The organism is Streptomyces sp. CRN 30 (genome assembly GCF_034105845.1).
Genome location: NZ_JAVRHI010000193.1, coordinates 1 through 55,032, shown reverse-complemented (window position 1 = coordinate 55,032; position 55,032 = coordinate 1). Strand labels below are relative to the sequence as shown.

The following is a 55,032-nucleotide window of genomic DNA, read 5'->3' as shown; positions in this document are numbered from 1 at the left end:
TGAGCGGCTGGCCGCCCGGGTGCGGGCGGCGGCCCGGCGCGCGGCCCGCACCCCCGTGCTCGCGCCGGTGGTCTGGACGGCGCAGCTGGCCGGTGCCGTGCGGGGCGAACTCGACGACCCGCTCACCCCGGTCCTCGCGGTCGGCTCGGCCGCCGAGGCGATCCTCGGCTCCGTACTGGACGCCGCGCTCGTCGTCGGTGCGCTCGACCTCAATGCCCTGGTCGGCGGGTTGCAGCGGCTGCGCGCCGAGCGAGCGCTGGCCGGTCTGCTGGCACAGCAGACACAGAAGGCGCGGCTGACGGAGCACGGGTGGTCCGACGACGGCACCCCCTCCTCGGACGCCGCCCCCTCCGACTCCGCCCCGTCCCCCCGGCTCGTCGACGCCGCAAAGCTTCGGGTCGGTGACGTCATCGCTCTGACCACCGACGACGTCGTCCCCGCCGACGCCCGGCTGCTGTGGGAGGACGGGCTGGAGGTCGACGAGTCGGCGCTGACCGGGGAGTCGCTGCCCGTGGACAAGGGCGTCGACGCGACCCCGGACGCGCCGGTCGCCGAGCGCCACTGCATGGTCTTCGAGGGCACCACGGTCGTCGCCGGTCGCGCCCGCGCGGTCGTCGTCGACACGGGGGACCGTACGGAGGCCGCCCGCGCCGTCTCGCTCGCCTCCCGCACCCCCTCCGCCGCGGGCGTGCAGGCCCGGCTCCAGGAGCTGACCGCCAAGGCGCTGCCGCTCACCCTGGCCGGCGGGGCCGCCGTCACCGGCCTGTCGCTGCTGCGCGGCACGCCGATCCGGCAGGCGGTCAGCGGCGGGGTGTCCGTGGCGGTGGCCGCCGTACCGGAGGGGCTGCCGCTGGTGGCGACGGTCGCGCAGCTCGCGGCGGCCCGGCGACTCGGCCGGCGCGGCGTCCTGGTCCGTACCCCGCGCACGCTGGAGGCGCTGGGCCGGATGGACACCGTCTGCTTCGACAAGACCGGCACGCTCACCGAGAACCGGCTGCGGCTGGTCGAGGTCGCGGGCGTGGACGGCACCGTGCACCGCGCGTCCGCGCCGGAGTCGGAGGAGGCGGTACGGGTCGCGGCCCGCGCCTGTCCCCGGTTCGACGGCGACGCCGACGGCACCCGGCCCACGCACGCCACCGACGAGGCGGTCCTCGCCGCCGCCGGTGACGACCCGCGGTGGCGGCAGACGGAGGGCCTGCCGTTCGAGACGTCCCGGGGATACGCCGCCGCCGTGGGCCGGGACGGGGACGGCGGCCCGGCCGTCCTGGTCGTCAAGGGCGCCCCGGAGACGGTGCTCCCGGCCTGCCACGCGCTGCCGGACCACGCCTCCGACACGGCCCACGACCTGGCGGGCGCCGGGCTGCGTGTCCTGGCGGTGGCCCGGCGTCCGCTGGCCGGCGGCGAGGACCCGGCCACCGTCCTCGAACAGCCCCTGGAGGCGCTGAACCTGGAGTTCACCGGTCTGCTGGCGCTGTCCGACGTGGCCCGCGAGACCTCCCCGGCGCTGGTGCGGGGGTTGCGCGAGGCGGGCGTACGGCCGGTGGTGCTGACCGGCGACCATCCGGCGACCGCCCGCGCCATCGCCGCCGACCTGGGCTGGCCCGAGGACGCGACCGTGGTCACCGGCGACGAACTGGCCGCCGCGGACCGCAGGGCGCGGTCGCGGATGCTGCGCGACGCCGACATCGTCGCCCGCGTCGCGCCCGAGCAGAAACTGCAGGTCGTGGAGTCGCTGCGGGACGCCGGGCGGGTCGTCGGCATGGTGGGCGACGGCGCCAACGACGCCGCCGCGATCCGTGCCGCCGACATCGGCGTGGGCATCAACGCCCGCGGTTCGGCCGCCGCCCGCAACGCCGCCGACCTGGTCGTCACCGGTGACGACCTGCTGGTCCTGGTGGAAGCGGTACGGGAGGGCCGCGCCCTGTGGCACAGCGTCGCCGACGCGATCGCGATCCTCATCGGCGGCAACGCGGGCGAGGTCGGTTTCGGCATCCTCGGTACGGTGCTGGGCGGTTCGGCGCCGCTCTCGACCCGTCAGATGCTGCTGGTGAACCTCTTCACCGACCTGTTCCCGGCGATGGCCGTGGCGGTGACCCCGGCGGGGGAGGAGGCGGAGGAACGCGACGCGAGCGCGCCCCTCGGTACGGCGCTGCTGGGCGAGCCGCTGATCCGGCAGATCCGGCACCGGGCGCTGACCACGGCGCTGGGGGCGACGGCGGCGTGGCTGCTGGGCCGGTTCACGCCGGGCACAACCCGGCGGGCGACGACGATGGCGCTGTGCGCGGTGGTCGGCACGCAGCTCGCCCAGACCCTGGCCGACCGGCGCGGCAGCCGGCTCGTGCGGCTGACGTCGCTGGGGTCCGCCGCCGCGCTGGTCGCCCTGGTGCAGACGCCGGTCGCGAGCACGCTCTTCGGCTGCACACCGCTCGGGCCGTTCGCCTGGGCCGGGGTGGCCGCGGCGATCGCTCTGGCCCTGCTGGGCCAGCGGGCCCTGCCGCGGGTGGAGGAGGCGGTCCTCGGCGCCTGCGGTCAGTCCTTTCGGTCGCCGATCAGGAAGAGCTGACCGTCCGCGCCCGTACCGCGGCACCCTTCCATCACCGCGACCGCGCCGATCTCGTCCGCGTCCCCGTCCCCCCGCATACCGACGCAGCGGTCGTCGCTCCCGGCCGCGCGCAGCCGCCAGGGGCGGTCGTTGCCGTCCGTGGTGCCTCCGCCCGTGGTGCCTCCGGCGCGTTCGATGCGGAACAGCTGGGCCGTGCCCGCGAGGGCACAGTCGTTCCAGGGTTCGAGCCGGTCGCGGAAGTCGCCCTCGCCGAGGACCGTGAGACAGCCCTTGCCCTCGGAGGGGTGGTCCCACTGGATGCGGTACAGCCCGCTGTCCGCCTTCAGCAGCCGCGTCGTCGGCGGTACGGCCTCGCCGCACGGCCGCTGGACCGCCACGATCTTCGACTGCCCGTCCTCCGTGCGCGCCTCCCCGTCGGTCAGACAGAGCTCCGGTGCCTGTGCGGGCCGGATCCGCGTCACCCCGGCCGCGGGCCCCGGCCCGCCGCCGGCCGGTTCCTCGTCGTCCTCGGGCAGGAGCAAGTACCCGCCCGCGGCGAGCAGCGCGACGGCGCCGAGCGCGGCCACGGCGGCGAGCACGACCCCCCGCGCACGGCCGCGCCCGGCGCCCCGACCACCACCGGCGTCCCGACCACCACCGGAGCCCTGACCATCACCGGAGCCCCGGGAACCCGGCTCACCGGCGGGACGTGTGGAATCAGTGGCCCCCGCGACCACGGGCGTCGTCACCGGCTCGGGTCCACCGCGCGGCACGGCCGCCCCCGTAGCCCCGCGTGGCCCCGCCGACCCCTCCGAGTGCGGCCCCGACGGCCCGGCCGACGACGCCGACTCCCGTCCCGCCGCTTCCGTCGCTGTGGCTTCCTCGACGCCGCCCGCGCTCACGCCGTCCGGACGGTCCCCGGCCGTGCCGCCCTCGGCGATCCGCTCACGCTCCGTCAGCCACACCGCCGTGTCCCGTCCCGCGCCGCAGGCCCGGACCAGAGCGGCGACGAGTTCGGCGCGCGGCAGGCCGTCCCGGCGCAGGACGTCGGCGACGGTACTGCGCGCCAGGACGTCCCCCCGTTCGGCCGCCCGCCGCTCCAACTGGCGATAGGTCAGCCCGCTGCCGTCCTTCAGCCGCCGCAGGAGGGCGACGTACTCGGCGGGAGTACGCGCGACCCGCGGATCCGGCCCGCCGCCCGCGATGCCCTCACCCGCGATGCCCTCACCCGCGAAGCCCCCACGCGTGACGCCCTCGTCCACGACGCTTGCGTCGACGACGCCCTCGTCCACGACGCCCTCGTCCACGACGTCACCGGCGCCCCCACCCGTCGTGCCGGTCATGCCGTCCCCGGTGTGCCCCGGACCCCCCGTGCTCCCCATGCGGTCATTGTTCAACGCTTGTGACACGCCCGACAACCCCCGCCCCGGCCAGAGACATCCGCCCCGTCATCCCCGTCCGTACCGTCCGGACAAGCCGCTGACCTGCCCGGACAGCCGGACGTCTGTCCCGGACAGGGAAACCGTTGCCGGACAGCCCGGCGTGGCGCAATCTCGGTGAGGGAGCGGCGGCCGGCCGGGGGGACCGGCCGCCGCACCAGGTTCACCGCCGCCGGTACCGGCAGATCACACACCCTCGGGGTCCCGCACACCCACCCCGTCCCGCACCTCCGAAGCCCCCAGCCGCTCAGCCGCCCGTTCCGCGCTGCGACGCCCCCGTGCCCCGGTCGTCACCGCGCCCAGCACCAGTACCGCCAGTCCGCACCCCGCGAGAATCCACCAGCCGGGCCGCGCGGCGGAGACGAAACGCGCCGTGTACGAGGACGCGCCGACGCCGACGCCCGAGGCGAGGACCGCGCCGACCACCGCCACGCCGAGGGTCTGGCCGAGCTGCCGGCTGGTGGAGGCGACGGCGGCGGCCACGCCTGCCTGGGCGCGCGGCATGCCGGAGACGGCCGTGTTGGTGATGGGCGCGTTGACGAAGCCGAAGCCGATGCCGAACAGGACGTAGCCGAGGAAGAGGGTGACGTCCGAGGTCTCCGCCTCGAAGGCGGCGAACAGTACGCCGCTGACGGTCATCGCGGCGCCCGCGATCAGCAGGGACGGCCGCGGCCCCCGGCTGCCGACGAGCCGTCCGGACAGCGGCGCGCACAGGAAGGTCGGGATCGCCATCGGCAGCATCCACAGACCGGCGTGCAGAGCGTCGAGCCCGCGCACGTTCTGCAGGTACAGCGTGGACAGGAACAGGAACCCGCCGAGCGAGGCGAACGCGGCGATGGCTATGAGCGTCGCCCCGCTGAACGGCGCCGAGCGGAAGAAGCGCAGGTCGATGAGGGGTTCGCGGCGGCGCGGCTCATAGGCGAGCAGCCCGGCCAGCGCCGCCACGGCGACGACGACGTACGGCAGCACGGTGGCGAACCCCGCGTTCGGCGCCTCGATGATCGCGTACGTCAGGCTGCCGAACAGGGCGATGACCATGACCTGGCCCAGCGGGTCCGGGCGGCGGGCCCTGGGCGCGCGGGACTCGGGGACGTACCGCAGGGTGAGGAGGAGGGCCGCGAGGCCCACCGGCAGGTTGATCCAGAAGATCGCGCGCCAGCCGACCGACTCCACGAGCACGCCGCCGACCAGCGGACCTGCGGCCATGGAGATGCCGACGACGGCACCCCACACCCCGATGGCGCGGGCACGTTCACGCGGGTCGGTGAAGGTGTTGGTGATGATGGACATGGCGACCGGGTTGAGCATCGAACCGCCCACCGCCTGCACCATCCGGAACGCCACCAGCGACGGCAGGCCGGGGGCGAGGGAGCACAGCACCGAGCCGGCGGTGAAGACCACCAGGCCCGTCATGAAGATCTTCTTGCGGCCGATCCGGTCGGCCGTCGACCCGGCCAGCATCAGCAGCGCCGCCAGGACGAGGGTGTAGGCGTCCACGGCCCACTGGAGGCCGGAGGTACTGGCGTCCAGGTCCCGCTGCATGGCGGGGAGGGCGACGTTGAGGACGGTGTTGTCGATGCTCACGATCAGCAGGCTCATGCAGCAGATCGCGAGCACGAGCAACCGGCGGCGGTGGCTGAGCTCGGGCATGGACTCATCGTAGCCGCATATAAATAGTGTTGCTAACTAACTAACTTTGCCATTCCATTGCCCGCCGACGGCACAATGGGGGAATGTCCACGCTTTCGACCACGCCCCTGCGGATCGGTCCGCACACGGTCCAGCCGCCCGTCGTCCTCGCCCCCATGGCCGGGATCACCAACGCCCCCTTCCGCACCCTGTGCAGGGAGTTCAGCGGCGGCAAGGGCCTGTTCGTGAGCGAGATGATCACGACGCGGGCGCTGGTCGAGCGCAACGAGAAGACCATGCAGCTGATCCACTTCGACGCCACCGAGCGGCCCCGCTCGATCCAGCTGTACGGCGTCGACCCGGCCACCGTCGGCAAGGCCGTCCGCATGATCGTCGACGAGGACCTCGCCGATCACATCGACCTGAACTTCGGCTGCCCCGTCCCGAAGGTGACCCGCAAGGGCGGCGGCTCGGCTCTGCCCTTCAAGCGCCCGCTGCTCCGCGCCATCCTGCGCGAGGCGGTCAGCGGCGCCGGTGACCTGCCCGTCACCATCAAGATGCGCAAGGGCATCGACGACGACCACCTCACCTACCTCGACGCCGGCCGGATCGCCGTCGAGGAGGGGGTGACGGCGGTCGCGCTGCACGGCCGTACCACCGCCCAGCACTACGGCGGCACCGCCGACTGGGAGGCCATCGCCCGCCTCAAGGAGCACGTCCCGGAGATCCCGGTGCTCGGCAACGGCGACATCTGGTCGGCCGAGGACGCCCTGCGGATGGTCCGCGAGACCGGCTGCGACGGCGTGGTCGTCGGCCGCGGCTGCCTGGGCCGGCCCTGGCTCTTCGCCGACCTGGTGGCCGCGTTCGAGGGCCGCGAGGACCGCGCCCGGCCCACCCTCGGCCTGGTCGCCGACGCCATGGTCCGGCACGCCACGCTGCTCGGCGAGTGGATCGGCGACGAGGCCCGCGGTGTGATCGACTTCCGCAAGCACGTCGCCTGGTACCTCAAGGGCTTCGCGGTCGGCTCAGAGATGCGCAAGCGCCTCGCGATCACTTCCTCGCTGGCGGAGCTGCGCGCCGGACTCGACGAACTCGACCTCACCCAGCCCTGGCCGGCCGGCGCCGACGGCCCCCGCGGCCGTACCTCCGGCAACAACCGGGTGGCGCTCCCCGACGGCTGGCTGAAGGACCCCTACGACTGCGCGGGCATCGGCGAGGACGCCGAACTCGACACCTCCGGAGGCTGAGGCCCCGGGCTCACTTCCCCGACGCGTGCGGCGTGGAGCCGTACGCCGTCAGGAACCGGTCCCGGAAGGCGCTCATCTTCCACACCGGCGTGGTGTCGCCCGGCCTGAGCCCCTCCGCCCACCCCCAGTCGTCGATCGCGTCCAGCACCTTCGGGTCCTTGGCGACGATCGACACGGGCACGTCCCGGCTGGCGTGGTCCCCGCTGACGCGGGCGATGGGCTGGTGGTCGCCGAGGAAGACCAGGACGGTGTCGCCGGTGCCGTAGCGCTCCAGCCACTGGGTGAGGCTGGTGACGGAGTACTCGACGGACTCGCCGTAGGCCCGCTTGGACTTCGCGGAGTCGGCGACGACGTCGGCCGCCTTCTCGCCCGCCGCCTCGATCGGCCCGAAGATCCGCCCGTCGCCCAGCTCGTCCCAGCCGACGCTCCTGGGCAGCGGCGCCCACGGCTGGTGGCTGGAGGTCAGCACGATCTCCGCCATCAGCGGCTTCGTCCGCTCCTTGCTGTGTTCGAGCCGCTGGAACGCCTCCAGCGCGTACTGGTCCGGCATGGTCGACCAGCTGAACTTCGGCCCCTCGTACCCCATGTCGAAGGCGTTGTATACCTTGTCGAGGCCGAAGAAGTCCGCCTCCGGCCAGCTCTTCTGCACGCCCGGCATGATGCCGACCGTGTCGTAGGCGCCGGTGCGCCGGAACGCCTCGGTGAGGGTGAGCCGGTCGCCGGAGGTGACGGTCCGGTAGCGCTGCTGGTTGTCGACCCACAGCCCGGACAGGAACGTGGAGTGCCCGAGCCAGCTGCTGCCGCCGTACGTCGCCGACGTCAGCCAGCCGCTCCTCGCCCGGAACCCGGCCTTCTGAAGCGCCTCGGTGCTCGCGTCCAGCGTGCGGTCCACGCCCGGCCCGCTCACCGGGTCCTCGATCGCGGTACGGCCGTAGCTCTCGACGAAGGTGAACAGGACGTCCTTGCCGCGCAGGTCGGGCACGAGCTGCGCGCCCGGCGTCGCGCCGAACGCGTCGGCCTCCGTCTCCTTCTCGAACTCCGCCTCGTCCTGCACGGTGACCACCGCCCGCCGCGCCTGCAGCTCCAGTGCGCGGGCGGCCCGGTCCGAGGCGAGCGGCATCCCGAAGAGCTGGAGTCCGAGGGCGGAGCAGGTGATCCACACCGTGGCGGCGATCAGCGCGCCCCGGTTCGCCCGCTCCCGGTGCGCGGCCAGCACCTCGCCGAGCCGGACCACCGCCAGCGCCGTCACGACCGGCAGCAGGACGGCGACGACGAGCGCGCCCACCGTCGCCCAGGCCGCGGTGGCACCGCCGAGCGAGTCCGCCACGTACGACCGCGCGTCCTGGAGCAGACTCCAGTCGAGGACCGGGTTGAACGGCCGGCCGAGGTACTCGGTGTACCCGATGTCCAGCAGGTTCAGCAGGGTCAGCCCCCCGAGGACGGCCCCGGCGAACGCGGCCACCACCCGCCGCGGCCGGCGTGGCAGGGCGAGCAGCACCACCGCCCCGACGATCGCCTCCGCCGGAATCCGCGCGAACCGGTTCGGCCGCAGCGCCCCGGCGGCGTTGGGCAGCAGCAGCAGCCCGAACACGAGCAGCGCCGCCCCGACGGTGACCCCCCGCCGCACGACGAGGGCGGCCTTCGGATGCCGGTCCCGCATCACACCGAGGGGCACCGCCTGAGCGACACGCGTGAACACAGACAACGGGACGTCCCTCCGTACGGCGCTCTATCCGGAAGGAGATACGGGGTGCTGCTCACCGACGTTCAGCGAACGAGCCCCGAAAGGGGCGCGGGGAACGGTGCGACAAGCCACGATCCACCCGCACCCGCCGACGAGGCAACCTCACGCACCCCCGACCGCGGTCAGGAACGCGAGCGGCGCGGCGGCGGCCCGAGCCTCCCGCACGCACGCGTGCGGATAAGGCACCGGCACCCCCTGCCGGTCCCGCCCGTACCCGGCGAGCACCTCCGGCAGCCGGTGCCCGCCCGCCGTCGCCGCGTCGACCATCCCGTGCGCCACCGTCCGCGCCTCGTCGTGCAGCCCGTAGCGGGCCAGCCCCAGCGCGATCAGCGCGTTGTCGTGCGGCCAGACCGAACCCCGGTGGTACGACAGCGGGTGGTACGCCGGCTGCCCGGCCGCCAGCGTCCGTACGCCCCACCCGGAGAAGAAGTCGGGTTCGAGGAGCCGCCGCCCGACCAGTTCCCCGTACTCCTTGTCCAGCAGCCCCGACCACAGCAGGTGCCCGGCGTCGGAGGCCAGCGCGTCCACCTGGCGGCCCTCGCCGTCCAGGGCGAGCGCCGGGAAGGCGTGGTCCGCCATCCAGAAGTCCCGCTGGAAGCGGTCGCGCAGATCACCGGCGGCCTGTTCGAGGAGTTGCGCGTAGGTCTCGTCCTCCCACACCGTGCGGGCCAGCCACGCGGTGCGGCGCAGCGCGTCGTACGCGTAGCCCTGGGCGCCCGCCGCCGCGACCGCGCCGCCCGGCCGGGAGCCGTCGGCGCAGCAGACGGCGCCGGGGGAGTCCTTCCAGTTCTGGTTGGCGAGGCCGCCGCGGTCGGCGCGGTAGAACAGGTAGCCGCGCGCGGTCAGCCCGCCGTGGTCGAGCATCCAGCCCACCGCGGCGCGCGCGTGCGGCTCCAGGCGGCGGGCGGTGGCCGTGTCGCCGGTCTGTTCCGCGTACGCGCCGAGCAGCACGAGGAAGAGCGGCGTCGCGTCGACGGAACCGTAGTACCGGCCGTAGGGCACCTGGCCGAAGTGGGCGAGTTCGCCGTGGCGCACCTCGTGCACGATCTTGCCGGGGCGGGCCAGCGGATCGGTGGCGGCGGTCCGGGCCGTGGCCTGGGTGGCCGCGAGCGCGGCGAGCGTCGCGGCGGCCGGCTCCGCGCGGTAGGGAAGCGTGAAGAGGGAAGTCAGCAGGGCGTCGCGGCCCATCAGCGTGAGGAACCAGGGCGCTCCGCCGGCCGGGACGCGCAGCTCCTCGCCGTCCGGTCCCCTCGCCGGGACCTGGAGCGTGGCCAGGTCCGCGAGGCCCCGTGCGCAGGCCGCCGCCAGCTCCGGCCAGCCGGTGGGGAAGGCGACGCCCCGGGCGAACGCGTCCTCCTCGGCGAGCAGCCGGCCGACGGCGGCGGCGGGGGAGCGGGGCACGCGCACGGCCCGCCGGTGGCCGTGCGGCCGGGCGAGGACGCGTAAGACCAGTTCGGCGGTGTCGTGGGGCTCCAGGTCGAGGGTCCACACCAGGCGGCGGGCGCCGGTCCCGGTCTCCTCGACCGCGTCCGGCTCGGGCTCGGAGGTCACGGTGGTGACGGAGCGCCACTCGCCGCGCCGGTAGCCGAACTCCACGCCGTGCGGCAGGACCTGGCGGGAGCGGGTGGCGCCGGTCTTGGCGTAGGTGCGGTGGTCGGCGCGGAGTTCGAACTGGTCGGCGAAGTCGGCGTCGGCGGTGACCGCGAGGTGGAGCACCGACGCCACCGGACGGTTGCTGGTGATGCGGAGCGTCTCGACGAACGAGCCGTCGCCGACGGCCTGTTCCCGGAAGACGGTGTACGCGGGCGGCTCGGCGCGTCCGCCGCGCGGCACCAGCACGCACCGCGCGGTGTCCCCGCCGGTCACCGGGGTGAGCGTCTCCGGCACGGCGCCGTCGACGGTGAGCTGCCACCGGCTGAGGTGCCGCGCGTCCCGGACGAAGAGGCCGTCCGGCGCGCCGCCGCCGCGCACTCCGCTGATGTCGCCCTGATCGCCGACCGCGGCGAACGTGCCGCCGTACACGAGCAGATGCTGCCGTTCGGCCATGCCCAGGCCCCCTCCTGACCGCCGCCATACTGGTGTCCGGGGTGCAACGGCCACCGGATCGGCGATGGCTACCCTAGAGTTACGTCTATTTAACACGCATAACTCACTATGTAATGCGGAGTTGGGAAACACAAGGGGGTGTACGTGAGCGAACGACCCGTCAGAAACGGCCAGGCGAGCGCCGGGGACCTGCTCGAACTGGTGCGCAGCGGCCGTGCCACCACCCGCGGCGCGCTCCAGCAGGCCACCGGGCTCTCCCGGGCCACGGTCGGCCAGCGCCTGGACCGTCTCTTCCGCGCGGGCTGGCTGCGCGAGGGAGCCGGCGGCCCCGTCGACTCCCCGCTGGGCGGGCGCCCCTCCATCACCCTGGAGTTCGACGACGAGCACGCCGTCGTCCTCGCCGCCGACCTGGACACCCGGCACGCCCGCGCCGCCCTGCTGACCCTGACCGGCGAGATCGTCGTCGAGCGCGCCGGCACCCTGGTCGTCGAGGACGGCCCCGAGGCGGTCCTCGGGGAACTGGGCCGCTGGTTCGCCGAGCTGCTGGAGAAGGCCGGACAGCCGGCGGGGTCGGTGTGCGGCATCGGCCTCGCGGTGCCCGGCCCCGTCGACCGCGACACCGGCCGGGTGGTGCAGCCGCCGATCATGCCGGGCTGGGACGGCTACGACATCAGGGGCCGGCTGGGCCGGGCCGTCGCCGAGCACGCCGGGGCGGCGGCCGGGTCCGTACCCGTGCTCGTGGACAACGACGCCAACCTCATGGCCTTCGCCGAGCAGCGCGCCGCGTACCCCGACACCTCGGCGTTCGTGCTGGTCAAGGTGTCGACAGGGATCGGCGCCGGGGTCGTGATGGACGGCTCCGTCTTCCGCGGCACGGACGGCGGGGCCGGGGACATCGGCCACATCCGGGTCCCCGAGGGCGCCCAGGCGCTCTGCCGCTGCGGCTCCTACGGCTGTCTGGCCGCCGTCGCCAGCGGGGGCGCCGTGGCCCGGCGGCTGACCGCGGCCGGAGTACCGGCGGAATCCGGCTCCGACGTGCGCGAACTGCTGTCGGCCGGGCACCCGGAGGCGGTCGCGCTGGCCCGCGAGGCCGGGCGGCTGGTCGGGGACGTCCTGGCGACCGTCGTGACCCTGCTCAACCCCGGCGTGCTGATGATCGCCGGAGATCTGGCCGGAACTCCCTTCCTCACGGGCGTGCGCGAGCTGCTGTACCAGCGGGCGCTGCCGCGCTCCACGGCCCGCCTCGAGGTCGTCACCTCGCGGCTCGGGGAGCGGGCCGGGCTGGTGGGCGCCGGAGCGCTGGTGGTGGAGCACCTGTACGCCCCCGACCGCGTCGAGGAACGGCTGCGCGCGCTGGGCGTGTGACGGCGGTGTTTCCGTCCCGAGGCGGCGTCCGCATGGTGGAACCCGGGCGGCTGTGGCAGCGTGATTCTCGCCACCTCTGATTAGGGTTCCGCTCAGATGAGCGGATCTTGAGCGACTGCACTTCTCCAAGGGGTGGCACTGAGTGCCACCCCTTGATCGTTCATCGATCGAACTCAGACGTGACAAATGGCGCTCATGTGAGCGAAAAATGGTGCCCGGAGTGATGATCGCCTTAAAGAAGTGAACACATGATCGGCCACATGCTTGCCAACCCTTGACTTTCGATCCGCTGGCGGACGAACGGTTACGGGCGCATGACGCGCAAGTGGACGTACCCAGGCGCCTTTGATCTGGGTACATTCCTCGCCGTCAGGGCAGCCACCGCGTCCTCGAGGAGTCGAGACCCGTGTCGGAAAACAAAGATCCCCAGGATCCCCAGGTAGCGAAGTTCGTTTACGACTTCACCGAGGGCAACAAGGACCTCAAGGACCTGCTCGGCGGCAAGGGCGCCAACCTCGCGGAGATGACCAACCTCGGCCTCCCGGTCCCGCCCGGCTTCACCATCACCACCGAGGCGTGCAGGACCTACCTCGACAGCGGCGAGGAGCCGGCGGCACTGCGTGACGAGGTGAGTGCGCACCTCGACGCCCTGGAAGCGCGGATGGGCAAGGAGCTCGGCCGGCCCGACGACCCGCTGCTGGTCTCGGTCCGCTCCGGCGCCAAGTTCTCCATGCCCGGCATGATGGACACGGTCCTGAACATCGGTCTCTCCGACAGGTCCGTGCAGGGCCTCGCCAAGCAGGCCGGCGACGAGCGGTTCGCCTGGGACTCCTACCGCCGTCTCATCCAGATGTTCGGCAAGACCGTCCTCGGCGTCGACGGCGACCTCTTCGAGGACGCGCTGGAGAAGGCCAAGGACGCGAAGAAGGTCACGGTCGACACCGAGCTGGCCGCCGCCGACCTGAAGAAGCTGGTCGCCACCTTCAAGAAGATCGTCAAGAAGGAGGCGGGGCGGGACTTCCCGCAGGACCCGCGCGAGCAGATGGACCTCGCCGTCAAGGCGGTCTTCGACTCGTGGAACGGCGACCGCGCCAAGCTCTACCGCCGTCAGGAGCGCATCCCCCACGACCTCGGCACGGCCGTCAACATCTGCTCGATGGTCTTCGGCAACCTCGGCCCCGACTCCGGCACGGGCGTCGCGTTCACCCGCGACCCCGCCTCCGGCCACCAGGGCGTGTACGGCGACTACCTCCAGAACGCCCAGGGCGAGGACGTCGTCGCCGGCATCCGCAACACGGTCCCCCTCGCCGAGCTGGAGTCCATCGACAAGAAGTCGTACGACCAGCTGATGCAGATCATGGAGACCCTGGAGAACCACTACAAGGATCTCTGCGACATCGAGTTCACCATCGAGCGCGGCCGGCTGTGGATGCTCCAGACCCGCGTCGGCAAGCGCACGGCGGGCGCGGCCTTCCGCATCGCCACCCAACTCGTCGACCAGGGCCTGATCGACGAGGCCGAGGCGCTCACCCGCGTCAACGGCGCCCAGCTCGCCCAGCTGATGTTCCCCCGCTTCGACGAGACGGCCAAGGTGGAGCAGGCCGGCCGGGGCATCGCCGCCTCGCCCGGCGCGGCGGTCGGCAAGGCCGTCTTCGACTCGTACACCGCCGTCAAGTGGTCCCGGTCCGGCGAGAAGGTCATCCTGATCCGCCGCGAGACCAACCCCGACGACCTCGACGGCATGATCGCCGCGGAGGGCATCCTCACCTCACGCGGCGGCAAGACCTCCCACGCGGCCGTCGTGGCGCGCGGCATGGGCAAGACCTGTGTCTGCGGCGCGGAGGAGCTGGAGGTCGACACCAAGCGCCGCCGCATGATCGTGCCCGGCGGGCAGGTCGTCGAGGAGGGCGACGTCGTCTCCATCGACGGCTCCTCCGGCAAGGTCTACCTGGGCGAGGTCCCGGTCGTGCCGTCCCCGGTCGTGGAGTACTTCGAGGGCCGGATGCACCCGGGCGCCGACGACGCCGACGAACTGGTCGAGGCCGTCCACCGGATGATGGCGTTCGCCGACCGCAAGCGCCGGCTGCGGGTGCGCGCCAACGCCGACAACGCCGAGGACGCGCTGCGCGCCCGCCGCTTCGGCGCCCAGGGCATCGGCCTGTGCCGCACCGAGCACATGTTCCTCGGCGACCGCCGCGAGCTGGTCGAGCGGCTGATCCTCGCCGACACGCAGGCCGAACGCGAGGAGTCCCTGAAGGAACTCCTCCCCCTCCAGAAGCAGGACTTCGTCCAGCTCTTCGAGTCGATGGACGGCCTCCCGGTCACCGTCCGCCTGCTCGACCCGCCGCTGCACGAGTTTCTCCCCGACATCACCGAACTCTCGGTCCGCGTCGCCCTCGCCGAGTCCCGCCAGGAGCCGCACGAGAACGAACTGCGGCTCCTCCAGGCCGTCCACCGGCTCCACGAGCAGAACCCGATGCTGGGCCTGCGCGGCGTGCGTCTCGGCCTGGTCATCCCCGGCCTGTTCACCATGCAGGTCCGGGCGATCGCCGAGGCCGCGGCGTCCCGCAAGGCCGCCAAGGGCGACCCGCGCGCCGAGATCATGATCCCGCTGGTCGGCACCGTGCAGGAGCTGGAACTCGTCCGCGACGAGGCCGACCAGGTCATCGCCGAGGTCGAGGCGGCCACCGGCACCAAGCTCAAACTGTCCATCGGCACGATGATCGAGCTGCCCCGGGCCGCGCTGACCGCAGGCCAGATCGCCGAGGCCGCCGAGTTCTTCTCCTTCGGCACCAACGACCTCACCCAGACGGTCTGGGGCTTCAGCCGCGACGACGTCGAGGCGTCGTTCTTCACGGCCTACCTGGAGAAGGGCATCTTCGGCGTCAGCCCCTTCGAGACCATCGACAAGGACGGCGTCGGCTCCCTCGTGGCCGCCGCGGCGCAGGCCGGCCGCGCCACCCGCCCCGACCTCAAGCTCGGCGTCTGCGGCGAGCACGGCGGCGACCCCGAGTCGGTCCACTTCTTCCACGAGGTGGGACTCGACTACGTCTCCTGCTCGCCGTTCCGCATCCCCGTGGCCCGCCTGGAGGCCGGCCGCGCCGCGGTCCGGTCGGCGGGCAGCGACCACCGCTGAGGCGGTTCACGGGGAGGGGGCGGCACCCGTGCGGGGGTGCCGCCCCCTCAGACACCGCGGACAGGAGCACGGCGGGAAGTCGGAGGGCGGCGGCGGACACTCCCGCACGGACAGGACACTGACCGTGCCGCGGTCCTCCACGAGGGCCCCCGTCCGGGTCACCGTGTAGACCCGCAGGGTCATCCGGGTCCCGGGTTCCGGCGGCGCTGTACCGTTCGTCATTTCGGCGCTCCTTCGCGACGGCGACGATGTACAGGAATGATGACCCGCAGTGAGGCTCTGAACACTCACAGTTCTGTGAGTGTTCAACCGCCCGTGGTGTTGACGCCCCCGGGGCGGCCCCTACAGCCCCACCCAGGTCGCCATGTGGTGCAGCGAGTCGGGCGTACGGCGGGACAGCTGGAGCAGTCCCGTGATCGTCTCCCGGGCCGCCGGGTGGTACCGGGTCTGCACCGGGGCCAGCCGCCGCGCCTCCGCCAGCGACCGCAGCGCCCCCTCGGTGTGCCCGGTCTCCGTCTCGGTGCGGGCCCGGTCGACGAGGAAGTGCGCCCGCCGCGACACGGCCAGCCCGGCCGGCAGCCGCAGCGCCCGCGCCTGGGTGAGCGCCTCGTCGTACCGGCGCATCTCCACGGCGGCGGACATCTCGTGCAGCGCCACGTTGGCCGGGCCGAAGCTCAGCCAGTGCACGTCCGAGGCGTCCCCGACGCGCCCGGCGAGGGCACGGGCCTCCGCCAGATGCAGGTGCGCGGCCGTCTTGTCGTCCGCGCGCGCCGCGATCACCGACGCCCCCAGGTGCAGCTGCCCGGTGACGGCCAGGGTCTCCCGCGACTCACCGGCCTGCCCGACGAGACGGTGCCCCGACGCGATGAGCAGCCGCCCGGTGCGGTACTCGCCCTCACGGAAGCAGGTCAGCGCCCGCATGTACTGGCGGACGGCGGCCAGGCACGGGTCGGAGGCCCGCTGCGCCGCCCAGTCCATCCGGTCCAGCGCCACCGTGGCCAGGTCGTAGTAGCCGAGCTTCACGGTGATGTCGTACGCGGTGCGGTACGTCGACGCCAGTGCCCGCCACAGCGCGGTGGACGGCGCCGACCAGGCCGTGTGGGTCAGCTCGGCGATCAGACCCGGCAGGGCGCGGGCCACGTTGCGCAGCCGGGTCGCCCGCACCTCGGCGCAGAGCCGGTCCGCCTCGGCGACGAGCAGCTCGGGCGGCCGTACCGTCAGCTCCGCGTCGGGCCCGAGGTCGTACAGGTCCAGCGACTCGCGGATCGGCCGGACGAGCCCGGCGAGCCGGTCCCGCCGCAGCTCCGCGAGGTAGGGCTGGCCCGTCAGGACCGTCACGTCGATCCGCAGCGCGCGGGCCGCGGCGGCCACGAAGTCGGCGGTGGCCGGCCGGGCACCGCACTCGACCTGGTTGAGCAGGCTGTACGAGTACGGCATCTGATCCGCGAGCTGACGCTGCGTCAGCCGGGCCAGCCTGCGCTGTTCCTTGATACGGGTACCGGTGTGGTCGCCGTCCAGCGGGGGCATGGGCTCTCCCTTCCGAGCGGGCCACTCGGGACAGTACCCACTCCCGTGGTACCCCGAGCTCGGGCCGCGACCGAAGCCGTCGGCCCCGGGTGCGCCCGCCGGGCAACCGGCGCGGGGCCTCCGTGCGAAGGCCGGGGGAAACGGACGTACGGCCGAAGGCTGAGGCGAACCGCAGGGGGGCGACCGACGTGCGCCTCCTTGTTCCGGGCCGGTGTGCGGTGTCGGTCCGACGGTGATCACTTCAAGCCAAGATCGAAGAAATCGCCGAGGTGTTCGATCAAGTGCGGCTACGATCCCGGCAGTTCATCTTGCGGTCACCGATCAGGCGACTGCTCTTTAATCCCGGGGGGGATCATGAACAGGCTTCGTAGTGCCGTGGTACTCGGTGTCACCGCTGCCGTCACACTGGCGGGGACACCTGCGTTCGCGAACTGGCAGAGTTCTATCTCCAGTTGGACGGACGGTAACGAGTCCCGTAACTGGGACGATGAAAGCTACTCGGAAGTACGCTTCAAGGGCTGCACCGCGCAGTACGGCAGCGAAAAGGTGACGGTGAAGCTTTGGCGAGCCATCGACTTCTACCCTGACGACTCCCAGGGAACTCACACGTTCACCAACTGCTACAGCGGCTCTTCCGCGGTGAGCGCTGGCGAGTGGACCGGTCTGGCCAGCGGGTCCTACTACTTCGAGACCTCGACGGTCGGAGACGGCGGCGGACTGCTCGACGTGTCGGTCGTCTATGTCGACACCACGAAGGCCGACTAGTCGCTTAAGCCGTCACCGCCTACGGCGCCGGGCTCACCGAGTGTGCCCGGCGCCTTCTTCCTGTCCGTTTCCGAGGAGACAGTGGTTTGCGACTCCTGACCGTTCTGCGCACCAGCAGCGCCATGTGGGCGGCGCCGGTCGCCCTGATGCTGCCGGTGTTCTATTTCATCGTCGGGCATGGCGATCTGGAGGCGTACCACGGCTATGCGCCCTCGGTCGTTTCCCACACGCTCCTGCCCGACTACTCGTTCGCGTACGCGGTCGTGTCCGGTCTCTCTGCCTGGGAGAGCGGGCGGCTGGTCCTGGCCCGTGTGTGGGAGTCCGCCGCCGCGCGGTCCCGCTACCGCATAGCCCTGGATGTCCTGGCGCCGGTCGTGGTCTTGGGCTGGCTCATGCTGCTTCTGCCCGTGGCCATGGCTCTGATCGTCGCGCACAGCGCGCCCACTCCCGCCGCCTTGCGCCCGCTCGCCCTCGCGCTGCTTATGTGTGTCGCACACGCCGTGATCGGATTCGGCATAGGGCTACGTGTGGCGCGTTTCGTGGCCGTACCGCTGCTGCTCGTCATCGTCTGGGTGCTCACGGCGTTCTCCGTGACCTATGACGAGATGTGGCCGCGCCATCTCTCCGGCAGGTACCCGATGGGCCTTGAGTTCGGTGAGGTCACCAGCATGATCTCCCTGGTCCCGCACATCCTGCTCACCGGCGGCTTAGCTCTGGGAGTGGCATTGTTGTGGAGCCGCCGCGCCACGGCCGTCCTCCGCTCCACACTCGCGGCCGTCATCGCCGTGGGTGGCATCTGGGGCGCGTACGCGATGGTCCACGACTGGGGCCACAACGCTCCCGTGCTCACCAGGCAGGCCCCCATGACCTGCGTCGGAACGGCCCCTCGGCTCTGCATGCCCTCCGCCACCGCGCAGAACATCATGGAGACTCGTGAGCAGGCCGCCTCCGTTCTCGAACGGCTACGGGGCGCGGGCGTCGAACCGATTCCCACGCTTGTCACCGACACATTGCAGGACGGTGGAACAACAGGGGCACTCACCTCCACAACCCTGCGCATTCCGCTGACCGAGGCGGTGGAGACCGGAACGGTCCGCTCTCGCGTGCTGAACGGCACCGTGCGTTTCTCCTGCGCACGGCCCGATGCGAGTGATGCTTATGCCGTGTACATGTGGGCGTCCGAAGTCACCGGCCAGGGCGACATCTATCGGTCCCGTCTGACCTCGGCGGCAACATCCGACGCGAAGGCCGAGGCCGCCGTCGACCTGGCCGCCGGTACGGTGAGTGACATCCGGAAGAAGTCGACAGCCGACCAGTCCCGCTGGTACGCGCGTACCCTCGCCCATGCCTGCGAGCAGTCCGGATGAGATTCTGGGTGCGCGCCCGCCGCGCCGTGCTGATCCTCTCCGTCTCGTTGCTCGCGCTGTTCGTCCTGACGCTGCTCACCCAGAACACGTCGGTCAGCCTGCCCAGCATCGTCTCCGGCACCACAGCCAGTGTGGTTCTGTCGATGTTCGTTCCTCTGGTGGCCGTCTCCGGGCTGCTGGGTTGCCTCGACTCCCGCCTTCCAGCCGCTGAGGCGTCCGGCGTGAGACCGGTCGCTCTCCTGGACGCGGCATTGTCGGCCGGCACCGTGGTGGCGGCTTCCGCGGCCGGCCTCGGTGCCGCGCTGCTGATCGGAGATCGGGACGTGGCGACGGTCGGCCGTAACACGGCGTTCCTGGTGGGCGTCGCGTTGCTGGCCCGTGCCTTCTTCGGCCAGAAGGCCGCCCTCGTCCCGGTCGCGTGGCTGATGACTGTTGTCTTCCTGGGTTTTCGCAGCAGGCTGGATCCGTACCCATGGACCATCCTCCCGGAGCCGATCGGCGCACCGCACGCGGCCGCGGGATCCGCTCTCGCGTTCCTCGTGGGGATCGCCGCCCAGTTGATCATTTCGACGAGGAAACTGCCATGACTCTGGAACTGGACTCCTGCACCTATGCCTACGGTCGGCGCAAGCGGCCGATCCTGAGCGACTTCTCCTACCGTCTGCCCGATGGGCTCACCATCCTGCTCGGGCCCAACGGTGCCGGTAAGTCGACCTTGTTGAGGCTCGCCGCCGGAGTCGCCTCCCCGCGCGTCGGCACTATCTCCTCCGACGGACTGCCCGCCCGGAGCAAGGCCTACCGTCGGAGTGTCGCCTGGATGCCGCAGGACATCACCGCCATGCCGTCCCTGACAGCTCGCGAGTACGTCGCGTACCTGGGCTGGCTCAAGGGCATGAGTCGTGGGGCCGCGTGGTCACAGGCGCGGCGGGCCTTGCAGCGAGTGGAACTGACCGACAAGGCCAACACGAAGACCTCGCAGCTCTCCGGCGGTCAGCTACGACGTGTCGGGGTGGCGGGTGCCCTCGTCCATGAGGCGAAGACACTGCTCCTCGACGAGCCCACCGCGGGGATGGACCCGCACCAGCGCCGTGTTTTCCGGGACATCCTGAACAGCGTCACGGACGGCGTACGGGTGCTGATGTCGACGCATGACGTCGGCGACCTGGCCGAAGAGGCGGACAACGTCACAGTGCTCCACGGAGGCCGCGTCCTGCATACCGGCCCGACCGAGACATTCCTGGCCTACACCCCGGTCGGCACAGCGGCGGGCCGAGCGGCCGAGGGCGCCTACAGTTCCTTGCTTGCCCTCTACGGAGCGGACTGACCGTCGGCCGGATGGCGGGCGTACCGTGGAACGCGTCCACGACCCTGCCAGAGGGAGCACGGGCATGGCCGGCTGGAGTGTGCGGGACATTCCCGACCAGAACGGCCGGGTCGCCGTCGTCACCGGGGCCGACGGCGGGCTCGGCTACCTCGCCGCCCGCGAACTCGCCCGCCGCGGCGCCCGGCTGGTGCTCGCCTGCCGCAGCGAGAGGCGGGGGAACGCCGCCGTGACCCGGCTGGCCGCCGAGGTGCCGGGCGCCCGGGCGGAGCTGCGCCGCCTCGACCTCGCCGACCTGGCGTCCGTACGGCAGTTCGCGGAGGGACTGCCGTACGCCCGGGTCGGACTGCTGGTCAACAGCGCCGGGGTGACGGCGGCTCCCCGGGGCACCACCACCGCCGACGGCTACGAGACCCACTTCGGCGTCAACCACCTCGGGCACTTCGCCCTCACCGGCCTGCTGCTGCCCGCCCTCGTCGCCGGGCCCGGCGCCCGCGTCGTCACCGTCTCCAGCCAGCTGCACCTGCTGGCCGACGTCGACCTCAGCGGCAGGGTCCGCGCCCGCCGCTCCGGCCGCTGGACCGCCTGTGCCCGCTCCAGGTCCGCCAACCTGCTCTTCACCCACGAACTGGCCCGCCGGCTGGCCCTCAACGGCACGCCCGTCGTGGCCGTCGCCGCGCACCCCGGCTGCCGGGTCCCGGCCCGCCCGCCCGAGGCGCGGGTCCTGCCGGTGCTGTACGCCGCGACCACCCCCGGCATCCGCCCGGACTCCTACACCGGTCCGTCCCGCGCCCCGCGCGGCGGCGCGCCCGTCCCCTCCTGGCGGGCGCCCCGCACCCGTGACGACGCGACGGCGGAGCGGCTGTGGGCCGCCTCCGAGCGGATGACGGGGGTGGCGTACGAGGTGCTCAAACGGTGAGCGCGGCGCCGCAGCCCCCGCGCCGGACACCGCTCGGAGCGGTGCTCAGAGCGGTACCGCCACCGCGTCGAACGTCGTTTCCGGGGTCTGCGGGCTGGTGAAGCGGGCGTTGACGAGGTACAGCCGGTCCCGGTACCGCGCGACGGTGGCCGGCACGTCGAACCGCGGGTCGGTGATGGTGCGGCGCAGCGTGGCGGTGGTGACCCGGCGGTCCAGCTCCCAGACGCTTACCAGGTTCAGCCGGTTCTGCACGACGTACAGGGTGCGGCCGACGCGGAGCAGGCCGTCGCCGTTGAGCACGTCGGCCGCGCCGGCGAGGGCGATGCGGCGGGCCGCCCCGGTGCGCAGATCGACGTGGTACAGCTCGCCCGGCGTGCTCTTGACGACGATCAGTCCGTCGCCGTCGGGGGTGCCGACGACGCCGTTGGCGTTGTTGACGTCCGGGGTCTGCTCCCAGTCGCCGGTCAGCTCCAGCGCGCGGACGGTGCCGCGCCGGCCGCGCGGGACGCCGTACAGGACGGGGCCGCGCGAGTCGGTGAACCAGGCGCGGTCGCCGAGGAGCACCACGTCGTTGACGAAGTGGCCGGTCGCCTCGGTGAGCGTGTGCGTGGCGCGCGGCGCGCCGGAGCGCGCGTCGATGATCCGGGCCGTTCCGCCGCCGCCCCCGGCGACGTAGAGAAGGCCGTCGCGGTCGTCCACCTTCAGCCCGACGGCGACCAGGCCGGTGGCGCCCCGGTGCAGGACCGTGCCGCGGCCGGTGCGCAGGTCGGTGCGGTAGACCGAGCCGTCGGCGCGGGAGCCCAGGTAGGCGTACGGCTCGCGGCCGATGGCGATGCCCTCGGGGAGCCAGCCGTCGGGCAGCGGGAACTCGGTGGGCCAGCCGCCCGTGGTCGCGGCCCGCGCGGTCCCGGCGGCCGCGACGAGGGCCGCGGCGGCGGCCGAGCCGAGCACCGCGCGCCGGGACGGCCGGGAAGGGTTCGACGTCATGGTTCGCCTCCGTAGGGGGACGGGCGTGTGTGACGTGAGCGTGCTCAGTCAAGCGCGCGTCCCGGGCGAACTCGACGGGCCGGACCGACCCGACAGGAAACCGACAGGGGCCGCCAGGCTAGGGCAGCACGGCCTCCGCCCGTACCTCGTACGCCCGCACCCGCACCGACTCGTCGTCCAGACACTGCCCGGAGGCCAGGTCGAAGCGCTGCTTGAGCAGCGGGGAGGCGACGAACGGGCGGCCCCGGTGGGTGCCGGTCAGCCCCCGGGAGAGGACGCCGGCGCCGGTGAAGGGGTCGCGGTTGTCGATGGCGTACAGGGCGCCGCCCCGGTCGCGGAAGACGGCCGCCTGGCCGCCGTCGGGGAGCAGGGCCGCCACGCCGCGGCCGGGGAGCAGCCGGTCCAGGCCGCAGACCGTGAACCAGTCGTCGGTCAGGCGCAGCTGGACCACGACGTCGGTCGTCTCGGGTGCCAGGGTCATCGCTGAGAGCTTCCTTCCAGGGGACGGCGGCCGATGTTCAGCAGCGGCAGGTCGGGCTTCATCTGGTCGCGCTCGGGGACGAAGCCGACGACCGGGTCGGGGGTGTCCGGCGCGTTGACGAAGGACACGAACCGGGCGAGCTTCTCGGGGTCGTTGATGGTCTCGGCCCACTCGTCGCGGTAGTGCGCGACGTGCGCCCGCATCAGCGCCTCCAGCTCGTCGCAGATGCCGAGCGAGTCGTGGACGACGACGTCCCGGACGTGGTCGAGGCCGCCGGGGACGCGGTCCAGCCAGGCGGCGGTGCGCTCCAGCTTGTCGGCGGTGCGGATGTAGAACATCAGGAACCGGTCGATGAGGCGGACCAGTTCGGCGTCGGACAGGTCCTGCGCGAGCAGGTCGGCGTGGCGCGGGGTGGCGCCGCCGTTGCCGCCGACGTACAGGTTCCAGCCGTTGGACGTGGCGATGATCCCGAAGTCCTTCGACTGGGCCTCGGCGCACTCCCGGGCGCAGCCCGACACCGCCGACTTCAGCTTGTGCGGGGAGCGCAGCCCCCGGTAGCGCAGCTCCAGGTCGATCGCCATCCGCACCGAGTCCTGCACGCCGTACCGGCACCAGGTCTGCCCCACACAGGACTTCACCGTGCGCAGCGACTTGCCGTACGCGTGTCCCGACTCGAACCCGGCGTCCACCAGCCGGGTCCAGATCGACGGGAGCTGCTCGACGCGGGCGCCGAACATGTCGATCCGCTGACCGCCGGTGATCTTCGTGTAGAGCCCGAAGTCCCGGGCGATCTCCCCGATGACGATGAGCTTCTCGGGTGCGATCTCCCCGCCGGGGATGCGCGGCACCACGGAGTACGAGCCGTTGCGCTGGAGGTTGGCGAGGAAGTGGTCGTTGGTGTCCTGGAGCGCCGCCTGCTCGCCGTCCAGGACGTAACCGCTCGCGCCGATCGCCGGGGCGAGGGAGGCGATGACCGAGCCGACCGCCGGCTTGCACACCTCGCAGCCGTCGCCGCCCCGGGCCTCCTCGCGGCCGTGTCCGTCGAGCAGCTCCCGGTAGGAGGTGATCCGCAGGGCGTGCACGATCTCGTACAGCTCCTCGCGGGTCTGCGCGAAGCAGCCGCACAGGCCCTTGTCGACCTCGACGCCGCTCGCCTCCAGCTCGGCGGTGACGAGCTGCCCGAGCACCTTCACGCAACTGCCGCATCCGGTACCGGCCTTGGTGCACTTCTTCACCTCCGGCACGGTCGTGCAGGAGTGCTCGGTGACCGCGCCGCGGATGGTGCCCTTGGTGACGTTGTGGCAGGAGCAGATCACCGCGTCGTCGGGGAGCGCGGACGGCCCGAGCTGCGCCGGGGCGCCCGCGCCGGCGGGCAGCACGAGCGACTCCGGCGAGACGGGCGGCACCGAGCCGGTGAACGCCTTCAGCGTGCCGTACGCCTCCGCGTCGCCGACCAGGATGCCGCCGAGCAGCGTGCCGTCCCGGCCGATGACCAGCTTCTTGTAGAGCCCGGCGCGGGAGTCCGAGTAGACGACGTCCAGGCAGTCCTCCGCCGTCCCGTGCGCGTCACCGAAGGACGCCACGTCCACGCCGAGCAGCTTCAGCTTGGTGGAGAGGTCGGCGCCGGTGAACGCCGCCTCGTCCTCGGCGATCGTCGCGGCGACGGTCAGCGCCTGCTCGTACCCCGGCGCGACCAGCCCGTACACCCGCCCGTCGGCCGCCAGCGCGCACTCGCCGATCGCGAACACGTGCGGGTCGGTGACGGTCCGGCACTGCTCGTCGACGCTGATGCCGCCCCGCTCGCCGACCGTGAGCCCGCACTCCCGGGCGAGCTGGTCACGGGGCCGCACCCCGGCGCTGAACACGACGAGGTCGGTCGCCAGTTCCGACCCGTCGGACAGCTTCATCCCGGCGACGGCACCGGAGCCGTCGGTGACGATCTCCTGCGTACCGACGCCCGTGTGGACGCTCAGCCCCATCTCCTCGATGGTGCGCAGCAGCGCCGCGCCGCCGCCGTCGTCGACCTGCACCGGCATCAGCCGGGGCGCGAACTCCACGATGTGCGAGGTGAGGCCGAGCCCCTTCAGCGCGCCCGCCGCCTCCAGGCCGAGCAGTCCGCCGCCGACCACCGCGCCGGTCGTCGCGTTCTTCGCGTACTCCTCGATGGCGAGGAGGTCCTCGATGGTCCGGTACACGAAGCAGCCCTCGGCGTCCTTGCCGGGCACCGGCGGCACGAACGGGTACGACCCGGTGGCCAGCACCAGGACGTCGTACCCGAAGACCGCGCCGGAGCGGGCGGTCACCTTCCGCGCCTCCCGGTCGACACCGACGGCCGGGTCACCGACGTACAGCTCGATGCCGTGCTCCTCGATGAACGCGAGGTCCGTCATCGACAGCTCCTCGGGCGTCCGCCCGGAGAAGTACGAGGTGAGCTGCACGCGGTCGTAGGCCGGACGCGGCTCCTCGCAGAGCACGACCACGCGGTGCGTGGCGGTCAGGCCGCGCTCGGCCAGCGCCTCCAGGAAACGCTGGCCGACCATGCCGTGGCCGACGAGCACGATGGTCGCCTTCTCCGTGGACATCAGGAGCCTCCGTCGTTGGTGAGCAGGTGGAGCAGGGGGCCGCCGTCGGACGGGAGCGGCTCTGCTCCCTCCCAGGCGCGCGCCAGCGCGCCGACGGTGCCGAGTTCGCCGACCAGCACCCCGCCGACCAGCCGGTCGTCGCGGACGACGACCTTGCGGTACGTGCCCCGGGTGGCGTCGGCGAGCTGCACGACGTCGTCGCCGGGCCGGGGGTCGGTCTCGCCGAACGCGGCGAGGTCGAAGGGGGCGAGGTCGAAGGGGGAGTCCGGCCCGGCGCGTCCCGCGAGGGTGAGCCGGGTCAGGGAGCGGGTGCCGGTGTAGCGGGCGCCGGGCCGCCCGGCCAGCGCCTCGGCGAGCGCGCCGGCCTGTTCCAGCGCGGGGGCGGCGAGCCCGTACACCGTGCCGTCGTGCCGCGCGCAGTCCCCGATGGCGCGGATGTGCGGATCGGACGTCCGCAGCTCGTCATCGACGACGACACCCCCGCGTACGGTGAGACCCGCGGCCTCGGCGAGCCCCGTCCGCGGCCGGACGCCGCACGCGAGGACCACCAGGTCGGCGTCGAGCGCGTACCCGTCGGCCAGCTCGACCGACCGGACGGCACCCCCGACGCAGCGCACGTCCCGTACCCGGCACTCGGTGTGCACCTCGACGCCCAGGCCGGTCAGGTGGCGCCGGACCAGCTCGGAGGCGGCCGGGTCGAGCTGCCGCTCCATCAGCCGTTCCGCCTGCTGGGCGAGGACCACCTGGGCGCCGCGCCCGGCCAGCGCGCGGGCGGCGGAGACTCCGAGGAGCCCGCCGCCGATGACGACGGCCCGCGTGCCCGGCCGGACCGCCGCGGACAGCGCGAGGCAGTCGTCGAGGGTACGGAAGGAGTGGACGCCCTCGGGCAGTTCACCGCCGCCGCCGAAGAGTCCGCGCAGCGGCGGCAGCACGGCGTTGGACCCGGTCGCCAGGACCAGCGTGTCGTATGCGATCTCCGGGCCGTCGGCGCGGGTGACGGTCCGCGCGGCGCGGTCGATGCCGGTGACCCGGCCGCGGACCAGCCCGGCGGGCTCCGGCAGCGCGATCACGTCGGCGCCGTACCGCCCGGCCAGCACCTCGGCGAGCAGCACCCGGTTGTACGGGCGGTGCGCCTCCTCGCCGATCAGCACCGCGGGCGTGCCCAGCTCCCCGAGCCGTCGGGTGAGCGTCACACCCGCGAGGCCGGCGCCGATCACCACCACACGCGTCTTCGAGGTCATGCCATTGAGCGTGCGGTGCGGGTGTTACCCGACCGCATCACGTTCGTTTCCCGTGGGGAACGCTGCCCTCAGCACCGGCGGTCCGGGGTTGTGAGGCGACGCGGGTTATCGTCATGATCATGCCCGACATATCGCTGCTGACCATCGCCCTGCTCTGCCTGGCGGCCCTCGCCGCCGGCTGGATCGACGCCGTGGTCGGCGGCGGCGGCCTGCTGCTCCTGCCCGTCCTCCTCCTCGGCCTCCCCGCGGGCACCCCGGCCGCGCACGCGCTCGGCACCAACAAGGCGGTGGCGATCGTGGGCACCACCGGCGCCGCGGTGACCTACGCGCGCAGGGCCCCGGTGGACGTCCGCACCGCCGTCCGCATCGGCCTGGCGGCCCTCGCCGGCTCCTCCGCCGGGGCCTTCTTCGCCGCCGGTATGAGCACGGAGGTCCTCAAGCCGGTCATCATGGTGGTGCTGCTGGCGGTCGCCGCGTTCGTCATCCTGCGCCCGTCCTTCGGCACGGCCCCCGCGACCGGCCCGGTCACGCGCCGCCGCGTCTGGGCGGCCATCGGCCTGGCCGGCCTCGGCATCGGCTTCTACGACGGTCTGATCGGCCCCGGCACCGGAACCTTCCTCGTCCTGGCGCTCACCGCCGTCCTCCACCTCGACCTGGTGACCGCCTCCGCCACCGCGAAGATCGTCAACTGCTGCACCAACGCGGGCGCGCTCGCCACCTTCGCCTGGCAGGGCGCGGTCCTGTGGCAGCTCGCCGCGCTGATGGCGGTCTTCAACCTGGCGGGCGGCATGCTCGGCGCGCACACGGCCCTGAAGAAGGGCAGCGGCTTCGTCCGGGTCGTCCTGCTGACCGTCGTCTTCGCGCTGGTGGCGAACCTGGCGTACGAGCAGTGGCTGGCGTGACCTGCCGACGGTCCGCCGTGATCTATCGGAGGTCCCCCGTGAGGTGGGCGAAGACGACGACGTTGCCCTTGTACCCGGTGCCCCGCTCGTAGCCGCCCCCGCAGGTGATGACCCGCAGCTCGGGCCGGGAGGCCGCCCCGTACACCTTCTCGTCGGGGAATTCCTTCGCGTCGTACACCTCGACCCGGTCCACGGTGAAGACGGCGACCCCGCCGTCCCGCCGGTCCACCTCTATCCGGGCGCCCCTCCTCAGCGCGCCCAGCCGGTAGAAGACCGCCGGTCCCTCGGCGTTGTCGACGTGCCCGGCGACGATCGCGGTACCGGTCTCGCCGGGGGTGGTGCCGGCCTCGTACCAGCCGGCGAGGTTGTCGTTCTCGGCGGGCGGTACGTCGAGGCTGCCGCCGGCGGTGAGGCCCAGCCCGGTCAGCGGGGCGCTGACGCCGATCGCGGGGATGCGGACGCGGTCGGGCGGGGAGGGCGGCAGCGCGGGGACGGCCTTCCGGCCGTCGTCACCCTGGGCGCGGGCCTCGGCGGCGGCGGGCTGCGGCGGGGGCCCCGTCCCGGTGCCGTCACCGAGCAGCCATGCCCCGCACGCCAGGGCGCCCACGGTGACCCCGGCTATGACGGTGTTGCCCACCTTGCGCATGACGGCCCCTCTCCTTCGCGTCCTTCGGCCCCGGGCCCCCTCCGGGCCGCGAGGGGCGTCGGACCCGGAGGGGGTGGGGAAGTGCGGTACCGGCCGGCGGGCAGCGGAGGGTGCCCGTCAGATCCCGTCGCCTCTCGCCCGGCGATGCAGGAGCCAGGTACCGCCCGCGGCGGCGACGGCGAGAGCCGCCACACCGGCCGCGGTCTGCACGGGGTCGGGACCGAGCGCGCCGCCGACCCCCGTCTTCACGCTTCCGCGCGGGGCCACGTGCGCGGCCGACGACAGGGTGACCACCAGGTCCCCCGTCACCCGTCGCCCGTTCCCGGCGCAGGTCGCGACGATCTCGTACGTGCCCGGCTGCGCGCCCGGCGGCACCCGGAACTGCCCGGTGGCGACGGTGCCGCCGTCCTCGGGCGTCAGGGTGAACGAACCGGCGCCCACGGCACTGGCGTCCCCGGCCGCCGTGCCGCTCTCCCCGCACGCCGTCGTGTCCACCGCCGCCGGGTCGCCCGGCGCGACCGACACGGGCCGCAGCAGCAGCGCACCGGACGGGTCGCCGTCCTCACCGCCGTACGCGGGCGCCGCGACGACGAGACCGGCGGCGGCCGCGGCGAGTGCGGTACCGGTCAGCAGGCGGGCGGTACGTCGCATGGTGCTCCTTCGAGCCGATCGAGCCGTTCGGTGACCCCTGCCCTTCCGAGGAAAGTGGCACGGGGCGCGGCCCGCTCCCTGGAAGGGGGTGAACGGGTGACCGCTTGACCTCAAGCAAGGTTGAGGAGCGAGGCTGCCGGGCATGGAAACGAAGCCCGCTCCCCTCTCCGTGTCCCTGCTGATCGGCAGCAACCGCCAGGGCCGGTTCGGCCCCGTCGTCGCCGACTGGCTCCTCACCCACCTCCGCGCCCGCGCGGACCTGACCACCCGGGTGGTGGACGTGGCGACGGCCGCCCTGCCCACGGACATGTCCCGGACCCCGGAGACGGCGGCGGCCCTGCGGCGGATGGACCTGGGGGCCGCCGACGCGTACGTCGTCCTCACTCCGGAGTACAACCACTCCTTCCCGGCGGCCCTGAAGAACGTCATCGACTGGCACTACACCGAGTGGCGCGCCAAGCCGGTCGCTCTCGTCACGTACGGCGGCCTGGCGGGCGGCCTCCGCGCGGCGGAACACCTCCGGCAGGTCTTCGCGGAACTGCACGCGGTGACGGTGCGGGACACGGTGTCCTTCCACGGGGCGGGGGCGGCGTTCGACGACGCGGGCGCGCTCAGGGACCCTTCGGGCCCGGACGCCGCGGCGAAGGTGATGCTGGACCAACTGGTGTGGTGGGGGGAGACCCTGCGGGAGGGGAAGGAGCGGCGCCCGTACGAGGCGGGGTGAGCGAGGAGACGGGTCCCCTCACCCCAGCGAGAGGTGCACGATGTCGATCTCCTGGCCCCGGGCCTGTGCCCAGGAACGCCCGTGCCCCGTCACGACGAAGCCGGACTTCTCCAGTACGCGGAGGGAGCCGGCGTTGTCGGCGGCGGCGGTGGCCAGCAGCGGCCGGCTGTCCTCCAGCCCGATCAGCGCGGCGAGCGCCCGCGAGGCGACGCCCCGCCCCCAGTGCGGGCGCCCGACGACGTAGGAGACCTCCCGCTCGCAGGACGGCCCGTTCACGGCGGCGTACCCGGCCACGGCACCGTCGGAGAGGACGGTCCGCAGCAGCACGGAGGGATCGGCCCTGACCCGGGCCCAGTACTGGTCGAAGTGACCGCGGTCGTAGTGGTACTTCCTGGTGGCGGCGGCCATGTACTGGAACCGCGGGTCGGTCAGGTACTCCCAGAAGACGGGCAGGTCGCTGTCCCGGGTCTCACGCAGGGATATCGCCATGGACGCATCATCGGCGACGGCCACGCCGGTCACACCCGGTTCTCACGAAGCGCCAGGCCGAACGCCGCCCAGGCGGTACTCCGGAGACGGAGCACGGGGCCGGTGGGGTTCTTGGAGTCCCGTATCGCGACGGTGGGCGGATTGTTGGTGGCTATCTCGACGCACTCGCGTTCAGGATCGCTGTAACTGGACTTGTGGAAGCGGAAGTCGGGCATGGGTCACAAGTCCTTGTGGAGTCGTCGGAGGAGCGAGACGGAGTCGCGTTCGCTGTGGGAGCGTGCAGCCAACGCCTCGAACAGTGCGTCGTGGGCGGCCGCGCGAGGGCCGCCCTCGATCCATAGGCGCGTATAGGGGATCTCGACGTAGACGATGTCCATGGCGCCCGGTTCGGCGAACGAGATGACGTTGAACGAGCCGTTGAGCCCTGTGTGCGGGCCCGCGCTGAAGGGATAGACCAGCAGCGTGATGTTCGGGCGCTCGGCCATCTGTACGAGGTGATCGATCTGCCCGCGAGCGATATCGATGCCGCCGGGAAGGTTGTGCAGCACAGCCTCGTACATCACCGTTCGTAGAGTGAACGACGTGCCGTTGTCGAGCCGCCGTTGCCGCGCGAGCCGCGCCGCCAAGAACTCTTCGTCCTCCTGCGGAGTTGTCACCGTCAGGCCGGTCCGCAAGGAACGCATGTAGTCCGGTGTCTGGAGCAAGCCCGGCACGAAAGCCGGTTGCCACGCCTTCACGGCAGTGGCTCCGCTCTCCAGGGCCGCGTACTCGTGCATGTCGCCCAAAGTGGAGTAGTTGTCCCACCAGCCCTTGGCCTTGCGTCGTTCCCGGTCGGCCTTGGCCAACTCCAGCAGGAGGGCGACATCGCCCGATTCGCGTACGCCGTACAGCTCGCACAGTGCTCGGATGTCCGGGTCCCGCACCGGTACCCATCCGCGCTCCATCTTCGTCACCTTGGTGAGCGAGGAACTGAGTGCCTTGGCCGCGTCGGTCTGCGTCAGCCCGGCAGTGGTGCGCAGCCTGAGCAACTCGCCGCCCAGTCGGCGCCCCAGAACTGAAGAGGTGCTGTTGCCCATCATCGGCTGGCTGGTGGCCACGTCGTGTTCCTCCCCGGCGGCGGTGCGGTGTCAGTTTCGCGGGTCCGTCATCCGGCGTGCAACTCGTCCGGATTAATTTATCCAGGATGAACTTGTAGTGATCTCCGCGTGCTTCTTACCGTCAGTGACGCACCACTCGCAGCGAACACCGCCTGAAACAGGCGCTGTTTGCCATGCCCGGAGGTCAGCGCCATGCCCACCCCCGAAGAACCCCTCCAGCACGACCGCCTCGACTACACCCCGCTCCCCAGAAGCGTCAGCCTCGCCCGGCGCCGCGCGCACCGCCTCGTCACCGAGTGGGGGCATGCCGAACTCGCCCCGGACGCCGCCCTCCTCGTCTCCGAGCTCGGCGGCAACGCCGTCCTGCACGGCTGTCTGCGTGATCGCCTTTTCCGTGTTGAGATCAGCCTGTACCGGCAGTACCTGCGTGTCGCGGTCTCCGACCCCAGGGGAGAAGTGTTGCCCCAGCCGACACCCGCGGCCGGCCCTGAACCACCGTCAGGCCCGCACGCGCACGGCCTCCAACCGGACCGCACACACCTTGAACTCCGGCATCCGCGACGTCGGGTCGAGCGCCGGGTTGGTCAGGACGTTCGCGCGGCCCTCGCCCGGCCAGTGGAACGGCATGAAGACCGTGTCCGGGCGGATGGCGGTCGTGATGCGGGCCGGGGCCACCGCGCGGCCCCGGCGGGAGACGACCGCCAGCGGGTCGCCCTCCGACGCGCCCAGGCGGGCCGCCAGCCGGGGGTGCAGTTCGACGAAGGGGCCGGGCGCGGCGGCGTTCAGCTCCGCCACCCGGCGGGTCTGGGCGCCCGACTGGTACTGGGCGACGACCCGGCCGGTGGTCAGCAGCACCGGGTACTCCGTATCCGGCTCCTCCGCCGACGGCCGGTGCGAGACCGGTACGAAACGGGCCCTGCCGTCTCCCGTCGCGAAGCGTTCGAGGAACAGGCGGGGCGTGCCCGGATGCGCTGCCTCCGATTCCGAGGAGGGGCACGGCCAGAACACCCCGCCCTCCTCCGCCAGCCGCCCGTAGTCGATACCGGAGTAATCCGCGATCCCGCCCGCGCTCGCCCGGCGCAGCTCCTCGAAGACCTCCTCCGGGTCGGCCGGGAAGCCCTTCTCCACGCCGAGCCGGTCGGCCAGTTCCCGCAGGACGAACAGGTCGCTGCGGACGCCCGCTGGAGGCGTGATCGCCTGGCGTCGCAGCAGTACCCGGCCCTCCAGGCTGGTCGTCGTCCCCGTCTCCTCCGCCCACTGCGTCACCGGCAGCACCACGTCCGCCAGCGCCGCCGTCTCGGAGAGTACGACGTCGCACACGGCCAGGAAGTCCAGGGAGCGCAGCCGCCGCTCCACATGCGCCGCGCGCGGTGCCGACACCACCGGGTTCGAACCCATCAGCAGCAGGGACCTCACGTCCGACCCCAGCGCGTCCAGCAGTTCGTAGGCGCTGCGGCCCGGACCCGGCAGCGAGTCCGGGTCCACGCCCCACACCTCCGCCACATGGCGCCGCGCCTCCGGGTCCGTCAGCTTGCGGTAGCCCGGCAACTGGTCGGCCTTCTGACCGTGTTCGCGGCCGCCCTGACCGTTGCCCTGACCGGTGAGGCAGCCATAGCCGGACAACGGCCGGCCCGCCCGGCCCGTCGCCAGACACAGGTTGATCCACGCGCCCACCGTGTCCGTGCCCTTGGCCTGCTGCTCGGGGCCGCGCGCGGTGAGCACCATCGCCGCCTCCGGCTCGCAGAACAGCCGTACCGTCTCGCGGAGCTGTGGCACGGACACACCCGTGATCCGCTCCACCTGCTCCGGCCAGTGCGCCATCGCCGCCGCCCGCGCCTCCTCCCAGCCGGCCGTGCGCTCCCGTACGTACTCCTCGTCCACCCGACCCTCGGCCACCACCAGGTGCAGCAGGCCCAGGGCGAGCGCGAGGTCGGTTCCCGGGCGGGGCGCCAGGTGCAGGTCCGCCTGTTCCGCCGTCTTCGTGCGGCGCGGATCGATCACGATCAGCGTGCCGCCGTTCTCGCGCAGCTCGGTGAAGTAGCGGAGCGACGGCGGCATCGTCTCCGCCGGGTTCGAGCCGACCAGAATCACGCAACCGGTCTTCGGGATGTCCTCCAAGGGGAAGGGGAGCCCCCGGTCCAGGCCGAACGCCTTCGTCCCGGCCGCCGCCGCCGACGACATGCAGAACCGCCCGTTGTAGTCGATCTGCGACGTGCCGAGCACGACCCGCGCGAACTTCCCGAGCGCGTACGCCTTCTCGTTGGTCAGCCCGCCCCCGCCGAAGACGCCCACCGCGTCCGGCCCGTGCGCGTCGCGTACGCGCGTGAGGTTCCCGGCGATCCGGTCCAGCGCCTCCTCCCACGAGGCCGGCACCAGCTCACCGCCCTCCCGGACCAGCGGCGACGTCAGCCGCACCCGCGACGACAGCACCGCCGGCGCCGTCCGGCCCTTGCCGCACAGCGCACCCCGGTTCACGGGAAAGTCCGGGCGCTCCACCACCTCCACCGTCCCGTCGGCGGCGGGCGTCAGGTTCATCCCGCACTGCAGGGCGCAGTACGGGCAGTGCGTGGGCGTGACGGAGTTCGGCATACACCCCACGGTGCGTCCCCCGTGTTACGCGGCCGGGCGTCCTCCGTTACGCGACCGGCACGGCCACCTCCCCGCCGCCCCGCCCCCATCGTGAGGTGCACTTCACCCGGCAGTCGCCAGCGCCTTCCGTACCCCCGCCTCCTCAGGCCCCAGGAAGTGCGGGTCCGGCTCGAAGACGACGTCCAGGGCCGCCTTGCCCGCCGCGAGGATCTCCCGTACGCCGCCGTAGTACCAGGTCAGATCATGTGTGTCGGCGACCCCTACGCCGTACGACGTCACCCCCGCCGCCTCGCAGAGCGCCACCGCCCGCCGGATGTGGAAACCCTGGCTGATCAGGACGGCCCGGTCGACGCCGAAGATCTTCTTCGCGCGGACGCAGGAGTCCCAGGTGTCGAAGCCCGCGTAGTCGCTGACGATCCGGTCGTCCGGGACGCCGTGCCGCACCAGGTAGGCGCGCATCGCGTCCGGCTCGTCGTACTCCTCGCGGCTGTTGTCCCCGGTGACGAGAACGACCCGCACGCGATCCGCCCGGTACAGCTCCGCCGCCGCGTCCAGGCGGTGCGCCAGGTACGGGGACGGCTCGCCGTCCCACAGTCCCGCGCCGAACACCACCGCCACGTCGGTACGCGGAACACCGTCCGCCTCCCGCAGCCGGTCACCCGTCGACAGCCGCAGCCACGTCGCCGGCAGCAGCGCCAGCACGCACACCGCCATCACCACCCGCGTCAGCCGCCGCCACCCGGCGCGGGTGCGCGGCAGGCGCGGCCGCCCCCACCTCCAGTGACGCATCGGACTCCTCTCCCACGCGGTTCGTCCCCAGTGACGCCGGAACGGCCCGTACGGTTCACCGGTCCCGGCGGGACACGGCGAGGGACGCGGGGAAGGACACGGCGAGGGACGCGGCTCACACCCCCGCCCGCCCCGCCGTGATCCGCCCGAAAACACCCGTGACCCCCGTGCAACGGCCAGGCAACCTCCCCGGGCGACGATCGGAGCCATGACGACGACACTCCGCTCCCTCCCCGACCCGCGGCACGACCCGGCCCTGGTCGTCGTCGCCCACGGCAGCCGCGACCCGCGTGCCCTGAGCACCGTGCGGGCCCTGCTGGACCGGGTACGGGCCGCGCGCCCCGGTCTCCGCGTCCGCCTCGGCCACATTGAGCTGAACGAACCCCTGCTGCCGGACACCCTCGCCGCCCTCGGCGACACCGACGCCGTCCTCGTCCCGCTCCTCCTCAGCCGCGGCTACCACGTCAAGCGGGACATCCCCGAGCTGGCCGCCGCCTCGCCCGTACGGGCCCGGATCGCCGCCCCGCTCGGCCCGCATCCGCTGCTCGTGGACGCCCTGCACGGCCGTCTGGCCGAAGCGGGCTGGCGGCGCCGCCGGGGCGACGCGGTCGTGCTGGCCGCCGCCGGGTCCCGCGACCCGGAGTCCGCCGTCGACACCGGCCGCACCGCCCGGCTCCTCGCGGCCCGCCTCGGCGTCCCCGTCGTCCCCGCCTACGCCTCGACGGCCGCGCCGACCGTCCCGGAGGCGGTCGCCGCCCTGACGGCGGCGGGTCACGACCGGGTGGCCGTCGCGTCGTACTTCACGGCCCCTGGCCGCTTCGCCACGGAGACGGCGGCCGCCGCCCCCTGGATCGCCGCGCAGCCTCTGGGCACACACCCCGCGATGGCCCGCCTGCTCCTCCACCGCTACGACGAGGCCCGCAGCACGGCGCCCCTCAGGGCCGTGGCCATGGCGTGATCGAGTGAACAAGTGTTCGCGATAACGCGATAACGGGGGAGTTCACATGCGCGCCTGGTGCGCGCGTCGAGAATCACCAGGCCGTTCTCGGCCGTACACGGGTGGTGCCGCGGGACTCTCCGTCAGGGCCAGTACGGCCCGGCAGTGCGCCCGCTCCGCGCTGTCGGACCCACCCCGTACTGTCACTGACATGGAAGGCACCGCACCCCCCGCCCCCTACGACCCCGCCTCGGCCGAACGCTGGGCCCCCGAACCCGACAAACGCCCCGGGCGTACCGCCTTCCAGCGTGACCGCGCCCGCGTCCTGCACTCGGGCGCGCTGCGCAGGCTCGCCGGGAAGACGCAGGTCGTCACGCCGGGGCAGCCCACGCAGGCGTGGGACCCCAGCCCCCGCACCCGGCTGACCCACTCCCTGGAGTGCGCCCAGGTCGGCCGCGAACTGGGCGCCGCCCTCGGCTGCGACCCCGACCTCGTCGAGGCCGCCTGCCTCTCCCACGACCTCGGCCACCCGCCCTTCGGGCACAACGGCGAACAGGCACTCAACGAGTTCGCCGCCCGCTGCGGCGGCTTCGAGGGCAACGCCCAGTCGCTCAGACTCCTCACCCGGATCGAACCGAAACGGTTCACCGAGGAGCGCTCCGTCGGCCTCAACCTCACCCGCGCCACCCTCGACGCCGCCACCAAGTACCCCTGGCCGCGCGGCGCCCACCCCACCGACCCGGCGTCCGGGAAGTTCGGCGTCTACGAGGACGACCGGCCCGTCTTCGACTGGGTCCGCCAGGACGCGCCCGGCACCCGCGTCTGCTTCGAGGCCCAGGTCATGGACTGGGCCGACGACGTCGCGTACTCCGTGCACGACCTGGAGGACGGCCTGCACGCCGGGCACGTCGACCCGGGCTGCCTGCTCGCCGAACCCGAACGGCAGGCGGTGTTCGTGACGGCCAGGAACCGGTACGCGCCGCCCGGCACCGACCCCGCCGAACTCGCCGCCGCCCTCGACCGGCTCCTCGCCCAGCGGTGGTGGCCGCACGGCTACGACGGCTCCGCGCTCGCCCAGGCCCGGCTGAAGGACGCCACCAGCCAGCTCATCGGCCGGTTCTGCCTGGCCGCCGAGCACGCCACCCGCGCCGCGTACGGCGACGGGCGGCTCACCCGGTACGCCGCCGAACTGGTCGTCCCGCTCGACGCCCGCCTGGAGTGCGCCGTCCTCAAGGCCGTCGCCGACCGCTACGTCATGCAGCGCGCCGAACAGGAACAGCTCCGCGCCGACCAGCGGATCGTCGTACTGGAGCTGGCGGAGGCGCTGACCCGCCGGGCGCCGGACGGACTCGACCCGCAGTTCCGTGCCCTGTTCGACCGGGCACCCGACGACCGCGCCCGCGAACGGGTGATCGTCGACCAGATCGCCTCCCTCACCGACGCCTCGGCCCGCACCCTTCACGCGCGCCTGACGGACCGGCACGGGAGACTGACCTGATCGGACCGTCCCCCTTCCCGCAGCAGGCTCCGTGCGGGACGCTCGCATGTGGCGGAACGCTGACGAGGAGGCAAACAAGTGGTCGACGCTGATCAGACATTCGTCATCGTCGGAGGAGGACTGGCCGGCGCCAAGGCGGCCGAGACCCTCCGCGCGGAGGGTTTCACCGGCCGGGTGATCCTCATCTGTGACGAACGCGACCACCCCTACGAACGGCCGCCCCTGTCCAAGAGCTACCTGCTCGGCAAGAAGGACCGCGACGGCGTCCTCGTCCACCCGCCCGCCTGGTACGCGAGCCACGACATCGAGCTGCACCTCGGCCAGACCGTCGTCACCGTCGACCGCGCCACCCGCACCGTGCGCTACGGCGACGACGGCACCCGCGTCCGCTACGACAAGCTGCTGCTCGCCACCGGCGCCGAACCCCGGCGCCTCGACGTCCCCGGCACCGGCCTCGCCGGCGTCCACCACCTGCGCCGCCTCGCCCACGCCGAGCGGTTCAAGGGCGTCCTCGCCGCCCTCGGCCGGGACAACGGCCACCTGGTGATCGCCGGCGCCGGCTGGATCGGCCTGGAGGTCGCGGCGGCGGCCCGCACGTACGGCGCCGAGGTCACCGTCGTCGAGCCCGCGCCGACCCCGCTGCACGGCGTCCTCGGCCCCGAGCTGGGCGCCGTCTTCGCCGAACTGCACCGGTCGCACGGCGTCCGCTTCCGCTTCGGCGTCAGCCTCACCGAGATCGTCGGCCAGGACGGCGTCGTCCTGGCCGCCCGCACCGACGACGGCGAGGAGCACCCCGCGCACGACGTCCTCGCCGCGATCGGCGCCGCGCCGCGCACCGCGCTCGCCGAGGCGGCCGGACTGGAGATCGCCGACCGCGCGCACGGCGGGGGCATCGTCGTGGACGAGCGGCTGCGCACCTCCGACCCCGACATCTTCGCCGCCGGTGACGCGGCGTCCTTCCCGCACCCCCTGTACGGCGGGCGGCTGCGGGTCGAGCACTGGTCCAACGCGCTGCACGGCGGGCCGGCCGCCGCCCGCGCCATGCTCGGCAAGGAGATCACCTACGACGACGTGCCGTACTTCTTCACCGACCAGTACGACCTGGGCATGGAGTACAGCGGATGGGCGCCGCCGGGCTCGTACGACCAGGTCGTGATCCGGGGGGACCTGGGGAAACGCGAGTTCATCGCCTTCTGGCTGAAGGACGGGCGGGTGCTGGCCGGGATGAACGTCAACGTGTGGGACGTCACAGCGGACATCCAGAAGCTGATCCGGGCGGGCGCCGCCGTGGACGGCGAGGCACTGGCGGACCCGCACGTTCCGCTCCAGAGCCTGGTCCCCTGAGTGTCACCACCGCCCCGTAGAATTCACGCGTGGCAGGACGGATCAATGACGAGGACGTGAAGGCGGTACGGGACGCGGTCCCGATCGACGCCGTCGTGTCCGAGTACCTCCAGCTACGCAACGCGGGCGGCGGCAACCTCAAGGGACTCTGCCCGTTCCACGACGAGAAGTCACCGTCCTTCCAGGTCAGCCCGAGCAAGGGGTTCTTCCACTGCTTCGGCTGCCAGGAGGGCGGCGACACCATCACGTTCGTGATGAAGATCGACCACCTCACCTTCTCGGAGGCGGTCGAGCGGCTGGCCGCCCAGGCCGGCATCACCCTGCGCTACGAGGAGGGCGGGTACAACCCGACCCACCAGCGCGGCGAACGCATCCGCCTGGTCGAGGCCCACAAGATCGCCGCCCAGTGGTACGCGGAGCAGCTCGCGACCGGCCCGGAGGCCGACACCGGGCGGCTCTTCCTCGCCGAGCGCGGCTTCGACCAGGACGCCGCCGTCCACTTCGGCGTCGGCTACAGCCCGCAGGGCTGGGACCACCTCACCCGCTACCTGCGCGGCAAGGGATTCAGCGACAAGGAACTGCTCCTGTCCGGACTGACCCAGGAGGGGCGGCGCGGGCCCATCGACCGGTTCCGGGGGCGGCTGATGTGGCCGATCCGCGACATCGGCGGCGAGGTCGTCGGCTTCGGCGCCCGCAAGCTCTACGAGACGGACAACGGCCCGAAGTACCTCAACACCCCCGAGACCCCGATCTACCGCAAGTCCCAGGTCCTCTACGGCATCGACCTGGCGAAGAAGGACATCGCCAAGTCCTCCCGCGCGGTCGTCGTGGAGGGCTACACCGACGTCATGGCCTGCCACCTCGCCGGGGTGACCACGGCCATCGCCACCTGCGGCACCGCCTTCGGCGGCGACCACATCAAGATCCTGCGCCGGCTGCTGATGGACAACGGCAGCGCCCGCGTCATCTTCACCTTCGACGGCGACGCGGCCGGGCAGAAGGCGGCCCTGCGTGCCTTCGAGGACGACCAGAAGTTCGCCGCCGAGACGTACATCGCCGTCGCGCCCGACGGCATGGACCCCTGCGACCTGCGCCTGGCCAAGGGCGACGAGGCCGTCGCCGACCTGGTCCAGCCCCGCACCCCGCTCTTCGAGTTCGCGCTGCGGCAGATCGTCGCCCGCTACGACCTGGACACGCCCGCCGGACGCGCCGCCGCCCTGGACGAGGCCGCGCCCGTCGTCGCCCGGATCAAGAACAGCGGCGCCCAGCACGAGGTCGCCGTGCAGCTCGCGGGCATGCTCGGCATCCTCGACACCCAGTTCGTCGTCAAGCGCGTCGCCCAGCTCGCCCGCTGGGCCCGCGAGCGGGGCGGCGACCGCCAGGAGCGCGGCGCCCCGCGCGGCGGGCGCCAGCAGTACGCCGCCGCCCCCGCGCCCGCCGGCCCGCGCGGCCCCGCGCTCAACCTCCGCAACCCCGTCTACGCCACCGAACGGGAACTGCTGAAGCTCGCCCTCCAACGCCCCGAGCTGGTCTCCCCGGCCTTCGACGCGTACGGCGCCGACGAGTTCACCGCCGCGCCGTACACGGCCGTACGGGAAGCGATCATGGAAGCGGGCGGTGCCGAGTCCGGCGTCGACGATCCGCACGGCTACCTCGTCCGGGTCCGCGAGGCCGCCCCCGACGACACGGTCCGCGCCATGGTCACCGAGCTGGCCGTGGAGGCGATCCTGGTGCACCGCGGCGTGAAGGACGTCGACGAGGTGTACGCGGGCGTCCAGCTGGTCGCCGTCCGCCGCCGCGCCGTCGAGCGCCGCATCCGCGACATCACCGGGCGGCTGACGCGCCTCGGCTCCCACGGCGACGCCGCCGAGCTGGCCGCCGTCCAGAACGAGCTGTGGGTCCTTCAGCAGTACGACCAGACCCTGCGCGAGCACGGCGCCGCCGCCCTCTGACCGGAACCCGACGGTTTCCCCTCGGGCCGACTGCCTACCCGTACGGTGAGATAACCGCGCGGTCACGGACCGGACGCAAAAAGTCACCGCACGCCCCTCGTGGCGGAGATGTGTCGTACCCCACACTGGTGCCGGTGCCAGTCCTCGGAGCGCGGCCGATCCGTCACCGACGGGTCCCAGAACCCCGCGGTTCCGACCATCGCGTACGGGACGGGAAGCGGCGAGGCCGCGGATTCCGCCCCCGAAGTACCGCTGCCGCACGGCCGGGCAGCGATCACCCTGGAGGTCGCACCCGTGCAGACCCAGACCCTCGCCCAGAACGAGAGCAGCACCGACAGCACCACAGGCAGCACCACAGGCAGCACCACCGACGGCACGGAGCCCGACGCCGCGACGGACGTGCTCGTCGCGATGCCCGGACAGAACCGCGCCGCGCACCACCCGGAGGAACCGCCCGCGGAGGCGCTGGAACAGGCCGCCGCCGAGCCCGAACCCGTCGAGCCGCCGCCCACGCGGACGGAGACGGGCGGGCCGTCCTCGGACCTGTTCCGCCAGTACCTGCGGGAGATCGGCCGCATCCCCCTGCTGACCGCCGCCGAGGAGGTCGAACTCGCCCGCCGCGTCGAGGCCGGCCTGTTCGCCGAGGAGAAGCTGTCCACCGCCACCGACCTGGACACCCGGCTCGCCCACGACCTCGACCGGCTCGTCGTCATGGGCCGCATGGCCAAGCGCCGCCTCATCGAGGCCAACCTGCGGCTCGTCGTCTCCGTCGCGAAGCGGTACGTCGGCCGCGGCCTGACCATGCTCGACCTCGTCCAGGAGGGCAACCTCGGCCTGATCCGGGCCGTGGAGAAGTTCGACTACGCCCGCGGCTACAAGTTCTCCACGTACGCCACCTGGTGGATACGCCAGGCCATGTCCCGGGCCCTCGCCGACCAGGCCCGCACCATCCGGGTCCCCGTGCACGTCGTGGAGCTGATCAACCGGGTCGTCCGCGTCCAGCGCCGCATGCTCCAGGAGCGCGGCTACGAGCCGAGCCCGGAAGAGGTCGCCGCCCACCTCGACCTGCTCCCCGAGCGGGTCAGCGAGGTGCTCAGGCTCGCCCAGGAGCCCGTCTCGCTGCACGCCCCGGTGGGGGAGGAGGACGACGTCGCCCTCGGCGACCTGATCGAGGACGGCGACGCGACCAGCCCCGTGGAGTCGGCGGCGTTCCTGCTGCTGCGCGAACACCTGGAGGCGGTGCTCTCCACCCTCGGCGAACGCGAACGCAAGGTCGTCCAGCTCCGCTACGGCCTGGTCGACGGCCGCCCCCGCACCCTGGAGGAGATCGGCCGCATCTTCGGCGTCACCCGGGAGCGGATACGGCAGATCGAGTCCAAGACCCTCAACAAACTCCGCGACCACGCCTTCGCGGACCAGCTGAGGGGCTACCTGGACTAGCCGGCTGCCCGGACCGGCCCCCCCCGGCCGGCGGGGCCGCTAGTCGACCTCCGCCACCGCCTCCGCGAACTGCGCCTTGTACAGCCGCGCGTAGGCCCCGCCCGCCGCCAGCAGCTCCTCGTGGGCGCCCTGCTCGACGATCGCCCCGTTCTCCATGACGAGGATGGTGTCCGCGTCGCGGATCGTGGAGAGCCGGTGGGCGATGACGAACGACGTCCGGCCGTGGGCGAGCTTGGCCATCGCCTTCTGGATCAGCACCTCGGTACGGGTGTCGACCGACGACGTCGCCTCGTCCAGGACCAGGATCACCGGGTCGGACAGGAACGCGCGGGCGATGGTGACGAGCTGCTTCTCACCGGCGCTCACGCCCGTGCCCTCGTCGTCGAGGACGGTGTCGTAGCCGTCGGGCAGCGTGCGCACGAACCGGTCGGCGTGCGCCGCCCGCGCCGCCTCCTCGATCTCGCCCCGCGACACCTCGCGGGCGGCGCCGTACGCGATGTTCTCCGCGATGGTCCCGCCGAACAGCCAGGTGTCCTGGAGCACCATGCCGATCCCGGCGCGCAGGTCGCCCCGGGACATCCGCGCGATGTCGACGCCGTCCAGGGTGATCCGCCCGCCGGACACCTCGTAGAACCGCATGAGGAGGTTGACCAGGGTCGTCTTGCCGGCGCCCGTCGGGCCGACGATCGCGACCGTGTGGCCCGGCTCCACCGCCAGCGACAGATCCTCGATCAGCGGCTTCTCAGGGTCGTACCGGAACGACACGTGCTCCAGCGCCACCCGCCCGCGCAGCGCGGCCGGCTTCTCGGCCCGCTCCGGGTCGGGCGACTGCTCCTGAGCGTCCAGCAGCTCGAAGACCCGCTCGGCGGAGGCCACGCCCGACTGGACGAGGTTCGCCATCGACGCGACCTGCGTCAGCGGCATCGAGAACTGCCGCGAGTACTGGATGAACGCCTGCACGTCGCCGATGGAGAGCGAGCCCGACGCGACCCGCAGCCCGCCGACCACCGCGACCAGCACGTAGTTCAGGTTCGACACGAACATCATCAGCGGCTGCATCACGCCGCTGTTGAACTGCGCCTTGAACCCGGCCTCGTACAGCGCCTCGTTCTGCTCGGCGAACCGCGCCGCCGACTCCTCCTGCCGCCCGAAGACCTTCACCAGGGTGTGACCGGTGTACATCTCCTCGATGTGCGCGTTCAGGGAGCCCGTGGAGCGCCACTGCTGCACGAAGTGCGGCTGTGACCGCTTGCCGACCCGGGTGGCCACCACGAACGACAGCGGCACCGTCACCAGCGCGACCAGCGCCAGGATCCAGGAGACCCAGAACATCACCGCGAGCACGCCGACGATGGTCAGCAGCGAGTTCAGCAGCTGGCCCATCGACTGCTGGAGGGTCTGCCCGATGTTGTCGATGTCGTTGGTCGCCCGGGACAGCACCTCACCGCGCTGCCGCTTGTCGAAGTAGGACAGCGGCAGCCGCGACAGCTTCGTCTGCACGTCCTCGCGCAGCCGGAACATGGTGCGGTTCACCGCCCGGTTCACCAGCCGCGTCGCCACCGCCATCAGCAGCCCCGCGACCAGGAACGTGCCCAGCGCCAGCAGCAGCACGTTGCCGACCGCCGTGAAGTCGATGCCCTCGCCCGGGGTGAAGTCGGTGGAGCGCAGCATGTCGGCGGCGCCCCCCTCCCCGCGCTCCCGCATCGAGGCGAGCACTTCCTCCTTGCTCGCGCCCGCCGGGAACCGCCGCCCGACGATGCCCGCGAAGACCAGGTCGGTGGCGTTGCCGAGGATCTTCGGCCCGATCACGTTGAGGCCGACGCTCACCACCAGGCAGAGCAGCAGCAGCCCGATCGTCGCCCGTTCCGGCCGGAACCGCGTCACCAGCCGCTTGCCCGAGCTCTTGAAGTCCATCGACCGCGTGTCCGGGCCGCCCCCGGCCATCATCCGCCCCGCCGGCCCCGCCATCAGGCAGCCTCCGCTTCCGTCAGCTGGGAGAGCACGATCTCCCGGTAGGTGTCGTTGTCCGCCATCAGCTCGTGGTGCCGGCCGGTGCCGACCACCCGGCCCTCGTCCAGGACGACGATCCGGTCGGCGTCCCGGATCGTCGACACGCGCTGCGCGACGATCACGACGGTCGCCTCGGCGGTCTCCCGGGCGAGCGCCGCGCGCAGGGCGGCGTCCGTGGCGTAGTCCAGGGCGGAGAAGGAGTCGTCGAAGAGGTAGATCTCCGGGCGCTGCACCAGCGTCCGCGCGATCGCGAGCCGCTGCCGCTGCCCGCCGGAGACGTTGGTGCCGCCCTGCGCGATCGGCGCGTCCAGACCGCCTTCGAGCCGCTCCACGAACTCCTTGGCCTGCGCCACCTCCAGCGCGTGCCACAGCTCCTCGTCGCTCGCGTCCGGATGGCCGTAGCGCAGATTGGTCGCGACCGTCCCCGCGAAGAGGTACGGCTTCTGCGGCACCAGTCCGACGGTCCGGGCCAGCACCTTCGCGTCCAGGGTCCGTACGTCCGTCCCGTCCACCAGCACCTCGCCGTCGGTGACGTCGAACAGCCGGGGCACCAGCCCCAGCAGCGTCGTCTTGCCGCTGCCGGTCGAGCCGATGACAGCGGTCGTCTCACCCGGCCGGGCCGCCACGTCGATGTCCTTGAGCACCGGCTCCTCGGCACCCGGGTAGCGGAAGCCCGCGCCCCGGATCTCCAGCCGGCCGTGGAGGCGCAACTCGGTCACCGGCGCCTTCGGCGGCACCACGCTGCTCTCGGTGTCCAGGACCTCCTCGATGCGCTCGGCGCACACCTCCGCGCGCGGCACCATCATGAACATGAAGGTGGCCATCATCACGGACATGACGATCTGCATCAGATAGGCGAGGAACGCCGTCAGGTCGCCGATCTGCATCCCGCCGCTGTCGATGCGGTGCGCGCCGAACCACACCACCGCGATCGACGACAGGTTCACCGTGGTCATGACCACCGGGAACATCAGCGCCAGCAGATTGCCCGTGCCCAGCGCCACCTCGGTCAGGTCCGCGTTGGCCTTGCGGAACCGCCGCTCCTCGTACGGGTCGCGGAGGAACGCGCGGATCACGCGGTTGCCGGTGATCTGCTCGCGCAGCACCCGGTTCACGGTGTCCAGGCGGACCTGCATCGACCGGAACAGCGGCCGCAGCCGCCGCACGATCAGCGTCACGCAGAGAACCAGCACGGGCACCACCGCCACCAGCACCCCGGACAGCGGCACGTCCAGACCGAGCGCCAGCACCACCCCGCCCACGCACATGATGGGCGCCGACACCATCAGCGTGAACGTCATCAGGACCAGCATCTGGACCTGCTGCACGTCGTTGGTGGTCCGGGTGATCAGCGACGGCGCGCCGAAGCGGGCGAACTCACGGGCCGAGAAGGACTGCACCCGGTCGAAGACGGCACCGCGCACGTCCCGGCCGAGCGCCGCCGCGGTCCGGGCGCCGTAGAAGACGGCCCCGATGTTGCACACGACCTGCGCCAGCGAGATTCCGATCATCAGGGCGCCGTGCCGCAGGATGTAACCGGTGTCGCCGCTGACGACACCGTCGTCGATGATGTCGGCGTTCAGGGTCGGCAGGTAGAGGGTGGCGCAGGTCTGCAGCAATTGCAGCGCCACCAGCAGGGCGATGGGTTTCTTGTAGGGCCTGAGGTAGGTCCGCAACAGTCGTATGAGCACGCTGGGTCTCTCGGGGTCGGCGGGCGGGGCGGGCGGTCGCCCCTGGCCCCTATCGTCGGACACTCCACCCGCGTTACCTCAACCGATTAACCCAACAGAGCGCACTCATGAGCCACCCATGGGCGACCCTTGACCGTCGGCGGCCGCCCCCTGCCCGCTCACGGCCGGAACGCGCCCGGATGTGTCTGCTCACGGACCGACACGAACTGCTGCCGCACCGCCTGACCCACCGCCAGCTCCTCGCCCGGCTCCAGCACCTGCGCCACCGCCCCCTGCCACGGCGGCGGAGTCCGCGCGTCCAGCGTCCCGCGCGAGGCGCCGAGCGCCCAGGCGGCCTGCCGGGCCGCGCCGATCGCCCCGTAGTCCGCGGGCTGCGGTACGACGACCTGGGTCCCGAACAGCGCGGGCGCCGCCGCCTGCACCGCGGGCAGCTCGGCCGCCGCACCCAGCAGGAAGACCCGCCGTACGTCCACGCCCCGGCCGCGCAGCACGTCCAGGGCGTCGGCCAGCCCGCACAGCATCCCCTCGAACGCGGCCCGCGCCAGGTGCTCCGGCTTCATCGCCTCCCGCCGCAGCCCCGCGAGGGTCCCGGCGGTGTGCGGCAGGTGCGGCGTGCGCTCGCCCTCCAGATAGGGCAGCAGCACCAGGCCGTGCGCCCCCGGGGTGGACTTCATCGCCAGGTCGGACAGGCCCTCCAGATCGGGCACCCCGAGCAGCTCGGCGGTGCCGCGCAGGGTCCGTACGGCGTTCAGGGTGGTGACCACCGGCAGGTGCATGCCGGTCGCGTCGGCCAGCGAGGTGATCATCCCGGACTGGTCGACGAGCGGCTCGGAGTGCACGGCCATCACCGACCCGGACGCGCCGAGCGAGACCACCGCGTCACCGAGCCCGATCCCGAGCCCGAAGGCCGCGGCCATCGTCTCGCCGGTCCCGGCGGAGATCAGCAGCCCCTCCGGAGTGGTCCCCGCCGCGTCGGCCGGACCGATCACCTCCGGCAGCATCGCCTGATGCCCGAGGGCCAGCTCCACCAGGTCGGGCCGGTAGCCGCCGCTCGCGGCGGACCAGTACCCCGTCCCCGACGCGCCGCCCCGGTCCGTCGTCCGCCGGATCGGCCGCCCGAGCAGCTGCCACACCAGCCAGTCGTGGGCCTGGAGCAGTACGGCGGTCCGGGCGGCGGCCTCGGGTTCGGTCCGCGCCAGCCAGCGCAGCTTGGTCACCGCGTGCGCGGCCTGCGGCACACAGCCCACGGCGTGCGCCCACGCCTCGCGCCCGCCGAGCGCGTCGACCAGGTCGGCCGCGGCGACCTGCGCGCGCCGGTCACCGCCGACCAGGGCGGGACGGACCGTGTTGCCCTGCGAGTCCAGCGGTACGACCGCGTTGGCCTGCGCGGAGACGCCGATGGCCTGCACGCCCTCCAGCAGGCCCCCGCCGGCCGCCTCCCCGAGGGACAGCAGCCACGCCTGGGGGTCGACGTCACTGGGCCGGCCCTGACCGTCGGCGCTCTCCAGCGGGTGCGGCGCGTAGCCCTGCCGCAGCACGGAGCCCGTGTCCGAGTCGCAGACGACGATACGAGTGAAATCGGGCGAACTGTCCAGCCCGGCGACTATCCCCATGACCGAAATTCTGCCGCATCACCGCGCCGGCTCGGGCAGGTGGTGTGCCGGGCGCGGGTCCGTCGTGGTCGCTCGCGCCGTTCCCCGTGCCCCTTCGGGGGGGCGCGGGGAACGGCGCATCTTCACGTGGCGCTGGTTCCCCAGTCGTCGCCGGTGGAACCCGCACCGGACCGTCCCCGCAGGGACTGGACCCGCTGCGTGACGGAGTCGGGCATGCGGTCGCCGACCTTCGCGCTCACCGCGTGGTACGCCTTGTCCGCGAAGTGACGGCCCTGCTGGGCCGCCGACTCCGCCGTGTTGCGGACCGCGGGGTTCTGCGCGACCTGCCGGGCGGACTTCCGCAACTGCTCGTAGCGCTCCCGCCCTGCCTTCGTGCCCAGTACGTATCCCACGGCGAGTCCGACGACGAACGTGAGCCGGTAACGCATGGCGGCCATCCTTCCCTTGCCTCGTGTCTGCGGCGCCGAGGAGTACCGATTGGCGGAGCACCCCCCTGCTTGCGCTAATGTATGTGTCGCAGCGAGCAAGCGCCCCCTGGCGGATACCCAGGGAGTCACGTTCGATGCGACGAGGCATTCCTCGGTAGCTCAATTGGCAGAGCAGCCGGCTGTTAACCGGCAGGTTACTGGTTCGAGTCCAGTCCGGGGAGCTCGGTCCTCCGTAGCTCAATTGGCAGAGCAGCCGGCTGTTAACCGGCAGGTTACTGGTTCGAGTCCAGTCGGGGGAGCATGGTGAACGAGGACCCTTCGGGGTCCTTTTTCATGTCCGTCACTTGGCCGCCCCGTGGTGCGCCACGTGAGGAAGCCGACCATCCGAAGCAGGAGATCGTATGAGCGGCTATGCTGCGGCAGACGGCGCGCACACGTGTACGCGACACGCCGCTATGGGGCGGTAGCTCAGCCGGTTAGAGCAGCGGACTCATAATCCGCCGGCCGTGGGTTCGAGTCCCACCCGCCCCACCACAGCGCTTCGGCGCAGGAACGTTTTCACCTGGGCGTCCGCCTGAAACCTGCCGTGTCACCCGCTTGCCGGACTTTCCCGGGGGCGCGTCCGCTCGTTCAGCACGGCATGATCAGAAAACTCGCCTGCGTCTCCGTTCTCGCCGTCGCCCTGCTGTCGGCCGCCCCCGCCGCCCAGGCCGCGCACACCGTCCCCGGGCCGTCCGGCGGTGTCCCCGCCGCGCCGCTGCTCGAAGGGCTGCTGGGCGCGCTGGAGGTCGGCAACCCCGCCACCTCCCCGCGCTCCCTCGTCCCCGCCGGGGTCCTCGGCACCGCCGCTGTCTGACCGCGCGCACGCGGCCGGGAGCGTGGTCCGGCTCCCGGCCGTCAGTGGCCGTGGCGGAACAGGGCCGTCCGCAGCGCCGCGCGGACCTCCGGCGGCGGGGGCGGACCCTCGTCGCCGGCACTGGCCGTGACCCACTCGGCGACCGAGCGGAGCTTGGTGTTCGACAGCTGGGACGCCTCCCGCAGAATGTGCCACGCCTGGTCCGGCGTACAGGAGTGGACGGCCATCAGCACGCCCCGGGCCTGGTCTATCACCGGCCGGGAGGCGATCGCCCGCCGCAACTGCTCCACCTCCTCCAGCAGCACCCGCACCCGCTCCGCGCCGTCCCCCGGGCGGTCCGGGACGCGCAGCGGATCGTCGGTGGGCAGGCCGCTCAGCTCCAGGGTCCGGCGCGGCTGGCCGTGCCAGTGCGCCGTCGTCACCCGTACCCGCCGCCGGTGCCCGTGGCCGTCGAGGAGGTCGAGGAAGCGCAGCCCGGTGCCGTCCATGAACGTCACGTGCGTCATGTCCACATGGATGTGGGTGATCCCGTCCGGCAGCCCGGCGAGGGCCTCGGCCAGCGCCTCCACACACCCCTGGACCAGGTCGCCGCGCGGGACGAGCAGGGCCCGCTCCGCCTCCACCCGGCACTCGACGGCCGGGCGCGCCGTCCGGCGGGTCGGGCCGGATGCCGCCGCTGAGGTCATGTCACCGCCCCGTCGGTCCGCGTCCTGGCTTCGTCCGTCCTCGTGGTCGCCGCCGGGCCGGAGGCGACGCTGTTGCGCCTGCCCGCACCGCGCACACGTACACGTCCGGGGCCTCAGGTGCCTACAGCGGCGCACGCCACGTGAACGGCGGCTCCCCGGACCCCGCGTCGTCGGACACCGTCAGCACGACCGCCGCCCGGCCGTCCGGTCCGGTCGCCGTCGCGTCCACGGAGATCCGTACGCGGGACACGCCCGGACGGTCCAGTGCCGCGGTGAGGGCGGCGCGCAGCGCGGAGACCAGCCGGTCGGCGGCCTCGTCCGGTACGCGGTGGTCGACGGCGCCCGTGAAGTGCGTGGACGGCGGGGAGCCGAGCCGCGCGGCGACGACCGCGGCCTCGCGCAGCACCCGGCCGCGCAGCCCCGTCGGCGGCCCGGCGGGCGGCTGGCGCAGCGCGACGATCGCGGTGCGGACCTCCCGCACCGTGGAACGGAGTTCGTCCACCGCCCCGTCCAGGAGGGAGCCGACATCGTCCGCGTCGGGGCGGCGCCGGGTGGCCTCCAGCGTCATCCCGGTGGCGAAGAGCCGCTGCACCACCAGGTCGTGCAGGTCCCGGGCGATCCGGTCGCGGTCCTCGTAGACCGCGAGGCGCGCCCGGCCGCGGTGCACGTCGGCGAGGACCAGCGCGAGCGCGGCCTGCGAGGCGAACTGCGTCGCGAGCTGCCGCTCCACGGCGGTGTACGGGCGTTCCCCGCGCCGGCGCGGCAGGGCCAGCGTGCCGATCAGCCGGCCCTCCGCCTGCAGCGGCAGCATCATGCTGGGCCCGAACCGGTGCCGCACCCGGGTCGTCATCCTCGGGTCGGTCGCCGAGTCCTCCAGGAACACCGGTTCGCCGCCGAGGAGTTGCACCAGGACCGGGCTGCCGGGCTCGATGACGGTGCCGACGACGCCCGCCGGGTCGTCGGGGGTGGAGACGGTCACGATCTCCATGCCGCCCGCCGCGGTCGGCTGGAGGATCACCCCCGCGCCGGCGTCGGCGAGCCGCCGGGCCCGTTCGGCGACCGTCGTCAGGGCGTCGTCGGCGCCCTCCCCGGCGAGCAGTGCGGTGGTGACGGCCGCCGCGCCCTCGATCCAGCGCTCGCGCTGCCGGGCCGTCTCGCGCAGCCGGGCGTGGCCGAGCGCGATACCGGCCTGGACGGCCAGGAGCCGCGCCGTCCGCTCGTCGTCCGGGGTGAACGGCGCGCCGTGCGCCCGGGTCAGCAGCAGCTCACCGCAGTCCTCGTGACCGGCACGGACCGGAACCCGCAGCCGGCGCCCTGCCGCCGCGCCGGGCCTGTCAGCGGTCCCGTCACCGGGCCGCTCCCGGCCTCCGGCCTGTGTGCCGCCTCCGGTCCGGGGGCCGCTCGTGGTCCGGGGGCCGTTCGCGGCATTCGGCAGGTGGTCCGGGGTGTCCGGTGGCGGGTGCAGGGACGCCGACGTCGCGCCGGTCAGGGCGGCGGCGGTGGTGACCAGGCGGCGCAGGGCGGTGGGCGGGTCGGGGGCGGTGCCGACGGCGAGGACCGCGTCGAGAAGAGGAAGAGGAAGAGGGAGAGGGAGAGGGAGGGACGGCGGGCCTGTCATGGGGGGCGGTGGTCAGCCCGCGGTCGGGTGCAGCGCCAGCGGCTCGACCTTGCCCTCCAGCATGGTGCCGAGGCCCTGTACGGCACACAGCTCCGGGCGTTCGGCGATGTGCACCGGCATGCCGGTCGCCTGACGCAGCATCTGGTCGAAGCCGGGCAGCAGCGCACTGCCGCCGACCATCATGATGCCCCGGTCGGCGAGGTCGGCGACCAGGTCGGGCGGGCAGTCCCGCAGCACCCGGCCGATGCCGTCCAGGACCGCCGTCAGCGGCGTCTGGATCGCGTGGCGCACGGCGGCGGTGTCGACCTGCACGCTGCGGGCGAGGCCGGTCGCCACGTCCCGGCCGTGGATCTCGGTGGACGCCGGGCCCTGCGAGGTCAGCCCCGTACCCGACAGGGCGAGCTGCAACGGCCGTACGGACTGGCTGGGCAGCACCAGTTCGTGCTGGTGACGCAGGTGCTGGACGATCGCCGCGTCCACCGCCTCGCCGCCCACCGGGATGCGCGCGGCCGTCACGATCGAACCGAGCGACAACACCGCGACCTGCGTGGCGTGCGCCCCGCACACCATGATCATGGTGGCCTCGGGCTGCTCCACCGGCAGTCCGCAGCCGACGGCCGCGGCGATGAGCGTGTCGACGAGTTCGACCCGGCGCGCGCCCAGCCCGACCAGCGTCTCGATGGCGGCGCGCTGGGCGAGCGGGTCGGCCTCGTGCGGGGTGCAGACCGCGGCCCGCAGCCGCGGCTTGCGGCGCAGCGCCCGGCGGATCTTGTCGCCGAGGAGGTGGCGCAGCATCCGCTGGGCCATCTCGATGTCGACGACGGTGCCGCCCGAGACGGGCCGCACGACGCGGATGTAGTCCGGGGTGCGGCCGGTCATCTTCTCCGCGAGTTCCCCGACGGCGATGAGCGCGCCGCTGCGCGTGTTGACGGCGGCGGCCGACGGCTGGTCGACGACGAGCCCGGCGCCCTTGACGTACACGCGGGTCCGCGCCGCGCCGAGGTCGACGGCGAAGTGGCAGCGCCGCAGCTGCTCCAGAGTGGCGGTCATGGCGGATCCTCCCGAGAGCGCAGACCGTGCGGACCGGCGGAGGGCCGGCCTCCCTGGCATCGTGCGGGCCGGTCCCGGCCGGCGCCCGCCGGAGGGGGCCGGGCGGGGTGCCGCCGAACGGGCGGTCCCGTACCCGGGTGCCGTCCCCGGGTGCCGTGCTCAGCGGGTCAGGGCTGCGTCCAGTACGGCGCTCAGGTCCGGTACGAGAACGGCGTCGGGGTCCGCCGCGCGCAGCCCGTGCCGGACGCGTTCCGTGGGCCAGTGGCCGATGAAGGGCAGGCCCACGGAGCGCGCGGCGGCCTGCTCGGCGACGGACGACCCGACGAGCACGCACTCGCCGGGCGCGGCGCCGAGTTCCTCCAGGGCGCGGCGCAGGACGTCGGGGTCGGGCATCAGCCCGGTGAGGTCTTCGCCCCGGCCGTGGACGCCGCCGGGCACGCAGACCAGCAGCTCGCGGCGGCGCAGATAGCCGGTGACCGGGGCGGGCGCCCGGTCGGTCACCACGGCGAGCGGCACCTCCCGGGTGTGCAGGGCCCGGATCAGCCGGTGGGCGAGCGGGGTGGGCCGTGCCGTGCGCGCCGCCCGCTCCTCGTGCCGGGCGAGCCGCAGGCGGACCTCGCGGTCAAGCCGGTGCCCCGCTAGCGAGCGGACGAGGTCCAGGGTCCCGGCGTAGGTCTCCGACGTCTCTCGCTCCACCCGGGGGAGCGGGTTCCGCCCGGACAGCGCGTCCTCGGGGTCGCGCTCCTCCGCCAGCAGCCGCATGACGTCCAGGAGCACCTCCCGTTCCGCCCCCGGCCGGTACAGCCGCGCCACCACGTCGTCGAAGCCGAGCAGCACGCAGCGGGCGCCGCCGATCAGGGACTCCGGGGTGGGCGCGGCGCCGGGACCGGTCCGGGCGGCGAGGGGCGGCGGGACCGTCCACTCGACGGCGTAGCCGGGTACCCGCCACCCGGTGAGGACGTTGCCCAGGTGGCGTCCCGCGGTGCGGCGGGCCCGGTTCAGGGCGTGCGAGAGGAACGCCCGCGGGTCGGGGTCGGCGACGGCCGCCACGGGGTCCTCGACCCGCCACGTCGCCTCGACACCGGCGGCCGCGTCGACGACGAGGTGCCGCGCTCTCAGGTCGACCTCGCAGTACCGCCACGTCGCCCGTTCGGCGGCGGGCGCGGCGCGGACCCGGTCGGCGTCCGGCGGCAGCGCGGTGTCCCCGGGCAGCAGGACGACGACCGCCTCGGAGGAGTGCGGGGGCGGCGGGACCCAGCCCGCGGACGGCATCAGGAAGGGACCCCGTACGGGTCCGGCGGCGGGCGGCCGGGCGGTGCCCGGCACCAGGTGGTACCAGCCCGTCTCGTCGCGGAGTTCGTCGAACGCCTCCGGGGAGAAGGGCGCCCCGTCGTCGAACGTGTCGTCGAACACGCCGACGACCTGCTCGAAGTAGAACGTGTCGGAGACGGCGACGACCGCCTGGGCGCGGGCGGCGTCCAGGGCCGCCCGTACGGACTCGGGGCGGGCCCGCTCCACCTGCTCCTCGCGTCCGTCCGGCCGGAACCACACCTCCCAGAACTCCGCCCGCAGCCGCAGCCCGCCCACGTGCGCGAGCCGGCCGGGCAGGCCGTCCACGGTCGCCCGGAGCAGCCCGGCGACCGGGGCGCCCGGCTCCAGGACGACGAGGACGGCGCCGGGCTCGGTCCGCAGCCGGTACGTGCCGTCGGCGAGGCCGCCGGCCGCGAGGAGTTCGGCCGCCAGCCGGCCGAGCGCCGCGTCCGCCTCCTCGCCGCGCGGGCCGTCGACGAGGTCGTAGCGGACGCAGTGGTGGAGGCCCCTGTCGTCCTCCCCGTCCTCCCCGTCCTCCTCGGGGGGCCACCAGCCCTCCTCCGGGCCGTCGTCCTCGTCCGGCTCCGGCGGCGGTTCCGCCTCGGCCAGTCCCTCCAACTCGTCCACGGTGAACAGGGAGTCCTCGGCCGTGTCCCCGTCCGTCTCCCCGTCCGTCTCTCCGTCCGTCTCGTCGGACTCCTCCCGGAACTCCTCCATGAGCCGTGGCGTCCACTGCTCGTCCTCCGTCGGGAACGGTCCCTCGGGCAGTTCGTCCGGGGCGGCCACGGTGGTGTCCGGGGAGCCGTCCGACGGAAGGCCGCGCGGGAGCCCGCGGTACGCGCGGGGGTCGTCCGGCCCGTCCGCCGGGTCGGCGTGCTCCTCCCGCAGCTCCCGGCCGAGCGCCAGCAGGTCGGGGTCGGTGCCGCCGGACAGTTCGTAGTCCTCGAAGGCGTCGAGCGCCTCGTCGAGGCGGCCCAGGCGGCGCAGCGCCGTCAGACGGAGACGCAGGAAGGTGTCGTGGAACCCGTGGGTGTGCAGCAGGCCGGCGAGGTCGCCGGCGGCCCGTTCGGCGTCGCCGAGCGCCAGGTCGAGCCCGGCGAGGCGGGCGTGCAGGGCGAGCCGGAGCCGGGAGAGCCGGGTGCGGGCGGTGCGGGCCGCCGGGCCCGGCACGTCGCCGAGCGGGTCACCGTCGCCCCAGAGGCCCAGCGCCTCGGCGACGAGCCCGCGCGCCTCGGCGTCCGTACCGGCCGCGTCGGCCCGCCGGACCAGTTCCTCGCAGTGCAGTACGTCCACGAAGTCGGCGCTGGTGTGCAGCGCGTAGCCGTGCGAGGGGGTGGCCAGTACGCCGGGACCGAGCGCCTCGGCCAGCGCCCCCGCCGCCCGGCGCAGCGCGGCCCGGGGGTCGCGCGGTTCGTCGCCCGGGTCCCACAGGCCCCACCGCAGCTCGTCGTGGGTGACGATGCGGCCGTGCTTGAGCAGCAGCAGGGCGAGGAACGCGCGGACGTCCGGCGCCGGTTCCGGGGTGCCGAGCGGCGTGTCGACGCGGAGCGGGCCGAGGGCGCGGTAGGACCGCCGGTCGTACGCCTCGCGCGCGGTCCGCAGCAGATCCGGGTCCGTGAGGAGGTCCCGGCCCCGGGTCTGGGCCGGGGGAGAGGGGGACATCAGCAGGTCCAGCGCGTACGCGAACGGCTCGCGCAGCGGGCCCGGCAGGTGCCCGAGCCGCCGGGCGTCGACCGGCGTGGTCGGCTGAGGGCGGCCCGACGTCAGCAGGAACAGCAGTTCGGCGAGGGCGTGCAGGTCCTTCACACGGCTTCCCGGGCGGCCGCCCCGGCCCGGCGCGAAGAGGCTGAGCCGGACCGTGCCGTCCGGCAGCAGCACGACCCGGGTGAGGTCCAGCGCCCCGTGCGCGGCGCCCGCCTCGTGCACGGCGGTCAGCGCTCGGGCGAGCTGGGCGGCGATGCTCACGGTCAGCGGTGCGGGCAGGCGGTGGCCGTACGGCCGGGTGAGGGTGTTCAGGGCGATGCCGTCGAGGTGCTCCATGACGACGTAGGGCCGGTCGCCGTGGACCCCGGCGTCGAGGACGGCGACGACGCCCGGGTGGTCGACGCGGAGCAGGTGCCGGGCGTCCCGGAGGAACTCCTCGTGGCGTGCGGGGTCGTCGGTCCGGTCGTGCAGCCGGACCGACACGGTACGGCCGGTGACGGTGTCCTCGGCCAGCCAGAGCCGCCCGTTGGGATTGAGCCGCCGGAGAAGCCGGTACCGGTCGCGGTCGCCGAGGGACTCCGTCCCCGGGGGCGGCGAGGGGGACATGGGCGAGGGCGACACGGATGAGGGCGACGGGCCGTCGGCCGGGGTCGGGGTCGGGGTCGGGGC

41 protein-coding genes and 3 tRNA genes are annotated in these 55,032 nt (G+C 73.2%); 20 read left to right on the top strand and 24 right to left on the bottom strand.

What is annotated here, in order from left to right; translation table 11 throughout:
• A partial coding sequence (locus tag UW392_RS20365; RefSeq protein WP_320776474.1) for a cation-translocating P-type ATPase occupies positions 1-2,563 on the top strand: 2,563 nt, incomplete at its 5' end.
• On the opposite strand, the gene UW392_RS20360 is transcribed toward UW392_RS20365, so the two are convergent.
• Positions 2,530-3,924, bottom strand: a complete 1,395-nt coding sequence (locus UW392_RS20360) for a hypothetical protein (protein WP_320776473.1) — start codon at positions 3,922-3,924, stop codon at positions 2,530-2,532. The two genes, UW392_RS20365 and UW392_RS20360, sit on opposite strands and share 34 nt — an antisense overlap.
• A gap of 243 nt (positions 3,925-4,167) precedes the next feature.
• On the bottom strand, positions 4,168-5,631 hold the full coding sequence (locus UW392_RS20355; RefSeq protein ID WP_320776472.1) for an MFS transporter: 1,464 nt from the start codon (positions 5,629-5,631) through the stop codon (positions 4,168-4,170).
• A gap of 83 nt (positions 5,632-5,714) precedes the next feature.
• Here UW392_RS20355 and dusB point away from each other — a divergent pair, with 83 nt between their 5' ends.
• Positions 5,715-6,857, top strand: a complete 1,143-nt coding sequence (dusB, locus tag UW392_RS20350) for a tRNA dihydrouridine synthase DusB (RefSeq protein WP_320776471.1) — start codon at positions 5,715-5,717, stop codon at positions 6,855-6,857.
• Positions 6,858-6,867: 10 nt separating this feature from the next.
• Here the strand turns inward: dusB and UW392_RS20345 are convergent, their stop codons facing one another.
• Positions 6,868-8,517, bottom strand: a complete 1,650-nt coding sequence (locus UW392_RS20345; RefSeq protein ID WP_320776475.1) for a CDP-alcohol phosphatidyltransferase — start codon at positions 8,515-8,517, stop codon at positions 6,868-6,870.
• A gap of 186 nt (positions 8,518-8,703) precedes the next feature.
• Positions 8,704-10,647: a glycogen debranching N-terminal domain-containing protein gene (locus tag UW392_RS20340; protein WP_320776470.1), complete on the bottom strand. Its 1,944-nt coding sequence runs from the start codon at positions 10,645-10,647 to the stop codon at positions 8,704-8,706.
• Between the two features lie 144 nt (positions 10,648-10,791).
• Between UW392_RS20340 and UW392_RS20335 the strand changes: the two genes are divergently transcribed.
• A complete protein-coding gene (locus UW392_RS20335) occupies positions 10,792-12,012 on the top strand; it encodes an ROK family protein (RefSeq protein WP_320776469.1) in 1,221 nt (406 codons plus the stop codon).
• A gap of 406 nt (positions 12,013-12,418) precedes the next feature.
• Positions 12,419-15,148 carry a pyruvate, phosphate dikinase gene (ppdK, locus tag UW392_RS20330; protein WP_320776468.1) on the top strand — a complete coding sequence of 910 codons (2,730 nt, stop codon included), beginning with the start codon at positions 12,419-12,421 and terminating at the stop codon, positions 15,146-15,148.
• A gap of 342 nt (positions 15,149-15,490) precedes the next feature.
• Here ppdK and UW392_RS20325 read toward each other — a convergent pair whose 3' ends face one another.
• A complete protein-coding gene (locus UW392_RS20325) occupies positions 15,491-16,675 on the bottom strand; it encodes a helix-turn-helix domain-containing protein (protein WP_320776467.1) in 1,185 nt (394 codons plus the stop codon).
• Between the two features lie 354 nt (positions 16,676-17,029).
• Here UW392_RS20325 and UW392_RS20320 point away from each other — a divergent pair, with 354 nt between their 5' ends.
• From UW392_RS20320 to UW392_RS20300, 5 genes are all read left to right on the top strand, one after another.
• Positions 17,030-17,440 (top strand): hypothetical protein, encoded by a 411-nt coding sequence (locus UW392_RS20320; protein WP_320776466.1) that lies wholly within the window; start codon positions 17,030-17,032, stop codon positions 17,438-17,440.
• 86 nt (positions 17,441-17,526) lie between these two features.
• Complete coding sequence (locus tag UW392_RS20315; RefSeq protein ID WP_320776465.1) at positions 17,527-18,807, top strand: hypothetical protein; 1,281 nt, start codon at positions 17,527-17,529, stop codon at positions 18,805-18,807.
• Positions 18,804-19,394 (top strand): hypothetical protein, encoded by a 591-nt coding sequence (locus UW392_RS20310; protein ID WP_320776464.1) that lies wholly within the window; start codon positions 18,804-18,806, stop codon positions 19,392-19,394. The genes UW392_RS20315 and UW392_RS20310 overlap by 4 nt, the downstream gene beginning before the upstream one ends.
• The gene (locus UW392_RS20305; RefSeq protein ID WP_320776463.1) at positions 19,391-20,131 is read left to right on the top strand and encodes an ATP-binding cassette domain-containing protein; all 741 of its coding nucleotides are present in this window, start codon (positions 19,391-19,393) and stop codon (positions 20,129-20,131) included. Before UW392_RS20310 ends, UW392_RS20305 begins: the two co-directional genes overlap by 4 nt.
• Positions 20,132-20,195: 64 nt before the next feature.
• Positions 20,196-21,047 carry an SDR family NAD(P)-dependent oxidoreductase gene (locus UW392_RS20300; RefSeq protein WP_320776462.1) on the top strand — a complete coding sequence of 284 codons (852 nt, stop codon included), beginning with the start codon at positions 20,196-20,198 and terminating at the stop codon, positions 21,045-21,047.
• A 45-nt stretch (positions 21,048-21,092) separates the two neighbouring features.
• On the opposite strand, the gene UW392_RS20295 is transcribed toward UW392_RS20300, so the two are convergent.
• The 4 genes from UW392_RS20295 to UW392_RS20280 form a co-directional block, all read right to left on the bottom strand.
• Positions 21,093-22,034 carry a superoxide dismutase gene (locus tag UW392_RS20295; RefSeq protein ID WP_320776461.1) on the bottom strand — a complete coding sequence of 314 codons (942 nt, stop codon included), beginning with the start codon at positions 22,032-22,034 and terminating at the stop codon, positions 21,093-21,095.
• Between the two features lie 118 nt (positions 22,035-22,152).
• Entirely contained in the window at positions 22,153-22,515 is a 363-nt protein-coding gene (nirD, locus tag UW392_RS20290; RefSeq protein WP_320776460.1) for a nitrite reductase small subunit NirD, read from the bottom strand.
• Positions 22,512-25,097: a nitrite reductase large subunit NirB gene (gene nirB, locus UW392_RS20285; protein ID WP_320776459.1), complete on the bottom strand. Its 2,586-nt coding sequence runs from the start codon at positions 25,095-25,097 to the stop codon at positions 22,512-22,514. Before nirB ends, nirD begins: the two co-directional genes overlap by 4 nt.
• A complete protein-coding gene (locus UW392_RS20280; protein ID WP_320776458.1) occupies positions 25,097-26,338 on the bottom strand; it encodes an NAD(P)/FAD-dependent oxidoreductase in 1,242 nt (413 codons plus the stop codon). The genes nirB and UW392_RS20280 overlap by 1 nt, the downstream gene beginning before the upstream one ends.
• A gap of 119 nt (positions 26,339-26,457) precedes the next feature.
• On the opposite strand from UW392_RS20280, the gene UW392_RS20275 reads away from it, so the two are divergent.
• The gene (locus UW392_RS20275) at positions 26,458-27,240 is read left to right on the top strand and encodes a sulfite exporter TauE/SafE family protein (RefSeq protein WP_320776457.1); all 783 of its coding nucleotides are present in this window, start codon (positions 26,458-26,460) and stop codon (positions 27,238-27,240) included.
• A gap of 22 nt (positions 27,241-27,262) precedes the next feature.
• Here the strand turns inward: UW392_RS20275 and UW392_RS20270 are convergent, their stop codons facing one another.
• A complete protein-coding gene (locus UW392_RS20270; protein WP_320776456.1) occupies positions 27,263-27,886 on the bottom strand; it encodes a class F sortase in 624 nt (207 codons plus the stop codon).
• A 117-nt stretch (positions 27,887-28,003) separates the two neighbouring features.
• Positions 28,004-28,537 (bottom strand): hypothetical protein, encoded by a 534-nt coding sequence (locus UW392_RS20265; RefSeq protein ID WP_320776455.1) that lies wholly within the window; start codon positions 28,535-28,537, stop codon positions 28,004-28,006.
• Positions 28,538-28,679: 142 nt separating this feature from the next.
• On the opposite strand from UW392_RS20265, the gene UW392_RS20260 reads away from it, so the two are divergent.
• Positions 28,680-29,261: an NAD(P)H-dependent oxidoreductase gene (locus UW392_RS20260; RefSeq protein WP_320776454.1), complete on the top strand. Its 582-nt coding sequence runs from the start codon at positions 28,680-28,682 to the stop codon at positions 29,259-29,261.
• An 18-nt stretch (positions 29,262-29,279) separates the two neighbouring features.
• Here the strand turns inward: UW392_RS20260 and UW392_RS20255 are convergent, their stop codons facing one another.
• The 5 genes from UW392_RS20255 to UW392_RS20235 all read right to left on the bottom strand — a co-directional run bounded on the left by UW392_RS20255 (position 29,280) and on the right by UW392_RS20235 (position 34,225).
• Positions 29,280-29,750: a GNAT family N-acetyltransferase gene (locus UW392_RS20255; protein WP_320776453.1), complete on the bottom strand. Its 471-nt coding sequence runs from the start codon at positions 29,748-29,750 to the stop codon at positions 29,280-29,282.
• A 29-nt stretch (positions 29,751-29,779) separates the two neighbouring features.
• Complete coding sequence (locus UW392_RS20250; RefSeq protein ID WP_320776452.1) at positions 29,780-29,965, bottom strand: DUF397 domain-containing protein; 186 nt, start codon at positions 29,963-29,965, stop codon at positions 29,780-29,782.
• 3 nt (positions 29,966-29,968) lie between these two features.
• The gene (locus UW392_RS20245; RefSeq protein WP_320776451.1) at positions 29,969-30,847 is read right to left on the bottom strand and encodes a helix-turn-helix transcriptional regulator; all 879 of its coding nucleotides are present in this window, start codon (positions 30,845-30,847) and stop codon (positions 29,969-29,971) included.
• A gap of 498 nt (positions 30,848-31,345) precedes the next feature.
• Positions 31,346-33,436, bottom strand: a complete 2,091-nt coding sequence (locus UW392_RS20240; RefSeq protein WP_320776450.1) for a molybdopterin oxidoreductase family protein — start codon at positions 33,434-33,436, stop codon at positions 31,346-31,348.
• Positions 33,437-33,538: 102 nt separating this feature from the next.
• A complete protein-coding gene (locus tag UW392_RS20235) occupies positions 33,539-34,225 on the bottom strand; it encodes a vancomycin high temperature exclusion protein (protein ID WP_320776449.1) in 687 nt (228 codons plus the stop codon).
• Positions 34,226-34,433: 208 nt separating this feature from the next.
• Between UW392_RS20235 and UW392_RS20230 the strand changes: the two genes are divergently transcribed.
• The 5 genes from UW392_RS20230 to UW392_RS20210 all read left to right on the top strand — a co-directional run bounded on the left by UW392_RS20230 (position 34,434) and on the right by UW392_RS20210 (position 41,396).
• Positions 34,434-35,183, top strand: a complete 750-nt coding sequence (locus UW392_RS20230) for a sirohydrochlorin chelatase (protein ID WP_320776448.1) — start codon at positions 34,434-34,436, stop codon at positions 35,181-35,183.
• Between the two features lie 190 nt (positions 35,184-35,373).
• Positions 35,374-36,660, top strand: a complete 1,287-nt coding sequence (locus UW392_RS20225; RefSeq protein ID WP_320776447.1) for a deoxyguanosinetriphosphate triphosphohydrolase — start codon at positions 35,374-35,376, stop codon at positions 36,658-36,660.
• Positions 36,661-36,738: 78 nt separating this feature from the next.
• Positions 36,739-38,004: an NAD(P)/FAD-dependent oxidoreductase gene (locus tag UW392_RS20220; RefSeq protein WP_320776446.1), complete on the top strand. Its 1,266-nt coding sequence runs from the start codon at positions 36,739-36,741 to the stop codon at positions 38,002-38,004.
• 29 nt (positions 38,005-38,033) lie between these two features.
• Positions 38,034-39,956: a DNA primase gene (gene dnaG / locus UW392_RS20215; RefSeq protein WP_320776445.1), complete on the top strand. Its 1,923-nt coding sequence runs from the start codon at positions 38,034-38,036 to the stop codon at positions 39,954-39,956.
• A gap of 108 nt (positions 39,957-40,064) precedes the next feature.
• Positions 40,065-41,396, top strand: a complete 1,332-nt coding sequence (locus UW392_RS20210) for an RNA polymerase sigma factor (RefSeq protein WP_320776444.1) — start codon at positions 40,065-40,067, stop codon at positions 41,394-41,396.
• Positions 41,397-41,435: 39 nt separating this feature from the next.
• Here UW392_RS20210 and UW392_RS20205 read toward each other — a convergent pair whose 3' ends face one another.
• From UW392_RS20205 to UW392_RS20190, 4 genes are all read right to left on the bottom strand, one after another.
• On the bottom strand, positions 41,436-43,364 hold the full coding sequence (locus UW392_RS20205) for an ABC transporter ATP-binding protein (RefSeq protein WP_320776443.1): 1,929 nt from the start codon (positions 43,362-43,364) through the stop codon (positions 41,436-41,438).
• Positions 43,364-45,097, bottom strand: coding sequence for an ABC transporter ATP-binding protein (locus tag UW392_RS20200; protein ID WP_320776442.1), 1,734 nt, complete (start codon positions 45,095-45,097; stop codon positions 43,364-43,366). Before UW392_RS20200 ends, UW392_RS20205 begins: the two co-directional genes overlap by 1 nt.
• A 158-nt stretch (positions 45,098-45,255) precedes the next feature.
• Positions 45,256-46,710: a xylulokinase gene (locus tag UW392_RS20195; protein WP_320776441.1), complete on the bottom strand. Its 1,455-nt coding sequence runs from the start codon at positions 46,708-46,710 to the stop codon at positions 45,256-45,258.
• 122 nt (positions 46,711-46,832) lie between these two features.
• Positions 46,833-47,138, bottom strand: a complete 306-nt coding sequence (locus tag UW392_RS20190; RefSeq protein ID WP_320776440.1) for a YtxH domain-containing protein — start codon at positions 47,136-47,138, stop codon at positions 46,833-46,835.
• Positions 47,139-47,286: 148 nt separating this feature from the next.
• Here UW392_RS20190 and UW392_RS20185 point away from each other — a divergent pair.
• The 4 genes from UW392_RS20185 to UW392_RS20170 all read left to right on the top strand — a co-directional run bounded on the left by UW392_RS20185 (position 47,287) and on the right by UW392_RS20170 (position 47,994).
• Positions 47,287-47,359: transfer RNA gene (locus UW392_RS20185), tRNA-Asn, on the top strand.
• Positions 47,360-47,364: 5 nt separating this feature from the next.
• Positions 47,365-47,437 (top strand) — tRNA-Asn (locus UW392_RS20180).
• 158 nt (positions 47,438-47,595) lie between these two features.
• Positions 47,596-47,672, top strand: a tRNA-Ile gene (locus UW392_RS20175).
• Positions 47,673-47,778: 106 nt separating this feature from the next.
• Complete coding sequence (locus tag UW392_RS20170; RefSeq protein WP_320776439.1) at positions 47,779-47,994, top strand: hypothetical protein; 216 nt, start codon at positions 47,779-47,781, stop codon at positions 47,992-47,994.
• Between the two features lie 41 nt (positions 47,995-48,035).
• Here the strand turns inward: UW392_RS20170 and UW392_RS20165 are convergent, their stop codons facing one another.
• The 4 genes from UW392_RS20165 to UW392_RS20150 form a co-directional block, all read right to left on the bottom strand.
• Positions 48,036-48,680 (bottom strand): ANTAR domain-containing protein, encoded by a 645-nt coding sequence (locus UW392_RS20165; protein WP_320776438.1) that lies wholly within the window; start codon positions 48,678-48,680, stop codon positions 48,036-48,038.
• Positions 48,681-48,801: 121 nt separating this feature from the next.
• Positions 48,802-50,298: a GAF domain-containing sensor histidine kinase gene (locus UW392_RS20160; RefSeq protein ID WP_320776437.1), complete on the bottom strand. Its 1,497-nt coding sequence runs from the start codon at positions 50,296-50,298 to the stop codon at positions 48,802-48,804.
• A 12-nt stretch (positions 50,299-50,310) separates the two neighbouring features.
• Complete coding sequence (locus UW392_RS20155; protein ID WP_320776436.1) at positions 50,311-51,348, bottom strand: rod shape-determining protein; 1,038 nt, start codon at positions 51,346-51,348, stop codon at positions 50,311-50,313.
• A gap of 159 nt (positions 51,349-51,507) precedes the next feature.
• A complete protein-coding gene (locus UW392_RS20150) occupies positions 51,508-54,969 on the bottom strand; it encodes a BTAD domain-containing putative transcriptional regulator (protein ID WP_320776435.1) in 3,462 nt (1,153 codons plus the stop codon).
• Between the last annotated feature and the right edge of the window lie 63 nt (positions 54,970-55,032).

What these genes read in the sequence shown, in the direction of transcription:
- UW392_RS20360 (WP_320776473.1), bottom strand. Translation starts at nt 3,924, where the DNA reads ATGGGGAGCACGGGGGGTCCGGGGCACACCGGGGACGGCATGACCGGC.
- UW392_RS20355 (WP_320776472.1), bottom strand. Translation starts at nt 5,631, where the DNA reads ATGCCCGAGCTCAGCCACCGCCGCCGGTTGCTCGTGCTCGCGATCTGC.
- dusB (WP_320776471.1), top strand. Translation starts at nt 5,715, where the DNA reads ATGTCCACGCTTTCGACCACGCCCCTGCGGATCGGTCCGCACACGGTC.
- UW392_RS20345 (WP_320776475.1), bottom strand. Translation starts at nt 8,517, where the DNA reads ATGCGGGACCGGCATCCGAAGGCCGCCCTCGTCGTGCGGCGGGGGGTC.
- UW392_RS20340 (WP_320776470.1), bottom strand. Translation starts at nt 10,647, where the DNA reads ATGGCCGAACGGCAGCATCTGCTCGTGTACGGCGGCACGTTCGCCGCG.
- UW392_RS20325 (WP_320776467.1), bottom strand. Translation starts at nt 16,675, where the DNA reads ATGCCCCCGCTGGACGGCGACCACACCGGTACCCGTATCAAGGAACAG.
- UW392_RS20320 (WP_320776466.1), top strand. Translation starts at nt 17,030, where the DNA reads ATGAACAGGCTTCGTAGTGCCGTGGTACTCGGTGTCACCGCTGCCGTC.
- UW392_RS20310 (WP_320776464.1), top strand. Translation starts at nt 18,804, where the DNA reads ATGAGATTCTGGGTGCGCGCCCGCCGCGCCGTGCTGATCCTCTCCGTC.
- UW392_RS20305 (WP_320776463.1), top strand. Translation starts at nt 19,391, where the DNA reads ATGACTCTGGAACTGGACTCCTGCACCTATGCCTACGGTCGGCGCAAG.
- UW392_RS20300 (WP_320776462.1), top strand. Translation starts at nt 20,196, where the DNA reads ATGGCCGGCTGGAGTGTGCGGGACATTCCCGACCAGAACGGCCGGGTC.
- UW392_RS20295 (WP_320776461.1), bottom strand. Translation starts at nt 22,034, where the DNA reads ATGACGTCGAACCCTTCCCGGCCGTCCCGGCGCGCGGTGCTCGGCTCG.
- nirD (WP_320776460.1), bottom strand. Translation starts at nt 22,515, where the DNA reads ATGACCCTGGCACCCGAGACGACCGACGTCGTGGTCCAGCTGCGCCTG.
- nirB (WP_320776459.1), bottom strand. Translation starts at nt 25,097, where the DNA reads ATGTCCACGGAGAAGGCGACCATCGTGCTCGTCGGCCACGGCATGGTC.
- UW392_RS20280 (WP_320776458.1), bottom strand. Translation starts at nt 26,338, where the DNA reads ATGACCTCGAAGACGCGTGTGGTGGTGATCGGCGCCGGCCTCGCGGGT.
- UW392_RS20275 (WP_320776457.1), top strand. Translation starts at nt 26,458, where the DNA reads ATGCCCGACATATCGCTGCTGACCATCGCCCTGCTCTGCCTGGCGGCC.
- UW392_RS20270 (WP_320776456.1), bottom strand. Translation starts at nt 27,886, where the DNA reads ATGCGCAAGGTGGGCAACACCGTCATAGCCGGGGTCACCGTGGGCGCC.
- UW392_RS20265 (WP_320776455.1), bottom strand. Translation starts at nt 28,537, where the DNA reads ATGCGACGTACCGCCCGCCTGCTGACCGGTACCGCACTCGCCGCGGCC.
- UW392_RS20260 (WP_320776454.1), top strand. Translation starts at nt 28,680, where the DNA reads ATGGAAACGAAGCCCGCTCCCCTCTCCGTGTCCCTGCTGATCGGCAGC.
- UW392_RS20255 (WP_320776453.1), bottom strand. Translation starts at nt 29,750, where the DNA reads ATGGCGATATCCCTGCGTGAGACCCGGGACAGCGACCTGCCCGTCTTC.
- UW392_RS20250 (WP_320776452.1), bottom strand. Translation starts at nt 29,965, where the DNA reads ATGCCCGACTTCCGCTTCCACAAGTCCAGTTACAGCGATCCTGAACGC.
- UW392_RS20240 (WP_320776450.1), bottom strand. Translation starts at nt 33,436, where the DNA reads ATGCCGAACTCCGTCACGCCCACGCACTGCCCGTACTGCGCCCTGCAG.
- UW392_RS20235 (WP_320776449.1), bottom strand. Translation starts at nt 34,225, where the DNA reads ATGCGTCACTGGAGGTGGGGGCGGCCGCGCCTGCCGCGCACCCGCGCC.
- UW392_RS20230 (WP_320776448.1), top strand. Translation starts at nt 34,434, where the DNA reads ATGACGACGACACTCCGCTCCCTCCCCGACCCGCGGCACGACCCGGCC.
- UW392_RS20225 (WP_320776447.1), top strand. Translation starts at nt 35,374, where the DNA reads ATGGAAGGCACCGCACCCCCCGCCCCCTACGACCCCGCCTCGGCCGAA.
- UW392_RS20210 (WP_320776444.1), top strand. Translation starts at nt 40,065, where the DNA reads ATGTGTCGTACCCCACACTGGTGCCGGTGCCAGTCCTCGGAGCGCGGC.
- UW392_RS20205 (WP_320776443.1), bottom strand. Translation starts at nt 43,364, where the DNA reads ATGGCGGGGCCGGCGGGGCGGATGATGGCCGGGGGCGGCCCGGACACG.
- UW392_RS20195 (WP_320776441.1), bottom strand. Translation starts at nt 46,710, where the DNA reads ATGGGGATAGTCGCCGGGCTGGACAGTTCGCCCGATTTCACTCGTATC.
- UW392_RS20190 (WP_320776440.1), bottom strand. Translation starts at nt 47,138, where the DNA reads ATGCGTTACCGGCTCACGTTCGTCGTCGGACTCGCCGTGGGATACGTA.
- UW392_RS20170 (WP_320776439.1), top strand. Translation starts at nt 47,779, where the DNA reads ATGATCAGAAAACTCGCCTGCGTCTCCGTTCTCGCCGTCGCCCTGCTG.
- UW392_RS20165 (WP_320776438.1), bottom strand. Translation starts at nt 48,680, where the DNA reads ATGACCTCAGCGGCGGCATCCGGCCCGACCCGCCGGACGGCGCGCCCG.
- UW392_RS20160 (WP_320776437.1), bottom strand. Translation starts at nt 50,298, where the DNA reads ATGACAGGCCCGCCGTCCCTCCCTCTCCCTCTCCCTCTTCCTCTTCCT.
- UW392_RS20155 (WP_320776436.1), bottom strand. Translation starts at nt 51,348, where the DNA reads ATGACCGCCACTCTGGAGCAGCTGCGGCGCTGCCACTTCGCCGTCGAC.
- UW392_RS20150 (WP_320776435.1), bottom strand. Translation starts at nt 54,969, where the DNA reads ATGTCCCCCTCGCCGCCCCCGGGGACGGAGTCCCTCGGCGACCGCGAC.